This is a genomic window from Streptomyces sp. NBC_00647 (genome assembly GCF_045207245.1).
Taxonomy (GTDB): Bacteria; Actinomycetota; Actinomycetes; order Streptomycetales; family Streptomycetaceae; genus Streptomyces.
This window is the reverse complement of the sequence record NZ_CP109040.1, coordinates 746947-802042: the sequence shown is the minus strand read 5'-3', so window position 1 is coordinate 802042 and position 55096 is coordinate 746947. Positions and strand designations below refer to the sequence as shown.

Here is a 55096-nt window from a genome sequence, read left to right as displayed (position 1 = left end):
GCGCCCCAAGGACTGGATCTCGACCTTTCCCGGGTCTACTTCTGTGACTGTTCCGGTCTCCGCGTACTGCTGCGCCTCCGGCGCCTTGCCCATGCCGAAGGCAAGACGGTCCGCATCCGCGTGGCCGGACCCGCGGTCGCACGGCTGCTTATGCTCACGGGCACAGCACCACTCTTCGCCCACCGGGATGGCGTCGCTCCCCGCATGGACGGCAACAGCGAGACGGCACTGCGCGCCGAGGTCGTCGACCTGAAACGAGCCATGCGCACCCGGCCGGGCATAGACCTCGCCCGTGGCGTGCTGATGGCCTCGTTCAGCCTGAGTGTTGAGGAAGCCTGGAGCGTCCTCGTGGAGGTCTCCCAGCGCACTAACACCAAGCTTCACGATCTCGCCGACAAACTAGTGGGGGCAGTCACGGGCGAGCCGCTCCCCGACCATGTGCAGCGGCAGATCTCGGCTGTGGTCGCCGACCTCGCGGACCCACACTCACCCTGCCATCACCAGGGCGCCGACTGGGTTTCCCCCGCCGTCAGAGGCTTGCCCGTGGATGGTGCCAGACCCTCGGCGTGACGGGTCTCCGGCCATCGACCGCGCCCCGGCATCGTCACAGGTACTGGTTCCGTGTCCAGGCGCAGATCCACACGGCGGCCACCGCAATGGTGACGGCGGCCCATAGGGACGAGAAGGCCACGATCAGTACCGACTCCGACATCCGCACCGCGGTGATCATCCAAGTCAGGGCGAGCACCGACGGCAGGCTCAAGCTACGGACAGGGCCTTTCCGGAGAGCTCGATGGGGCCGCTCCGCGGGTCAACTGCCCCATGCGGCGCCGAAAACGGGCGTCCCCGTGAAGGGATGCCTCGATTCGCCTCAGGATGCCCGCTTCGTGCGAGGAGAGCGGGTAGTCGTCCACACCTTCCACCACCTTCCGCCCGGACGGCCCGGAACCGGACCACTTCCCGCAGTTCCCGGCGTCGCGAAGGCTATGCGGCCGAGTGCGCCGACTGTCCGGTCAAGGGCCGGATTTCGCGCACGGACACAGCCGCTCGAGGGGGAGCAGTGTCGGAGGGCAGAAGGGATCGACCAGTCTGGCCGGTCGGCTCAAGACGTCGGTGACCCGCCATCCCTGCGGCCGACTGTCACCATCTCCTCCAGCCTGGGCGCAGGTTCGCGGGCGGCGTCGGCGCCCATCGACTCCGCCGCGCCTTCGCGGAGTTGCCCGGGCTCACTCTGTTCGGCGGCGAGTCGATCGGCCGCTCCGCCATCCGAGGATCAAGTGCCCTTGAGCTTCAAGTCAGTTGCCTTGAGCACGCGCTGGTAGCGGCGACGGTAGACGCGTTGCGCGATGAGGAGCAGCGGGAACAGGAGCCGCCACATCCCCGCGGGGGCGGGGGCGGTCAGGGAACGCAGGGTCAGGGTGACCCGGCCGTCAGGAGCCTTGCGCACGATGAAGGCCTCCTCACCGGACACCGGATGACCGCGCAGCGTGCCGTAGGCGAAGCCCCGCGTGTCGGGTGTGTCGACCACGGCCACGACGCGGACGGGCTCATGGACGGCCAGCGGGCCGCACACACACCACACACACACGCCGCCGTGATGGTTTGACTTGCACCTCGGGCTGAAGCCCGGGGATTCTGGCCTTCTCGATCGTTGCTGTGCCGCTACGCGGCACGGGGTTCGGTCGGGAATCCGTGGCTTCCTGTTTCTTCGCGTTGTGCCGGGATTGCTCCTGGTCTTACCGGCGCTCGGCAGGCCGTTACCGCCAGTCCGGCGGCCGTTTTCACGTTGACAGCGGCGTTGATGTCCCGGTCGTGGACGGCGCCGCAGGCGGTACAGGTCCATTCCCGGACGTTCAGGGGTTTGGGTCCGTCCTTGACGCCGCAGGCCGAGCAGGTCTGGGAGGTCGGCTCGAACCGGCCGATCTTGACCAGGGCGCGGCCGTACCTTTGTGCTTTGTATTCCAGCATGTTGATGAACGATGCCCATCCGGCGTCGTGGACGGACTTGGCCAGCTTCGTGCGGGCCAGTCCTGCCACCGACAGGTCCTCCACGGCGATCCCTTGGTTCTCGGAGATCAGCTTCGTGGAGAGCTGGTGGTGGAACTCGCGGCGGGCGTCGGTGACCTTGGTGTGGGCGCGGCCGACCTTGAGGCGAGCCTTAGTGCGGTTCTTGCTTCCCTTCTGTTTGCGGGACAGCTCCTGCTGGGCCTTCTTCAGTTTCTTCTCCGCGCGTCGAAGGAAGCGCGGAGAGTTGATCTTCGTGCCGTCGGAGAGGACCGCGAAGTGGGTCAGGCCGAGGTCGATGCCGATGGTGCGGTCGGTGTCGGGCATCCGTGTCGTGTCGGCGGCGGGGTCGGTGTCGATGACGAAGGAGGCGAAGTACCGTCCGGCCGCGTCCTTGATGACGGTGACGGAGGTGGGGGTGGCGGGCAGTGTGCGGGACCACTTCACCTTCACCGCGCCGATCTTCGGCAGGTTCAGACGGCCGCTGTCGGTGAGGTTCCAGCGGGCGTTGGCGGTGAACCGGATCGACTGCCGGGCGTCCTTGCGGGACTTGAAGCGGGGCGGGCCGGTCCTGGGGCCCTTGCGGGTGCCTTTGAGGGAGGCGAAGAAGTTGCGGTACGCGGTCTCGGCGTCCCGAAGGGACTGCTGGAGCACCACCGCGGATACCTCACCCAGCCAGGACCGTTCCGCTGTCCGCTTGGCTTCGGTAATCAGGCGCGTCGACAGCTCCCCGGCCTTCGGGAACGGCTGCTCGGCCTTACGGGCGTCTTCGCGGGCGCGGACCGCGTCGTTGAACACGACACGGGCACACCCGAACGCCTTCGCCAACGCCGTCTCCTGGCCGGTGTCCGGGTACAGGCGGAAGCTGTACCTGAGCTGCATGACCGTCACGATACGCACTTGGGTTATGGGTGAGATGCAGGAGATCAGAACTGGTCGCCACTGTGCTTTCGTCATGCATGTGCATTCGTCTTCGTCGCCTTCGGCACGAAGTGTTCACCGATGCGCACTTGAGGCGGATGAAGGAGATCATGCGGTCGGTCCCAAGGTCGCCGTGACCAAGCTCGTCAACTCCCTCAAGGGCGTCTCCTCCCGCCGCCTGCGCCAGGAGTTCCCCGACCTGGTGCGCCGCTACTGGCGGGCCAACAAACTCTGGTCCGGGTCCTACTTCGCCGGAGCCGTCGGCGGCGCCCCGCTCTCCGTGGTCAGGCAGTACATCGAACAGCAGAACCGGCCCGTGTGAGCACCGCCCGGCTCCGCCGGGACCAGCCCTCCCGACGCTCCGCTAGCGCGCGCCCTCGGTGACGCGTGCGCCGGCGCCCGCCGAGGGTGTGACGCTGAAGCCGCTGCGGCGCTTCACCCCCCAGCGCAGGACCGCGTCGGACGCGGCGTGCCACTCAGTGTCGCCGTGCCCGACGACGGCGGTCCGCTCGTGGCGGCGGTATCCCGGGATCGCGGTGGACCAGACCTCGTCGCCGGGGCGCGTCGCGCCGCACGGGGCGAACGTGAGGGTCTCGGATGTCGGCCCGTCACCAGCTGGACCGTGGGCCACGGGTCTGTCCGAGGACACAAGAACTCCTGATCATGGGATGGAGCGACTGATCAGTGAGGGAAGGGGCTCGGCACGCCCGGGTCAGGAACCGGTCGGCAGCGGTTTCGCGGTGGGCGGTGACTTCGGCGAGGTAGAAAGGACGTATGTCGGAGCGTGAGACCCCATCGGGGGCGATGGACGATGTCGATGCTGTCACCCGGGCGGTGCTGAGCGCGTCCCGGCTGCTCGTCGCGGTCTCCGCCCGCTCGCTCGCCGCGGTCGAGGAACGGGTGACTCTCCCTCAGTTCCGGATGCTGGTAGTGCTGTCGACCCGTGGTGTGACGAAGCTGGTCGTTCTGGCCGATCTGCTCCAGGTGGCACCGTCCACCGCCATGCGCATGGTCGACCGGCTCATCGCCGCCGGGCTCGCCGACCGCCGGACCAACCCCGACAACCGCCGGGAGACGCTGCTGCAGCTCACCGAGGAAGGGCGCCGGACGGTGGACGACGTCACCGCACGGCGCCAGGCCGAGATCGCCGCGATCGTCGAACGCCTCGCGCCGCGGCAGCGGGCGGCGCTCGTCGAGGCCCTCGCCGCGTTCAACGAGGCGGGGGGAGAGACCGCGGCTCCCGAGGAGGATCCCCGGGAGGCGCATCCGCTCGGCTGGACGATGGACACCGCTGTGGCTCACGAAGGGTGACCGCCGGTCCGCTGCCCGAACCAGCCTTGCGCGGGGCCGGCGTGAGGGACCGACGGGCGTTCCTCGGACGGGAAGCCGTCGGCCCGCGCCGGATCAGCCGACCGTAGGGCTGGGAGTCGGGGAGGCGGTGTTCACGTTCAGGTCGGGCCGCGGGGCGAGGACGAGGACCGGGGAGCCGGGCTGCGGCGCGGGCGGGGTGACCTGGTCTTTGGGGAGCGCCGGCGGGGCGCTCTGCTGGGCGAGGACCTGGCCGAAGTTGATGGTGCCGGTCTTCTCCAGCACGGTGATGTGATCGAGGACCGTGTCGTTGGCGAGGTTCGCGAGCTCGCGGACCAGGGAGTTCTCGGTGGTGGCGCGGACCTTGGCGATGGCCGGGAAGATCTGGCCGTGCGTGACACGCATGATGTTGGCGGCGGTCGTGTCGAACTGCTTGCCCGACTGAGCTGCCGAGGTCGCGACGAACTGCTGCTGTTGCGGCGTGGCCTGGTTGGGCAGGGTGATCCCCAGCTCCGGGGAGATCTTGCGGCACAGCTCGTCGAGGCGGGCGTGTCCCACGATCAGATGCTTGCCGGCCTCCCGCATCGCCGGTGTCGAGCCCTTCTTCAGCGCGATCTCGCCCAGGGGGTACTCCCACAGTCCGGCCGAGCGGACCTTCACGACGAAGTCGCGGTCGGCCTCGGTGAGTGGGCCGTACCGGGTGTTGGCGATGATGCGGGTTGAGGCGCTGGACGTGGTCTGGACGCCGAGCATGGCGGGGTAGGCGAGCGCGGCGAGCGTCAGGGTCAACGCGCCGCCCACGAAGACCGTTCCTGCCAAGTTGCGTGAGACGGGCATGATGCCTCCTGACGTGACTATCGGATACGGCAGGAGGTACGGGCGAGACGCGTCCGCTGATCATTGCGCTGGGTAAAAATTGCATGCTGTCATGTGTTGTGCGTCACACGCGGGCCGATGTGGGGCACCGCCGGAGGCGACGACTCCGCGCATGCCATTGCCCGTTGCGGGATTACGTCCCCTGTCGAGCGTCGATCTCGGTGATGAGTGCCTCGATACGGGTCTTGATCTCGTCCCGGATGGGGCGGACGGCGTCGACGCCCTTGCCCGCCGGGTCCTCGAGCGCCCAGTCGAGGTACCGCTTGCCGGGGAAGACCGGGCAGGCGTCGCCGCATCCCATGGTGATGACGTAGTCGGACGCCTGGACGGCCTCGGTGGTGAGGATCTTCGGCTCGGCGTCGGCGATGTCGACGCCGATCTCCTTCATGGCCTCGACGGCCGCGGGGTTGACCTGGTCGCCCGGGACCGAGCCGGCGGAGCGGACCTCGATCCGGTCGCCCGCGAGGTGGTTCAGGAACCCGGCTGCCATCTGCGAGCGCCCGGCGTTGTGGACACAGACGAACAACACGGAGGCGAGCGGGCTGGAGGGCATCGGGTCTTCCTTCGTGGGCGATCGAGCAGCTTGCGCGGGTCGTGCGGTGGTGAGGCACAGGCGGTCGGCCGGGGGGACTCCTTGTGGGTCCGGATTCCCGCCACCGTGTCGATGCCGGTCCCGAGGTCGCCGCGACTGGTATCAGTTTGGAGTGATGTGACAGTATCAGTCCATGATGATGTCAGTCGACGCTGATCTGATGCGGGTTCTCGCCGACCCGCTCCGGCTCCGTATCGTCACCCTGCTCGCCAGGGAAACGCTCTGCAGCACGCACCTGATCGAGGAGACGGGCGCCGGTCAGACCAACCTCTCCAACCATCTGAAGGTGCTGCGCGAGGCGGGAGTGGTGGAGACCGAGCCGTGCGGCCGGTTCACCTACTACCGGCTCAAGCCCGACGTCGTCGCCTCCCTCGCGGTCCAGTTCGCCGACCTGGCGGAGACGGCTCGCGTCACCGCCGAGAACAACGTCAAGCGGTCCTGCCCCTGATCCCCGCCCCCGCGCGGACCTGCACCGAGGAGCCCTGTTGACCGCCACCGAGGCCACCGAGCACGACCTTGCCGAGCCGGCTCCCAAGGCCTCGGCGGGTGCGGTGCCGCAGCCCGCCCCGGGCGCCACTGCGCCCCAGGCGCCCCCGCTGATCGCCAAGGCGGCAGCCGAACTGGTCGGCACCGCGGCTCTGGTCGCGGTCGTCGTCGGCTCCGGCATCCAGGCCACCGAACTGACGAAGGACGTCGGCCTGCAACTGCTGGCCAACTCCACCGCCACCGTCTTCGGTCTCGGCGTCCTGATCGCCCTGTTCGGCCCGGTGTCCGGCGCGCATTTCAACCCGGCGGTCACCCTGGCCGAGTGGTGGACCGCCCGCCGCGGCGGAGCCGGAGTCACCCTGCGCGAGACGGCTGCCTACGTCCCCGCTCAGATCGTCGGCGCGATCGCGGGCGCCGTCCTGGCCGACGCGATGTTCGGCGAGCCGCTGGTGAAATGGTCGACGCACGAACGCTCGGCGGGCCACCTGCTGCTGGGCGAGGTCGTCGCGACGGCCGGGCTGATCCTGCTGATCTTCGGGCTGGCCCGCACCGACCGGCTGCGCTTCGCGCCCGTCGCGGTCGCCTCGTACATCGGCGCCGCCTACTGGTTCACGTCATCGACGTCCTTCGCCAACCCGGCGGTGACGATCGGCCGCGCTTTCACGGACACGTTCGCGGGTATTGCCCCTGCCTCGGTCCCCGGATTCATCGGCGTGCAACTCGTCGGCGCCGTGGTGGGGCTGGCGCTGGTGGCGCTCATCTTCATGCCCGGCCGGAGTGAGGGGGGGTAGCCCCGTCGCGTGACGCCGCGCGGAGCGACGCCGCGTGGAGTGACGCCGCGTGGAGCGACGCCGCGTGGAGCGACGCCGCTGTCGGGCGGGCCGCGCCTAACCGGCGGGCTGTGGGGTCAACCCCACGACGCGAGCATCTGCCCCATAGCGGCCATCACCGCGGGCTCGACGCGGTAGTAGACCCAGGTCCCGCGCCGCTCGGAGGCCAGCAACCCGGCCTCCTTGAGCTTCTTCAGGTGGTGGGACACGGTCGGCTGGGAGACGCCCACGTCGGAGATGTCGCACACGCACGCCTCGCCGCCCTCGTGCGAGGCGACCAGAGAGAAGAGGCGCAGCCGGACCGGGTCACCGAGCGCCTTGAACATGGCGGCTGTCCGCTCCGCCTCTTCCGCTGTCAGGGGCCGCTCGGTCAGCGGCGGGCAGCATGGAGCCTCGGCGGCGGAGGCCTGCGGTTCCAGCAGGGGCAACACCCTTATGTTCGACATGCGTCTATGTTGACACATGTCGAAGCAGGGTGGCGGGCGTGTGCGAGGCGCGATCAGGCGCGATCGGTTCCCGGTCGGGAGGTGGGCGTTTGCGGTGCTCTCTTCCTTCGCGGCCGTGCCGCGCTCCGTTCGCGGGATGGGGGTGCGGCAGGCGCGCCCGACTGTCTCGGGTTGCCGTACCTGCGTGCTGCACGGCCGCCTGTCCGGATTCGATATCTATCTATGTTGACACTCATCGAATCAGGAGTCATTCTTTCCGTGTAAGACATCGACGAATGTCGAATCAAAAGGGGATCCCGTGAACGCGCCCACCACCGACCACCTGCCTGTCGTGGTCATCGGAGCCGGCCCGATCGGCCTGGCCGCCGCCGCTCACCTCGTCGCACGCGGCATCGAACCGCTGGTCCTGGAAGCGGGACCGTCGGCGGGAAGTGCCGTACGCGAGTGGTCGCACGTGCGGCTGTTCTCGCCTTGGGCCGAGGTCGTCGACTCCGCCGCCGAGAAGCTCCTCGCCCCGACAGGATGGGTCCGCCCCGACGGCGCCACCTACGCGACCGGCGGCGACTGGGTCGAGCGCTACCTCCAGCCGCTCGCCGACATCCTGGGCGACAAGGTCCGCTACGGCGTCACGGTGACCGGGGTGGCACGACAAGGCCGCGACCGTATCGTCGACGCGGGCCGTGACGAGCAGCCCTTCAGCGTGCACGTCCGGCATGCGGACGGCGGTGAAGAGCGGATCACCGCCGACGCGGTCATCGACGCGTCCGGCACCTGGTCCGTGCCCAGCCCCGTGGGAGCGGACGGCCTGCCCGCCCTCGGCGAGAAGGCGGCCGCCGAACGCATCTCCTACCGCGTCCCCGACCTCAAGGACACCGCGGTCCGCGCCCGCTACGCGGGGAAGCGCACTGCCGTGGTCGGCTCGGGGGCCTCCGCCTTCACCGCCCTCGCCCACCTCGCCGACCTGGCGAAGGAGGAGGCGGACACCCACGCGGTGTGGATCCTGCGGCGCGGGATCACCGGCTCGACCTACGGGGGAGGGGAGGCCGACCAGCTGCCCGCCCGCGGCGCGCTCGGCCTGAGTGCCAAGGCCGCCGTCGAGGACGGTCACGCGTCCGCCGCCACCGGCTTCCGCACCGAGGCGGTCGAGCGCGACGGCGACGGTCGCCTGGTGCTGGTCGCCGAGGACGGCCGCCGTCTCGACCCGGTGGACGAGGTCATCGTCCTCACCGGCTTCCGCCCCGACCTGTCCTTCCTGTCCGAGCTCCGACTCGGCCTGGACGAGCGTCTCCAGGCCCCGGCCGCGCTGGCCCCGCTCATCGACCCCAACGTGCACTCCTGCGGCACGGTCTACCCACACGGTGTGAACGAGCTGTCCCACCCGGAGAGGAACGTCTACCTGGTCGGCATGAAGTCCTACGGCCGCGCCCCCACCTTCCTGGCGATGACCGGCTACGAGCAGGTCCGCTCGGTCGTCGCCGCGATCGCGGGCGACCAGGAGGCCGCCGAGCGGGTCGAGCTGACCCTGCCGGAAACCGGGGTCTGCGGCGGCGCCGGCCTGTTCGACGACCCGGACGCCACGCAGGACGGCGACGGCGGAGGCTGCTGCGCGGCCCCGACCACTCTCCAGATCGGCATCGGCGCTCCGGCTGCGTCCGGCGGCTGCTGACCACCACCCCACCCATCACCAGCAGGAGGCTCGCCATGTCCCGTGTCCAGCTCGCCCTCCGCGTCCCCGACCTCGCCGCGTCCATCGCCTTCTACACCAAGCTGTTCGGCACCGAGCCCGCCAAACTCCGCGACGGCTACGCCAACTTCGCCATCGCCGAGCCCCCGCTCAAACTCGTCCTCGTCGAAGGAGCCGAGGGAGAGGACACCCGCATGGACCACCTCGGCGTCGAGGTCGAGACGACCGAGGCAGTGCATGCGGCAACCCTCCGGCTCGCCGAGGCCGGGATGGCCACCGTCGAGGAGAACGACACCACCTGCTGCTACGCCCTCCAGGACAAGGTCTGGGTCCACGGCCCGGGTCAGGAACCCTGGGAGGTGTACGTCGTGAAGGCCGACGCGGGCACCCTGGCCAAGCAGCGGGGCGGCGCCTGCTGCACCGGGCCGAGCGAGGATGCGCCGGACGAGTCGACGACCTCAGCGGCAAGCTGTTGCTGACGGCTGACGGCTGACGGCTGACGGCTGACGGCTGACGGCTGACGGCTGACAGATGGCCGCCTCCCGTGGGTTGCTGATGAACCGTCAGTGAGGTCGACGGGCGTTGAGCCGGGCGGCCTGGCGTGTCAGGTGGTCGCGCTCGGCGAGGTTGGGTGCCTTTTGGGCCGCCTCGGCGTACAGCCGTGCCGCCGTCGCCAGGTCGCCGTCGCGCTCGTGGAGGTATGCCGCCACGGCGGTGTGGCGAGGCAGGGAGTCCTTCAGCGCCGCGAGCGCCGCCAGGCCGGCGCGTGGCCCGTCGGCCTCACCGACGGCCACCGCGCGGTTGAGCCGGACGACCGGGCTGTCGGTCAGGCGCGTGAGCTCGTCGTACCACTCGACGATCTGTACCCAGTCGGTCTCCCCGGCGGTGGGCGCGTCGGCGTGGAGTGCCGCGATGGCGGCCTGGGCCTGGAACTCGCCCAGCCGGTCGCGGGCGAGGGCGGCCTGAAGGATGGTGACGCCCTCGGCGATCGACGCGGTGTCCCACCGGCCGCGGTCCTGCTCGGCCAGCGGCACCAGGCTGCCGTCGGGCGCGGTCCGGGTGGCACGCCGGGCGTGGTGCAGCAGCATGAGGGCGAGCAACCCCGCCACCTCGGGGTGATCGATGGCGGCCGCGAGCTGCCGGGTGAGGCGGATGGCCTCGGCGGCGAGGTCGACGTCGCCGGAGTAGCCCTCGTTGAAGACCAGGTAGAGGACGCGCAGCACGGTGTCGACATCGCCGGGCTGGTCGAACCGCACGCCGGAGACGGTGCGCTTGGCCCGGCTGATGCGCTGAGCCATGGTCGCCTCGGGCACCAGGTAGGCCTGGGCGATCTGGCGGGTGGTCAGCCCGCCGACGGCGCGCAGCGTGAGCGCGACCGCGGACGAGGGCGTCAGCGACGGATGGGCGCACAGGAAGTAGAGCTGGAGCGTGTCGTCCACCGCGGGCGCGGGCCCCGGCGCCGGCTCCTCCTCGACGAGGTCCTCACGTCGGCGGCGGGCCGTGTCCGATCGGGTCGCGTCGAGGAACTTGCGCCAGGCCACGGTGACCAGCCAGCCCTTCGCATCCCGCGGAGGGTCGGCGGGCCACACGCGGACCGCCTCGACCAGCGCGTCCTGCACGGCGTCCTCGGCCGCCGCGAAGTCGGCTCCGCGGCGGACGAGGATGCCGAGCACACTCGGCGTGAGGCTCCGGAGCAGAACCTCGTTCATCTGAGAGGTCACTCCGTGATGGTGGGCGACACGCCGTAGAACGGGCGCAGCTCGAGCCATTCGTGGATCGGCTCGCCGCCCGCACCGGGGGCGGCCGACAGCTCCCCGGCCAGGTCGACAGCGCGCTCGTAGGTGTCGACGTCGATCACCATCCAGCCGGCGATGAGGTCCTTGGTCTCGGCGAACGGTCCGTCGGTGACCGGCGGGCGACCCTCGCCGTCGTACCGGACGAACGTCCCCTCGGGGGCCAGTGCCTGGCTGTCGACGAACTCGCCGGTCTTCTCGAGCCGGGCCGCGAAGTCGTTCATGTACTGCAGATGGGCCGAGATCTCCTCCGGTGTCCACTGGTCCATCGGCGCGTCGTTGACCGCAGCCGGAGCTCCGCGGTAGTGCTTGAGCAGCAAGTACTTGGCCATCGTGCTTCTCCTCGGTGCTGGTGCGGCCCATTCTGGCCGCTTTCACGTCGGGGACGGAGCCGGCCACGGGTTCTCGACATCACCGTCCGACTTTTTTGGCACATCCGATTTCCTGCCTCTTGGAGGCCTTCGCGCAGCGACAGGGCGAGCCCGCTGAAATCCTCTCCATCAATCGATTGATCAGTGGCCCGCGGCGGCGTAATCTCCCCGCCATGTCCGAGTCGCCGCCCGCCTCCCCGGCCCCCGATCCACCACCCGCCGATGCCAGTCGTGAACGCATCATCGCGGCCGCCACCTCCCTCTTCGCCGACAACGGCTACGACGGCACCAGCACCCGCCGAATCGCCGCCGAGGCGGGGCTGAACATGGCCACCGTCGCCTACCACGTCGGCGGGAAGCCGGACCTCTACCGCGAGGTCATGCTCCGCGCCCACCTCGCCGAGCAACGGGTGCTGACGGACGCCTTGGTCGCGTTCCGGGCGCTCGCGCCCACCGATCCGGTCGCGGCCGTCACCGGCCTGGTCGACCGGTACCTCGACTTCTGTCTCGACCAGCCCCACATCCCGGCCCTCTGGATGCGCCGCTGGCTCTCGGACGCCGCCGAGTTCGCGGATCTGGAGGCCACCTACGCGCGACCGCTGATCGAGTCCGTCCGGGACACGGTGCGCGAGGTCGTGCCGGCGGCACAGCCGGCCGGGTCCGCCGCGCCCACCGACATCGAGATGACCGTCTGGACGGTGCTCTGGAGCACCCACGGCTTCTGCCGCTCGGGCATCCGCGCCGAGGTCCCGCGCTTCCGCGCGCACCTGCGTGCCCTCGTCCTGCGTGATCTCGGGCTCGGTGCCCGGGAACCACGCGACCAGGGGCACGGATGACGACCGCCGTATTCCCCGCGGGCCCCGCCGCCGGAATCACCCGCCGCCGTCTCTTCGCCTACGGCCTCGGTTCGGTCGGCACCGGCGTTTTCTCCACCGTCCCCGGCCTGCTGCTCCTGTACTTCATGACCGACGCGCTGGGCGTCCCCGCCGGCATCGCCGGACTCGTGGTCACTCTGCCCAAGGCCTGGGACGCCGTGTTCAACCCGATGGTCGGTGCCGCCAGCGACCGCGAGGCCGTCCGTACCGGCCGTCGTACGCGCCTGCTCGTCGCGGGCGCGCTCGCCCTGCCGGCGGCGTTCGCGGCGATGTTCCTGTCACCGATGACCGGCACCGGCGCGGTCGCCTGGGTGACCGTCACCTTCGTACTGGCCGCCAGCGCCTTCTCGCTGTTCCAGGTTCCGTACGTCTCCCTGCCCGCCGAGATGTCCTCCGTCCCGGCCGTCCGCACGCGGATCATGGTCTGGCGGATCGTCTTCCTGACCCTGGGCATCCTCGTCGCGGGCGGCGCGGCCCCCGCCGTGGTCACCGCTGCGGGCGGCGGCCGGACAGGATACGGAGCGATGGGGGTGACCGTGGGCCTCGTCATCACGGCTGTCCTGCTGGTGCCCGCCCTCGGTACCCGCTGGGTGCGCTCCCACCCCGGACCCGAACCCCTCGGCCTGGTCGCGGCCTTCCGTACGGCCCGCGGCAACCGCGCCTTCTTCGCGCTGCTGGCCTCCTTCGTGCTGCAGGCCGCCGCCGTCGCGATCATGCTCGCCGCCGCACCCTACGTCGCCACCTACCGCCTCGGCGGCTACGGCCTGACCTCGGTCCTCTTCGTCTGCCTGGTCGCACCAAGCGCGATCGCCGTTCCCCTGTGGGCCAAAGCCGCCGGACGCTGGGGCCGGCTGCGCTGCCTCACGGTCGCGACGTGCGGTTACGCCGCCGGCGCCGCGGCCCTGTTCCCGGCCGCCGGAAGCGACAGCGACACCGGCGCGGTCGTCGCGACGCTCGCACTCTGCGGGGTGCTCGGCATCTGCTACGCGGCCCTGCAGGTCCTCCCGCTCGCCCTGCTGCCCGACACGGTGCACGCCGACACGGCCAGGACCGGCCACGCTCAGTCCGGCGCGTTCACCGGGCTGTGGACGGCCGGCGAGACCGTCGGCCTCGCGGCCGGGCCCGGCGCCTACGCGATCGCCCTGGCCGCCACCGGCTTCGTCTCCTCGACCCTGGACCATCCGGTCGCTCAGACCGCCACCGCACGAACCGGCATCCTGCTGGGCTTCAGTCTCATCCCCGCCCTGCTCATGCTGCTCTCCCTGCCCGCCCTGCGCGCCTACGGCCGCCGCCGCGACCGGCAAGAAACGGAATCCATCTGATGACGACTCCTCAGCAGGCCCCCGCCCGGGCCGCCCACCCCGGCCTGCCCGAGACCGGCCGCACCGGCGCCGACCTCCTCGCCGAACTCGCCGTCCTCACCGCCGCGGACCTGCCGACCCGGGGCGGGCACACCACCGCCTACGTCTACGACAGCGGCCGTCCCGAAGTACGCGAAGCCGCCGAGCGGGCCTACCTGAGCATGATGGAGGTCAACGGCCTGGACCCGACCGCCTTCCCCAGCATCGTCGCCCTGGAACGCCAGGTCATCGGCGCGACCGCCACCCGCCTCGGCGGCGACGACACCACCCCGGGCATCTTCACCAGCGGCGGAACCGAGTCGATCATCCTGGCGGTGAAGGCCGCCCGGGACGCCCGCCCGGACGTCGTCGCCCCGGAGATCGTCGTCCCCGTCACCGCCCACGCCGCCTTCCACAAGGCCGGCAGCTACCTGCGGGTCACCGTGCGCAGCGCACCCGTGGACCCGGTGACCTACCGGGCCGACCCCGCGGCCGTAGCGGCGCTCTGCAACGAGAACACCGTTCTCGTCGTCGCCTCCGCCCCTTCCTACGCCCACGGCGTCATCGACCCCGTCGCGGAGATAGCCGCCGACGCCGCCGCCCGCGGCATCCCCTGCCACGTCGACGCCTGTGTCGGCGGCTGGCTGCTGCCCTGGCTCGCCGAGGCCGGCGCGCCCGTCCCGGCCTTCGACCTCTCCGTCCCCGGCGTCACCTCCCTCTCCTGCGACCTGCACAAGTTCGGGTACGCCCCCAAGGGCGCCTCCGTGCTGCTGTTCCGCGACGAGGCCCTGCGTCTGAACGCCTACTACGCCTGCGCCACCTGGCCCGGCTACAGCGTCGTCAACTCCACCATCCAGAGCAGCAAGGGGGCCGGACCCCTGGCCGGGGCGTGGGCCACGCTGCAGGCGCTCGGCGCCGACGGCTACCGCGAACTCGGCCGCGCCGCCCTGTCCGCGACCCGCAGACTGATCGCCGGCGTCGAGGGCATCGACGGCCTCACCGTCCTCGGCACCCCTGAAGCCACGCTCGTCGCCATCGGTACCGACCCGACCGCCGACACCCCGCTCGACCTCTTCGCCCTCGCCGACGAGACCCGCGCCCGTGGCTTCTTCCTCCAGCCCCAACTCAGCCTCGACGGCCTCCCGGCCAACCTGCACCTGACCCTCACCGGGGTCAGCGAGCACGGAGTCGAGAGTCTGCTCGCCGTCCTGCGCGATTGCGTCGACATCGTCCGTCCGCTCGGCCCGGCCACGCCCCCCGCGGACATCGTCGACCTGCTCCAACAGGTGGACCTGACCGAACTCGACAACGCGTCCTTCGCGGCGCTGCTCCCCGCCGCGGGTGTCGACCTGACCGGCGACAACGCGGCCCGCATGGCCCCGGTCAACCGCCTCCTGGACGCCCTCCCGGCGGCGACCCGCGAGGTCATCGTCACCCGCTTCCTCTCCGCGCTCTACAGCCCGTACCTGGGCGGGTGACAACTCCCGTCACCCGGTGACGGTTTCGGCCGACGAGCCGCAAGGGGTACGAGGGTCATGGCCGGGTACGACGGTCATGACCGGGTAGGACGACGGTCATGACCGGGTAGGACGACGGTCATGACCGGGTAGGACGACGGTCATGGCCGGGTGCGAGGGCACGGACCCGGCCATGAGTGCTCCGATCCCTTGCGTTCGCGGCTGTGGCGGCCCTGATTCCGGTGCTGCCGGGTCATGAAGACCAGATCGGGTCGTCCGGTGCCGGTCGCCCGGAGAAGCGCTGAAGCGGATCGCCGGCCAGTGAGAGCCGGTGCCGCGCGGTGACGATGAAGTCGTTCTGCGCCGATTCCACGCGTGCGCGAAGGGCGAACCAGTTCTCCCCGGGTGGCAGGCCTCGTTTGACCATGGTGTGAAGACGCCATATCTGCTCGTCCAGGGCGTGCGCGGCTTCCGCGATGTCCTTGTCGGCGACAAGGTTGACCATGCTCAGCGCCTCGTTCCACGGCCGCCAGTCAATGGTCGTAGGGATGACGACACCTTGAGGAACGGACTCGGAGCGGCTGGCCTCCATCTCGCTGAGACCCACGAGGACACCTGATGACTCGCGCAGGACGCGCGCGCAGGTTGCGGTCACCTGGTCCCGGACCCAGTGCCTGTCCTGCGCTCTCCGGCTGACCGTACTGCCCGCGAAGACACCGATCAGCGTCGTCGCGACCGCTCCGACAGGGGCGGCAAGCAAGCTCCACAGCGCAGACATGGATCCAGTGTGAAGCGATGAAGCGTTGTCCGGGTTCGAATCCCCGACGATCGCCCTGCCTGCCTGCCTGCCTGCCTGCCTGCCTGCCTGCCCGGCTGTGCTGGGTCGGACCGTCGGGCTCACCGGGCCATGCGATGCTTTCGGCCGCCGCGGCGGAAGCGCATGCCGGCGTAGGCGAGGTCGGCGAGCAGGACGAGGCAGCCGATGATCAGCAGGTAGAACAGTCCGTGCGCGGCGAACCCGATGATGCCCAGGACGAGGGCTACAAGGAGCAGGAACAGAAAAAGGCTCATCGGCTCTCCCGGCGGCTTCGGCGGATCAGCGACGTGCGAGGCGGCGCTCGCCCTTGACGCCCGTCATGTAGTCGAGTTCGTAGTGTGCGAACACTCCTGGTTCGTCCTCGGCGGGCAGGACGCCGTCCGTGTCGATGGAGGGGGCCTTCTTCACCAGGTTCTTGTCGTGGACGACCTTCAGGTAGCCCGGCCCGACGGTCGCGCCGTCGAGAGGCACGAAGACCAGGCGACGGCGCGTGGGCAGGCCCACGGTCACCGTCGCGAAGGAAGGACTGTCGGTCGCCGTGTCGACGTAGACGGATTCGAGAACGCCGATCTTGTGGCCACCGGGGTCCACCACGTCGTGACCACGCCATTCGCGGATGTCACCTGCCTCGAACATCATGAACCTCCACAGGGGGAGTACCCCGGATCACGGACCTGATGCCCCGGCCGCTCGCCTCGCCCCGCCGGGAATCACCGGCCGACGTGCTGGGACGGGCGGTCCGGAGCGCCCTGCCCGCCAGGACCCGGCACACCTACGGCGACCTCGGCGGTTCGAACTGGGCGACGATCCGGTGTGCGTACTCGTCCTCCGGGCCGAGGTCCTGGACCACTTGGCGGGCCGAGGCGCTGCCACGTGCAGCGGATCGGGGGCGTACGGGGTCGGGTACGGACCATCATGGCTGACAACCTCTACGGCTGGTCCTGGTCAAAGAATTGATCTTCCAGTGAGAGCATCTCGGCGAGGCTGAGGTGGCGTGGTGCCCAGCCGGAGGCGGCGGCGTGGGTGAGGAAGCGGTCGTCGAGGGCCAGGTGGTACGTCTCGACGTAGTAGGCGAGCGCCGAGTCCCAGAACCAAGTCCCGTCGCTCTGCAGGGAGATTCCGCCGATCATCGTTCCGTCGCCGCGCAGCACGTCGTACGAAGCCGAGCCGGACACCGCCAGAACGGAACCGGCCCGGAGGTAGGCGACCAACTCGGCTTCGTGGGGACGGGGTTCGGGGGTGGCGGCGTCGTGGATGCTCGGCGCATCGTCGTGGTCGGCGGAGAGTTCGCGGAATTGGCCCACGAATCGCGTTCGGCACCGTTCGGCGTTCTGTCGGCGCCGGTGGGGGGCCACGCCTGGCAGCGTGGGTGCCGGAAAGGGCCCGGTCATCGGTGTGTTGGGCCCGGTGATGGTCTCCACGCCCGACGCGACAGGCTCCCTGGGGCGTGGGAGAGCTTCGACGGCCTGTGCGAACAGGTCGGCCGGCGGGCTCTGGCCGGCCTTCAACGCGTCCAGGTAGGCCGTCGCGTCACGGAGGCCGAGGCAGCTGACGCGTCGGCGCAGCAGGCGCAGAGCGTGGGCCCTCCCTCGCGTGTCGGCGATCGAGCGCACTTCGTCGTGCAGCGCGTCGACCGGTCCCGGCAGGTGCTGCCCTTTCACGCGGGTGAGGTAGTCGTTCTCCCAGGCCCCGGTGACGGCGTCCACCACTGGGATGCGGTGCAGGCTGCCGTTCTCCTTGTCCACCAGGTAGGGGCCGTTGCCCACCAAGGCGTGTCGATGGTCCGGCGTGCGCAGGTGGTCCTCGGACTGCCAGGAGACCATCCAGCCCAGCGCGTGCTCCCTGACCCGGGACACCGCCACACGGACGGAATTGCCGTAGGCCGCGAGCTCCGCGCGGTGGTCGCGCTCCAGCTGCGCCTCGACCAGCAGGACGGCGAACTCGCGGGTGATCATCCCGACCAGCATCAGCGATCCCGCCCGCACCCACCAGCGAATTTCACCGCTCGCACGTCAACGGCCCGAAGGAACCGGGCCGGTGAACGCCTGCCGGGCGTGGACCAGCAGCTCGCGCACGGCGGGACTGCTCGTGCTTCTCCAGACCAGGGCGAGCAGTGCGGTCGTCTCGGCGTCATCGATGGTGCGGGCGGTGAGCCGGTCGCGGTAGCTCGCGGCCATGGATTCGCTGAGGATGGCGGCGCCGAGTCCACGGGCGGCGAGGCCGGCGATGGCGTCCGCGGCGCCGGCCTGCAACGTGATCTCGGGTTGGAGGTCCTGTGCGGCGCAGGCGCGGTCCCATGCGGAGCGCAGCCCGGTGCCGGGCGGCATGCACACGATCGGATGGGCGACCACGTCGCGGAGAGTGACCCGCCGCTGTTTCGCCAAGGGGTGGCCGGCCGGCACCGCCACGACGAGCCGCTCGCTCAGGATGGTGAGCGCCTCCAGCCCTTCCGGGTCCGCGGTCGCGGTCCCGATGAGAGCCACGTCGATGGCGCCGGCGCGTACCTCCTCGACGAGCCGGTCGGAGTTGTCCTCCAGCAGCGAGAGCTCCACGCCGGGATGTGCCTGGTGGAAGGCGGCGAGGGCGTCGAACAGCGGCGTGAGGGTGCAGCCCATGACCATCCCGATCGTGAGCCGACCGCGGATCAGGTGGGAGACCTCGTCCACGGCCTGGCCCACGGCCGCGGCCGCGGCCAGCGCGGCGCGGGCTGGTTCGAGGGCGGCCTTGCCGGCGGCTGTGAGGGTGGCGGTGCGTGCTGACCGGTCGAACAGATCGGCACCGAGTTCCCGCTCCAGCCGGCGGATCTGTGCGCTGACCCCGGGCTGGCTGATGTGGACTCGCTCGGCAGCCCGGGTGAAGCTCCGCTCTTCGGCGACCGCGACGAAGTACTCCAGCTGCCTCAGTTCCATAACTATCGATTCTAGCTTTCAGTGAATCCATCTATTGGACTTCTGATCGGCCTGCTATCACGCTGGGAACCGCGACCACGCCCGGAAGCATCAAGCACCACCAAGCACCAAGCACCTAGCACCAAGCACCAAGCACACCAAGCACACCAAGCACCGAAGCGACAGCAGGAGGTACCCATGCCGGAGTACGAGAAGGCCATGCGGCCCGAGGACATCACGCGCCTGTTCGTCGAACGGTCCAACGCCGGTGACGCGGCCGGAGTCGCGGCGCTCTACGAGGAGGACGCGGTGATGGCCTACCCGCCCGGTGACCGGACGGTGGGCCGTGAGGCCATCCGAGCACTGTGGGAAAAGGTGCTCGCCGACCGGCCCCGCTTCGAGCCGGAACAACCCCTGCCGACACTGATCAGTGACGGCATCGCCCTCACCTCGACCCCGCCGAAGGACGGAACCGGTGCCCGGGCACAGGTCGTCCGGCGCCAGCCCGACGGCAGTTGGCTGCGCCTGCTCGACCAGCCCGAGTTCGTCGCACCGGTCCGCTGAGCCCGTCGGCGGCGGCGTCGAACGGGGACATCGAGCCATCGTCCCGCCGCGCGCGGGGACCGAGTACGGCCGGTCGGCCCTACTCGTCGCGCACACCGCCCGGGCCGCCGCCGATCACCACGGCGCCTCAAGGGCCGCGGTCAGCCGGGAGACGGCCGCCAGATCCGGGACGCGGCGCAAGGAAGCGACGACCTGGTTGCCCGCGAACTCTCGCTGCGCGGCGGTGACGGTCCGATCGATGGCGCACTCGGCCTGTACGTAGATGAAGTTCAAGTCCGTCGCGAAAAGCATCGAGAACGACTGCGGTCCCTTGACGGCAGCGCGGCCTCCGGCGTTCCGGTAGGCCCGTGCCAGTCGTCTGACGGAATCACCGCTCGCCCGGCCGTGGCCCGACCATATGTACAGGGCCCGGGCGAGCTCCCGTTCCGCCGAAACGGGCCCGGCGTTGTCCCAGTCGAGCAGTACCGGGCCGTCCGGGCCGACCAGAACGTTCTGGGGCTGCAGGTCGAGATGCGACATCACCAGATCGTCGAGGCCGGACGGGGTCACCCATGGCGCCAGCTCGGCCACCGACGTGGTGATGAACCGGCCCAGTGCGTCGGACCACGGCAGGCCGGCCCGAGCGACCCTTGCGTGCAGCTCGCTCCACTCGGCGTCCTGGGGGCACCGCTCGTACCAGGAATCCGGTGGCTCGGTCGCGCCCTCTCCCGCCGTGTGGAGGAGTGCCATGGTCCGGCCGAACCAGTCGAGGATGCCCGGATCGGACGCGTCCGCGGTGGTGCCGTCGATCCAGTCGTACACCTTGACGGAGGACCCGCCGGACGAGGGAGCGAGACGGGAGACGTAGGCGCCATGGTGATTGGGAAGGAGCCGTGGCGATGCGATGCCCAGGTCCTCCGCGGCCTGCCGTAACGCGGCCTCCCGGCGGACCTGAGCCTCGTCACAGCCGAAGAGAAGTTCCTTCACCGCCCACGAGGAGCCGTTCGCGGACAACTTCCAGATCTGGCCCAACGCACCGCGCGTGACCGGTGTCAGGGTCCACGGTCCCGCGTCGAGCGCGTAGGTCTCGGCGATGAGTTCGGCGGTGTCGCGCATGCAGATATGCCTCCGGTCGACGATCTAGTGGGCCCCGCTCGGGGAGCCACCTTGCGGCGTGCCGGGAAGCCGGACCGTGACGAGGAGGCCGCCGGCGGGGCGGGGGACGAGGTCGAGGGTTCCGTCATGGGCACGGACGATGCTGTGCACGATGGCCAGGCCGAGGCCGAGGCCGACGCCTGCGTGCTCGTCGGTGCGTACGCGTTCCGTTCCGCGCCGGAAGGGTTCGGTGAGGGTCGGTACCAGTTCCGGTGGGAGCGGACGGCCCGTGTTCTCGACCCGCAACACGCTCGTGGCGCAGTCCGCCTCGGTGTGGACCGTCACGGTGCCGTCGGCGGGGAGGTTGTGGACGATGGCGTTCTGGACGAGGTTCGTCACCATCCGCAGCAGGAGCTCCGCGGAGCCGCTGGTCCGGGCCGCCCCGCCGGTGACGTCGAGCGTGATCCGGCGCTGTTCGGCGAGCGGAAGCAGCGTTTCGGAGGCTTCTTCGGCGATGAGGGAGAGGTCGACGCTCTCGCGGGCGAAGTTTCCGCGGTCGCCGCGGCTGAGCAGCAGGAGGGCCTCGGTGAGGTCGATCGCCCGCGTGTTGACCGCGTGCAGGCGTTCGATGAGTTCGTCCCGGTCGCGTGTGGGGTCCTTACGGGCGACGTCGAGGAGCGTCCGCGAGATCGCCAGCGGGGTGCGCAGTTCGTGCGAGGCGTTCGCGGCGAACCTCTGCTGCTCGGCGACGTGGGACTCGAGCTGTTCGAGCATGGAGTCGAACGCGTCGGAGAGTTCACGGAATTCGTCCTGACGGCCCTTCATGCGGATCCGGTGGGACAGCGACCCCTTCCCGGCCATCCGGGCCGCATCCGTGATCTGTGTGAGGGGTGCGAGCATCCGGCCGGCGAGGATCCATCCTCCCAGGAGGCCGAACATGAGGGAGAAGGCCAGCGCCGTGGCCGCGGCGGGGGCGAAGCCGCGCAGGAGGTCGGCACGGTTGGGCCCGACGATGATCACGGCACCGAACGTCTTCTGGAGGGATCTGGGGTCACTGGTCGGTAGCCAGCGCAGCGCGAACACCCACACAACGGCCAGCAGGAGAGTGCCGGCGACGAAGAGGAATCCGGCATAGCTGAGGGTGAGCTTCAGCCGGGCGCTGCGCCCTGGGCGTCTATTCATGAGTACCGCAGGGTTGGGTGCTGTCCGTGCCGGTGTCGATCCGGTAGCCGACGCCGGGCACCGTGACGATGATCCATGGTTCGCCGAGCCGTTTGCGCAGCGCGGAGACGGTGATGCGCACGGCGTTGGTGAGCGGGTCGGCGTTCTCGTCCCAGGCCCGTTCCAGCAGCTCTTCGGCGCTGACGACCCCGCCCTCGGCGGCGACGAGGACTTCAAGGACGGCGAACTGCTTACGCGTCAGCGCGACGTAGCGTCCCTCGCGGAAGACCTCCCGGCGGAAAGGGTCGAGCCGCACGCCCGCGATCTCGCGGACCGGGGGCCGGGCGTACGCGCGTCGTCGGTCGAGCGCCCTCAGCCGCAGGACGAGCTCCCGCAGCTCGAACGGTTTGGTGAGGTAGTCGTCGGCGCCGAGCCCGAACCCGGAAGCCTTGTCGTCGATCCGGTCGGCAGCGGTGAGCATCAGGATCGGGATGCCGCTGCCGGATGCGACGATGCGCCGGGCGACCTCGTCGCCGGAGGGGCCGGGGACGTCGCGGTCGAGAACCGCGAGGTCGTAGGAGTTGACGCTGAGCAGTTCCAGGGCGGAGTCGCCGTCGCCGGCGATGTCGGCGGCGATCGCCTCCAGCCGCAGACCGTCACGGACGGCCTCGGCCAGGTAGGGCTCGTCCTCCACGATCAGTACGCGCATGTCCCAAGCCTAAGCAGCACGTCATATCGCCGACGTATGCAACGACGGGTGCACACCGGACACGCGACTCAGCCTGCCGGTGCCGGCACGGGGCGAGGCCGGTCCGACGGCGCCTGCGCCGCAGTGCGCCACCAGCGGCGCGACGCCAGTGCGGCCAGCACGGCGCCGGCGGCGTTGACCAGTACGTCGTCCACGGACGACACCCGGTCCAGCCGCAGGACGTACTGTGCGGTTTCGACCAGGACCGAGCAGCCCGCCCCGAGGGCCAGGATCCGCGGGACGGACGCCAGAGCCGCGAACCGCATCGGGGCGAAGAACCCCAGCGACGCGAAGACCAACAGGTTGCCGACGATCCCGAGCGGCCCCATCGTGACCAGGTCCCGCAGCGGTACCAGGCTCACCCGGGCGGGGACGACGCCCGCCCCTCCGCCCGGCATCATGGTCAGCCAGAGGAACGGCACCGTCCCGTGGACCATGCCCACCTCGGCCAGCGACATCCGCCACGCCGATGCGACGCCCACGGCACGCCGACGGAGCGCCAGGGCCCACGCCACCAGCACGGCCAACGGCAGCGCGACCAAGGTCATGAGCACCACACCATTGAACGTGTCGAAGCAGCCGTGCCACCGCCCGGCCATACACATGGGAGCGGACATCATGAGCGGCCGCCGCACGACGAACACGGCGCTCGCCATGCCGAGGATCGCCAGGCCGAGAAGCACGAGCCTGCCCGTACGGCGGTGCGGTGCCGACGGGGATTCGTTGTGGTCCATACCCTCATTGGAGACGGAGGGCGGTTGCGGTGGCGTATGCGATTTTCGATACGCCCGCGATACACGAGACCCTGGCACCGAGGGAACGGGCGCCAGGCCGTGTTGCCAAAAGTCTGGACCCAGTGGAGTGTGGCGGCGAGGCACGGACCGGAGTGGTGGTTGCGGGCGGTCTTGTCTGATCGCATCGCGAGCCCGCGCCACTGCTTGAGCTTGTTGAAGCAGCGCTCGACGACGTTGCGGCCCCGGTACCGCTGACGCTGCTCGTCACCTAAGTCGATCGGGCGGCCCGGTCGGTCAGACGGGATCGGTGAACGAGATCGGCTTGCCGGTGGCGTGGGCATACGCGATCTCCCTGCTCGTGGACTCGCCGATGTACCCGCCGGGGTTGACGACCAGAACCCGGTCAGCCAGGTCGACCTTGCGCAGGTAGAGGGCGTCCAGCGCGGTCTTCTGCTCGTTGGTGATCAACTCGTCTGCTTCGCCTGGCGCGACGACGATGACACCTGCGAAGGTCAGATCACGGTTGGCCGCACGCATCTCGTCCACGAACCGGGCAGAGCCGCAGATGCAGACAATCTCAGGTCGGTCGGGCACGGCTCAGTCCTTCGGTCGAACGGGAAACCGTCAGTGTGCACGTTGACATCACAGACAGGCACACGAGCCAACAACTTACGCAGCGCGATGGACACCACGCTGCTGCACCGTCGCAGGCGGGAGGCGTGGCCCGTACTGGGAATGGCGCTGCTCGACGCGAAGTCCGGGGTGCGCCCGGCTCACCAGCTTCCTTTAGCAACACGGCCTCGTCGCCCGCGAGATGGTCCCGCCGGGCGCCCAGGCCACGCCCTCGGCCCGATCAAGCCCCAGGGCCGGGAAGGCCCAAGTCCTGTGAGGCCGTCGCCCGTAGTTCTCTGACCAAGGCGCGTACGACCGCCGATCCGGCCAGTTCGGAGGTGGTGACGTAGCCGACCTGGCGAGTCGGACGGTCGGGGCCGAGATCGGTGATTCCGACCGAGTTCGGTGCTCCGGCCAGGGAGAGCGCGGGCATGATCGCCATTCCGTGCCCTCCGCTCACCAAGGAGAGCACCGCTCCGTCGTCCTCGGCCTCGATGGTCGCCGTGGGGATCCAGTCCTGGGCGGACCACCAGGCGCGGGTGTACGAGCCGCAGTTCTCGGCCCAGTCGACCAACGGCAGCGAGCGCGGGGTGGCGTGGCCCGTCGCGTGCACCAGGGCGTACGGCTCCTCGAAGAGTCCGCTCGCGATCAGACCCCGGCGGAAAGGGCGCAGAGCCGCCCAGGGTGGCGATGCCTATGTCGGCCTTCCCGTCGGCCACTTCGCCCGCCGTGCCGCGCCCCACCTCGCGTACGATCCGCACCTGCGGTTCGATGCCGGGGTGCCGGGAGCGCAGCCGCCGCAGGACCGGCGGCAGCAGGTGGAGAGCGGCGCTGCGGAAAGCCGCGATGCGCAGCGGGCCCTCCGCGGCATCGGGCCTGGCCGCGCCGCGTGCCTCGGCCGTCAGGACGTCGAGCAGGCGCAGGACGCGGCGGGCGTGCGCGACGGCCTTGTCCCCGGCGGGGGTGGCGCGGGCGCCGGTGCGGCCGCGGTCGAAGAGGACGGCACCGATCTTGCGCTCGCTGCCGCGAACCGAGTGGGAGACCGCGGACTGGGTCAGACCGAGTGTGCCGGCCGCGGCGGAGAAGCCGCCGGTGTCCGCGACCGCCACCAGGACGCGCAGTTCGTGCGGGGCGAGATCGGAGTCGGTCGTGCGGGCCACGGGGCGCTCACCTCAACGTATGAGAACTACTCATGGAACGGTGCGTCGCATGAGCCCAACCGCCTGCCCGGGCACAGCATTCCCGCCCTACGGTCCGGGCATGAACGAGACCGCGCTCACCGTGCACCAGACCGCCCGCCCTCACGGCTATCCCACCGCCGAACACTTCGCCTTCGTCGAGTCCACGCTGCCCGAACCCGCCGCCGGCGGCGCGCTCGTGGAGAACCTCTACTGGTCCGTCGACCCCTACCACCGCGAGATGATGGACGACGTACCCGGCGGCTTCGTGCTCGACGCACCGTTGGAAGGCCGCACCATCGGGCGGGTGATCGCCTCACGCACGCCCCAACTGGCCGAGGGCGAGATCGTGTTCCACCGGCAGGGCTGGCGGACGCACTCGGTGGTCACGCCTCAGGAGATCCGGCGGCTGCCCCGCTTCGAAGGCGTGCCGCTGACCGCGTACCTGAGCACCCTCGGTGGTACCGGCCTGACCGCCTATGTGGGGCTGACCCGGATCGCCCGGCTGCAGGAGGGGGAGGACCTGTTCGTGTCGGCCGCCGCGGGCGGGGTCGGCACGGCGACCGGGCGCTTCGCCCGACTCCTCGGCGCCGGACGGCTGGTGGGCAGCGCGGGCTCCGCGGGGAAGGCCGACCACCTCGTGCGAGGGGTGGGCTACGACGCCGTCTTCGACTACCACGACGGACCCGCCGCCGATCTGCTCGGCAAGGTCGCGCCGGACGGCATCGACGTGTTCGTCGACAACGTGGGCGGCGAGCAACTGGCTGCGGCGATAGGGGCGCTGCGCACGTTCGGGCGCATCGTGCGCGTCGGCACGATCAGTCAGTACAACACCCCCGACGCACCGGCGCCCCTCTTCGACCACGCGGACATCGTGGAGAAGAGCCTCCGCATGGAAGGCTTCCTGGTCAGCAACTACCGCGACGTGCAAGAGGAGTTGTACGACTTCGCCGTACCGCATCTGCAGAGCGGACGACTCGTACCGGACGAGACGGTGGTCGACGGGTTCGAGGGCATCGTGGACGCTTTCCTCGGCATGCTGCGCGGTGAGAACACCGGCAAGATCATCGTGCGGGACCGCACGCAAACCCGACCGTGAACCGACACCCGGACTCCGGTGTCACCAGGGCCCGCGCCCGCCCCGTGCGCCCGCCGGCGCGACCGGCGAAGCCGCCACCCGGCGGTAGTACCCGGCCCGCGCCCCGGTGGCTTCCGCAGGGCGGGACACCAGCCCGGGCATGCGACCGGGGCGAGATCCGGGGGTAGGCCGTGCACAACGGTCCGCCGACAAGGGCGAGTTCACGTGGTGGCGGCTTTGCGTTCGTGCTCCGTCAGCGGTGGGCCCTCCAGAGAAGGCTTCTTCCGGCCGAGACAGACCAGGGCGAGCATGTCGGGCATGAGCAGTCGGGCAGGCGGACTCTCCATGCTCATCACGTCCAGGAGGATGCGAAGGGCATACGGGTTGCGGGAGCCGGCATCGACGGCCTTGTCGACGAACGCAGCGAGGGTCCTTTCCAGGCGGGTGGGAGGCTGGTCACTGGCACCCGGGTAGAACACGTCCTGGCCGACGGCCAGGCTCCAGGCGTTCTCGACCGGGCGTGCCGCGGCTCTCTGGATGCGCCGGGCTGTTCCGGGTGCGTGGACGTCGTGCCGCCGCAGGATGTGGCGCAGGGCGATGACGCTCTGCGCGGCAGCGCTCAGCCCGTGGCCGTAGACGGGGTTGTAGCCGGCCATGGCGTCGCCGAGCACGGCGAAACCGTCGGGCCAGCGGACGGCCTTCTCGTAGTAACGGCGCTTATTGGCCGTGCTGTGCGTGGTGACGACGTCGGTTTCCGGTTCGGCGCCCGCGAGCAGTTCCCCGATGATGGGGTGGGGCAGGCTGAGGGCGAAGGGGAGGAACTCGTCGTTGTCGCTGCTGGGCTGCCCACCGCGGGATCCGGAGAGCGTCACCAGCCACCGGCCGCCTTCCACGGGGGTGATGATGCCGCCCCGGCCGGGGACATGGCGGGGATCGGCCTGGACATTGACGATGGGGAAACCTTCCGCCGTGCTGCCGGGTGCGCGGTATATCCGGCTGGCGTAGCCGATGCCGGCGTCGACGGTGCGCTCGCGGATCGGTGGAAGTCCGAGATCCTGTAGCCAGGCGGGGGCACGGCTGGCGCGGCCGCTCGCGTCGATGACCATGTCGGCCTGGATGGACTGTTCGGATCGATCCGCGCGAATCCTGACACCGGTCACGCGGTCCCCGCCACCCTGCAGGGCGAGCAGTTCGGTCCGCTGCAGGAGGGTGATGCGCTCGTCCTGCAGGACCTTGTCGCGGATCACGGCGTCGAGGAGGTCGCGGCTGCACAGGAGGCTGGTGTGGCGGGCGTGGCTGAACCTGCGGAACCACTGGCCGGACGGGGCCTTGGACACCAAGTCGGTCATGATGCGCGGTGTGTGGGCACCGCGGGCGACAAGCTGTTCGATGATGCCCGGCAAGAGGTCATCGAGGGCCTTGACGCCGCCGGACCACAGCACATGAGCGTGGCGAGCCTGCGGCAGCCCCTTGCGGGGTCGCGGGCCATCGGGCAGCACATCGCGCTCGATGATCCGAACGTCCGCGAAGTCGGCGAGCACGGTCGCGGCCAGCATGCCTGTCATCCCCCCTCCGATGACCACCGCGGTGCGGCGGGAGGCAGTTCTGGCAGACGACGACATGGGGTGCACTCTTTTCTTTTGCGGGGAGGGAGAGGGAACAGAGGCCGGACGTTGCCCAGCCGTGCGCGGCTGAGCATCATGGGCGACCGGGTCGCTCGAAGTGGCTGACCGGCCGGCGGTCGGCCCACCGTCTGGGGCGGGACACCGGGAGCGGCGGCCACGTCGTGCTTGTCCAGTGCCTTCTCCGGGGTGTGGTCAAGGGAAACGGGCGGGCAGGCGAGACGTTCCCGATCGCGGGGGAGGCGGCAGCCGAGTCCGGCGTAGCCGGGCCGAGACTCACGTCGCCCACGTTGTCGGCCTCCCCTTCCAGCGCGCCGTGCCGCCGTTTCCGTCCCCGGCCGTATGGGCCGGGACGTCGTCACGGCGCCCCATTCTTCAGTGAGAGACGCGGAGTTGACCACCGCCCGTCCCCTGTCGGTCCGCCGAGGGCGGGGCAGGGGTCGTCCGAGGTGAACCGCGGGCGGCCGCGAACAACGCGCCGGGCAGGGCTTCGGTCCACCGCTCCGTCATGGGGAGGAGAGCAACTCCATGGCCCTGGCCCCGCCGGGCGGCGGCAGTGGCTTGCCCGTCGGGCCTCCCCCCCCCGATCAATGCAGCCCGGCCGGTACTGCGGCCCCTTCGCGTCACTCCTGGCGCGTGGCCCGGGCGGCGGCGTGCCGCCGTGCCTTGGTCACGATCGGCGACGAGAGCGCCCGCGAGAGACGCACCATCAGGTGCGGTTCCGAGAGGGACTGCAGCGTCCCCGCTCTCGCCGGCAACTCGGCGCCGCCATGGTGGGACACCTGGACGCGGGCCGCGGCAAGCATCGCTGCCTCGGCCACCAGTGTGGCCTGGTGTGCAACATGCCGACGCACACCCTCACCCGCCGTCGTCGCCGGAACGCGGGGCGCGCCACGGAAGGACTGCGTGACGGAACCGGCTGCCGCCCGCAGAAGCGCTCGCACTCCGGAAGGACCATCGGCGGAATGTGATGCCACAGCCTCGGCGTACGCGGTCGTCCGTACCTGGTCGTCGAGATAGGGCGAGCAGGCCAGAACACCGTCCCAGATCGCTATCTCCTGACGTGCCAGGCGCACGACGGGCGGGTCCCACCAGCGGATGACGCCCTCAGCCGGCGCACGCAGCGTCTGTATCTCCGCCCACAGGGGCTTCAGGAGCCGGTACCGCCTCCAGGCACGGAGATTGTCGACCGCCGGCGGCCCCACCCTCGGTACGGCGAAGCCGCAGGCACACGTGATGCCGGCCAGCATGACCAGCGGAGGGGATACGTCGGTGGAGAGGAAATCCCAATTGACGCCCTCCCAACGGGCCGCCATGGCGGTGTACTTGGCGACCTGGTAGCTCGCGTCGAACGTCAGGCCGACGACGAGCAGGACCAGGCCGGCGCGGGTGACGCCCTGCACCTCGCGGATCCAGCTCACGCTCATGACGGCGAGGGCGACGGTGGCGGCTGTGTGCGCGACCATGTACAACACGATCATTTCGCGCATGTAGGGCGTGTTCGCGTAGTAGGTGTCGAGGTCCTGGGCGCGTTCCACGGGAACGTCGGCCGACGCGAACAACACCCAGATGCCCGCGATCACCAGCCCGTACACGACCAGTACGAGCCGGGCAGCGTGCCGGCGGGTGTCGGGCGGCCCGCCCTTCCATCCGATCATCAGGATGAGGTAGCTCGCACTGAGTGCGGTCATGCCCGTGTAGACCAGCGGGGCACTGAAGTTCGCGACGCCGGTCACGTCGTTGACGAGCCGGATCGTGGGCGGCGCGGACAGGATGCATACGGAGGAGCCGACCAGCAGAATCGCGCTGCTCGATGCGACGAGGGAATCCCGCCAGACTCCCGTGCCTGCCGGCAGCTTCAGCCCTGCGACCAGCAGAAGGAGAACGCCTGGAATGTAGAAGACGACGCCACTGTCCACTAGCTCGCCCCTCCTTCGTGGAAGCGGGCCGGGATCGGTCCTCCGGACGGCGCTCGTCCAGGAGGGACGGGACGCTTGAGTAACCCGATGTGGAAGATGGGGGACTCACTTCCTGATGCCGTCGTCGACTGCCGCCGCGGCACGGGCTGTCGCGACGATGGGCGACGTGCGCAACGCGTGTGCCACACCCACCAAGGTGGCGCGCGCCGCGAGGCCGGCGGAGTGGTCGGACACATCGACGGTGGCGGAAGCGCCGTTGCACCGGGCGCGGACCGCAGCGGCGATCATTGCCGCGAGGCCGATGCGTGAAGCGTCGTCGGTCCCGTGGCCCGCGGCCCGGGCCGCCTCTTCCGCACGCGAGCGAACCCGGTCGTCCAGGTGCGGGCGGACGTGGTTCAGCCCGTCCTGGATGCCGGCCTCACGCTGGGTGAGCCGCACGGCGTACGACGAATACCAGGGGATGGGGGCGGCAAGCGGGCTACTGGGCGAGACGCTGCTGAGCTCGTGCCACAGGGGACCGAGCCGCCACCAGGTCACGCCGGCGCGCCAGAGCCCGATCGCCCGCGGGCCCAGCAGGGGCACGATGAATCCGACGGTGGCGACCGTAGCCGCCAACCCCACGAGGCCCGGCGCCAGGATGGTGCTCAGGACATCCCAGTCGGTGCCTTTCCAGCGCGCCGCCACCGCGATGAGCTTCAACGTGCTGAACGACAGGTTCAACAGCCACGCCGCAACGAGGAGCCACAGTCCGGCTCGCAGCCATCCGCGGACCTGGAGGGCCCAGCGCCAGCACAGCGCCGTGGTTGCCACCGCGGCGGTCATGTGGCCGAGCAGGTACAGCGCGATCATCTGCCCGATCCAAGGCGTGGTCGCGTAGTACGTGTCAAGGTCTGTACGCCGTTCTACGGGGGCATCTCCCATGAGGAAGAGCACGACGAGCAGCGTGATCAGGACCGTGTAGCCGATCTGCCAGCGCCGAGCCAGCCGGCGCACGTGGCCGGCCGAGCCGCCACGCCAGTGAAGGATCAACACCAGGCAGGCGGCGCTGTAGGCGCTGACGAGGACGTAGTCGAGGGGAGCTGCGAGATTCGGGATCCCGCTGGCATGGTTCACGGCGGCAACGGTGGGCGGGGCGGCGAAAATGAATCCGGCGCCCCCCAGGAAAATCACCCAGCAGACCGACCGGACCAGCGGGTCACGCCAGGTGCGCACCAGATCGGGCAGTTTCGCGAGGAGGCCGGCCCACAGAGCGAGCGCGGGTATGTAGTAAGGCGAGGCGTCCACAGTTCAGACCTTTGGCCCCCGGTGTCCCAGTGAGGCCCCGATCCGGCCCGCAACCTGGGTCCGGTCCGTGGAGGGGCTGCCGGTTTCCCCCTCCAGCCAGATCCGCAGGTGCGTCACGGCCCGCAGGGCGAAGGTCTCGGCTTCCTGCTCCGAGCGCTCGTGGAACTCCGTACGCGCGGCCACAGCCCTCACCGCCCGCCGGAGGTCGGCCCGGCCGCTCAGCGCTCGCGCAGCGACGGAGACGCCGGGGGAGTGGTGGCCGCAATCGCCCTTGACCATGTGCCAGATCTCGTGGCACATGATCGCAAGCTTGTGGACGGGCGCCGCGCGTCTGTCGACGAGGATGATGTCGTGCTCCGGCATGTCGAGCCACAGACCTGTGGCGGTGCGGTGCGGGAACTCTTCCATGAGGAGGATGACCTGACGGCCCCTGATTTCGGAGACCCTGTCGATCAGCGCGGGGAACAGGGCGTCCGAGTCCACGGGAACGGGAAGGCTCAACCCGTCGGCCAGCCGGCCGATCAGGTTCCGCATCTCCTTGGCTCTGCTTGTACGCACCGCTCTCCCCGCGAACCTCAGCATGGGGCACCGTCGCACGGCGCCACCGGTTCCCACCCACTCGGCCGAAGGCGTCGGGCCTCGTGCCGATGAGCCGGTCCCGGGCGACACCCGCGGTCAGAACAGCGCGACGGATTCGAGCACGCCGGCTCGGCACATGAATATGTCAAACCAGGTGCCCCGTCGGCCACATCAGGCGCCGCGAAGTGCACAAGCTGAGGTGGGACGAAATCCCGAACAGGCCGGACATGGGCAGATCTGAACCCGGTGCGCCTGATGAACCCACGACACCGTCCAAACCGCCCGAAGGGACCGCTCATCGTCGAGGCCCGCGGTAGTTGAGGGCAGCACCGATACGGCTGGCGACATCGTCGGTGCCGTCGCCCCCGGACGCGTTCACGGACTGGTCGGACGCCTCGAGCAGCGCCCGGAGACGTCGCCCGAGCAGCATGCCGAACAGGTCGGCCTCCTGCTCGGTCCGCAGACTGAAGTCCGTGCGGGCGGCGGTCGGTTGGGAGTCGTGGGAAACGCCCAGCCGGTGCGGTGGTGCCGCGTCTCCCTGGCTCATGTGCCACACCTCGTGACCGAAGATCACGACCTGGTGCCACAGGGCGGCACGCTCCTCGATGATGACGTCGTCGTAGGTGTCGCGCTCGAGCCAGAGCCCGGTCGCGGTGTTCGGGGGAAAAGCGGCCTTGTGGACGACGACCTCGCGTCCCCGCCACGCGTTGACCGACGTGACGAGCGCGGCGAACAACTCCTCCGGGTCAGCGGGAAGCTTCACCCGGATGGGATCGATGAGCGCGTCGGCAAGCCTGCGCATCTCCTTGTTCCTACGCACCATTCTCCCCGTGGTCTCTTCCGGTTCCGGGCGGCACGAAGGTATGCCCCGAGGGCGTGAGGATGTTGCCCGGTCGATCGTGGTCGCCGTACTCCCCGTCGAACGTCACCTCGGCCGCCCCTGTCGCCCGCGTACGACGACCGCGGTGGGACGCGTGAAGCGCACGGCAACCGGCGCGAGACGCGTGGAAGGGGCATGGCGGACGGTCGCGCGAATCCATCAAGGGTGCCGGGGACGGCGGCAGGCCAGCTCGCCGCCGGGCGCAACATCGATGGGGGCCGCTCACGGCTGACTACGCTCGCCGTTCGGCGAGTTGGGCGTGAGGATCCGCTGCCACCGAGCCTTCTCCAGGGCGCTTGTAGTGATGAGGAGTTGAGGTCTACGGAGCCTATCCGGCCTCGCCCGGGATGTTAAGTTTTCCCGCATCTCTCGGAGGGGGCGGGTGTGGGCGGTCGAAGCCCTGAGCGGCCAAGTCGTCTCGACCAGGCGCTGTTGGACCGCGCGGGCACGAACAGCCTGGCCGAATAAGGGATATGACTGGCTGATAGGTGTCCTCTGCGATGGCGGCGACGGCGGGCGACGTCAGAACGAGGGTTCGCCGGAACGGCGGCTCGTCAGAACGGGGGCCCGTCATCGAGCACGCCGGTCCGCGGCGGCACGACAGGCCGGGGCTCGCGCTGCTGGACGAGCGCGACGGCGTCCTTGACGCGGCCGATCCCGATCAGATGCCAGGCCAGGATGCCGCTGTCGGCGGTGGAATGCCGCTCGAGGAAGGCGACGGCCTCCGCGGTGCGACCGGCGTCGGCCAGCAGCTCGGCGGTGGTCCAGGCCGTGTAGCGGGTGCGACCCTCAGGGTGTGCTCGCGCCCGCTCGATCGCTTCCTCCCGCAGGCCGCACGCCACCATCAGCGGGAGCCGCAACCTGAAGACTTCCCATTCCTCCTGGCCGCGACGCGCCTTGAGATCGTCCAGGTAGGCCAGGCCGGCCCGGGCGCGGCCCTGCTCGGCGTAAAGGGTGCACAGCAAGTCGAGGATCCAGTCCTCCGCGCCGCCGGGCACGTCCGCGAGCGCGCGCATCACCTCGATCGCCTCGTCGCCCCGGTCGTGCCGCGCCAGGCTCTGCGCGAGCTGTACGGCTCCGTTGCACCGGCGGGCCGCTGAATCCTCCGGCTGTCGGTACACATCGATCGCACCCTCGACGTCACCGCGCTCCTCCAGCAGCTCGGCGAGAGCTTGCGCGGCGTGCCCGTGGTACTCCGTCGCCGCGTACGTCCGCAACTCCTCGATCCGCCCGTGCCGGGCCAGCAGGTCGGCAAGCTGGTCGCGGTTGTTGACCGAGGTGGTGTCCCTTGTGCGCAGGAGGGCGACGGCGTCGTCGACGCGGCCCTGACGCTCGCGGATCGAGGCCAGCAGGCCGACGGCGTTGAACGGTTCGGCGTCGCCGCGTCACACCGCACCGACCTGCCCGGCAGCGTGGTGGGGGGCCCTGCCATTACCCCGGAAGAGCTCGGCCTGCCACACGGGCCGACGGCGCGCGAGGCTGGAGCCACGACGCCCGGCGGGGTCCGTGAGCACGGCCGCGGTGCGGGCCGGAAGCCGGACCAGGACCCGGAGTCGCCCACATCGGGCGCGGGCCGGGCGACAGGGCCACAGTGGAACCGCCGGAAGGCGAGGAACCGGAGAGAGTGAATGCGCCACAGCCAACTGCGTGACCTGAAGGTTTCCCGGATCGGTCTCGGCGCGATGGGCATGTCCCACGGCTACACCGGCTCCGGGACCGACGACGCGGAATCCATCCGCACGCTGCACCGGGCCCTGGAGCTCGGGGTGACGTTCCTCGACACCGCCGAGATCTACGGCCCGTACACCAACGAGGACTTGCTCGGCCGGGCGCTGAAGGGCCGCCGCGACCAGATCGTCCTGGCGACGAAGTTCGGGCTGGTCTCGCACGCCGGGCAAGGACCCTGGAACCTGGACAGCGGCCCGGCCAACATCCGCACGGCCGTCGAGGGCTCGCTCGAGCGGCTGGGCACCGACCACATCGACCTGTACTACCAGCACCGCGTCGACCCGAACACGCCCATCGAGGAGACCGCCGGTGCCGTCGGCGAACTGGTCGCCGAAGGCAAGGTCCGCGCGTTCGGCCTGTCCGAGGCGGGGCCGGACACCATCCGTCGCGCCCACGCCGTCCACCCGGTCACCGCGGTCCAGTCGGAGTACTCGCTGTGGACCCGTGGCCCGGAGGACCGGGTGCTGCCGGTGCTGCGCGAACTGGGCATCGGCCTGGTTCCCTTCTCCCCGCTCGGCCGCGGCTTCCTGACGGGCACGATCCGCTCTACCGACCAGTTCGACGAGTCCGACTTCCGGCACGGCAACCCGCGCTTCACCGGCGAGAACTTCCGGCGCAACCGGCGTATCGCCGACGAGGTCCAGGCCGTCGCCGCCGAGGCCGGTGCCACCGCGGCGCAGGTCGCGCTGGCCTGGCTGCTCGCCCAGGGTGACGACATCGTGCCCATCCCGGGCACCAAGCGGGTCCACCGGGTCGAGGAGAACACCGCCGCCGACGGCGTCCGGCTGACCGACGAGCAGCTCGCGCGGCTCGGCAGTCTGCCCCCGGCCGCCGGCGAGACCCACACGGAGGCCGGGCGCCAGATGCTCGAGCGCTGACCGGGCCCTTCGCCGCCTCCACCGTCCGGAAGGGAGGTCCAACCCTCAGAAGCACGCCCCATGCCGCCACCATCACTGCCACGGTCACCCTCGCGGGCCGCCCCGCGCGACCCCACGCCACCCGGCTCCCCGCGAACCACCCCCCACGCACCCGAACAGCAAGGAAAGATCTCCATGCAGACCGTCACCCTGAACAACGGCGTCGAGATGCCCGTCCTCGGCTTCGGTGTCTACCAGATTCCGCCGGAGCAGACCGAGCGGGCCGTCACCGAAGCCCTCGCCGCCGGATACCGCCTGCTCGACACGGCCGCCGCCTACGGCAACGAGGAAGCCGTCGGCCGTGCCATCAAGGGCAGCGGCATCGCGCGCGAGGACCTGTTCGTCACCACCAAGCTCTGGGTCCAGGACGCACCCGCGGAGGAGAACACCCGGCGCGCCTTCGACGACTCCCTGCGCAAGCTCGGCCTGGACCACCTCGACCTGTACCTGATGCACCAGCCGTACGGCGACGTCTACGGCCAGTGGCGCGCCATGGAGACCCTCAACCGTGAGGGCCGTACGAAGGCGATCGGCGTCGCCAACTTCTACCCCGACCGCCTCGTCGATCTGATCGCCAACAACGAGATCACGCCCGCCGTCAACCAGATCGAGACCCACCCGTTCTTCCAGCGGGTCGCCGACCAGGACCTCATGCGCGAGCACGGCGTTCAGATCCAGTCCTGGGGCGGCTTCGCCGAGGGCAAGAACGACTTGTTCACCAACCCTCTGTTGAGCGAGATCGGTGACAAGCACGGCAAGTCCGTGGCACAGGTCGTGCTGCGCTGGCTGACCCAGCGCGACGTCGTGGCGATCCCCAAGTCCGTCCGCGCCGAGCGCATGGCGGAGAACATCGACATCTTCGACTTCGAACTCACCGACGAGCAGATGGCCGCCATCGCCGGCCTGGACACCGGAGAAACCCTGTTCTTCGACCACCACGACCCGAAGATGGTCACCTGGCTGGCCAAGCGACGCCTGGACGCCTGAACCGATGCCTGGATGCCTGGACGCCTGAACCGGCCGGAGGGCAGGGCGGAGGGCGCGGATGTCCCGGCGCGAGGACGGAGTGACAACCGGTGACAACCGGGAGACACCCGCTCGCCGGTCAAGCCGTGCACGCACGGTCACTCGGTGTCGCCCGTCCGCCCCGCCAGTCGGGCGCGCAGCCGGGTCAGGCGGTCGATCTCGGCGTCGAGGACGGCAAGCCGGCGGTGCACGACCCCGGCACCGGGCCCGTCCGCGTCACCCGCGCACCGCCGACGCGGTTCGTCGACGAGGAGTCGGACGCGGTCGCCCAGGCCGCACACGTCTTCCACCGTGAGCCCGAGAGCGAGCAGCTCCCGGATGACCTTGACCCGGGCCACCTCGGCCGCACCGTACTCGCGCTGCCCGGCCGCCGTGCGCCGAGGCGGTGGCAGCAGGCCGCGCTCCTCGTAGAACCGCAGTGCCCGTGGCGTCGTACCCGCCGCTGCCGCCGCATCCCCGATCCGCATCCCGCTGCTCGCCTCCACCCTGTGCCGTGCTGCCGCGCTGCCGACCGCCGGGAACGGGCGGTGCCTGTGCCACCGGCACCGCCGAGTCGTCCCGCGGTCACCCCGGCAAGGGTTCCACGACGACGGTTCCGATGTGCCGCCCCTCGAACAGTTCCTGCAACGCCCACGGCGCCCGATCGATGCCCGGGATCCGTACGTGCGGGAAGACGATGGCGCCGGAGCGCAACCAGTCGCCGAACTGTTTGTTCCACTCGTCAGCGGCTTCGCCGAGATCCGCACTGCTGAATCCGCGCAGGGTGACCCCCAGCGTGATGACGCGGAAGGTGTCGATCTCCGCCGGTGCGCGGGCGCCGTCGTCACCCGGATCAGACGACAGTTGCCCGGAGAGCGCGCCGACCAGCGCGAACCGCGCGCCGCGACGCGCCGCACCCACAGCGGCGGTCAACTGTTCGCCGCCGACCGTGTCCAGCAGTACGTCGATGCCGTCCGGCACCGCCGCGGCCAGCTGCTCGGCGAACGGAGCCGCCCCCGTCACCACCACCTCGTCGTAGCCGAGATCGGACCGGAGGCGTGCAGCCTTGTGGGGCGAGCGGGTGCTGCCGACGACGCGCGCGGCGCCCAGCAGCCGGGCCACCTGCCCGGCCAGGCTTCCCACCGCTCCCGCGGCTCCGGTGACGAGAACCGTGTCGCCGGGGCGGAGCGCGGCGAGCCGGGTCAGCGCCGCATAGGCGGCCGCCCCCGACGACAGGTGCGCGACGGGGTCGGGCAGAGCAGATCCCAGGGGTGCGCACTCGGCCTCGGGGAGCAGGGCGTGTTCGCGCCAGCCGAGCAGGTGTGTCACCTCGTCCCCGGGGCGCAGCTCGCAACCGGGGCCGACCGCGACGACCTCGCCGACGGCAGGGCCGAACAAGGCGTCGCCGACGTGGACGGGCGGCAGGGGCACGCCCTCGGGAGCGCGCCCGATGAGGGTGCGCAGGCCCGGGAAGACGAGGAAGTACCGGTTACGGACGGTGACTTGGCCCGGTCCGGGTGAAGGAAGCGGCGTCTCCACGAGGGCGAAGTGTTCGGGGCGGGGGAGGTGTTCGGGCGCGCGGACGAGCCGGATCTCCCGGGTCGTGAGCGGCGGTTCGGCGGTCATCGAGCGACTCCAGGCGTCGGGTGAGGGGGCGAAGGGAACCGGTACGGGCGGGCCACGGAACCGGTACAGGCGGGCCACGGCTGCGCCCGCCGGGCCACGGCTGACTACGTCTGCCGGGGTCCCGGCAGACGGTGACCGTCGGGCCCGGCCGGCCGTTACTGTCACAGCCGTACCGGCTCCGTCCGCCGTACCGGTCGACGCACGCTAATCCCTGACGCGTACGTCAAAGGCAAGGCGGCCGCAGCCGTCCGGCCCTGCCGGGCGAAATGGGGCGAAGGGAGCCTCGGTACGGCCGTGACAGGAGCCCGTCGCCCCACCTGGCCGCTGCTCGGAGAACCGGCGCCGCCGAGGCGGTCGATACGCGACCCGGCGCCGAAGCGTGGGCGGTGGCAGGGGCGGATCTGCCCGGCTCGCACCTTGGCCGCGGGCGGGTGCGCAGCTGCCGGTCCACACCCCGCTCACCAGTGAGCGCGGCGGCCGCCGCGCGCGACCGGGGTCCGTCACCCGGACGGCTCCGGCACCCGAGCCGTGGCACTGTGGAAGTGGGCCGGCAGACACGCCGGCGGCTCCCGCGGGTGTTCGGCCGCCCCTCACAGCCGCGGGTCGGCGCGAGACCCGCGGCCACTTCGCCGAAGTCACCGCGTGAGCGAGCCGAAGGAGAGCCGGTCATGACCACATTCCCCACCGCGCGAGCCGTCCGGACAACCCCGGAGGGCCTCCTGTGGGAGCCCAGCGAACGCTGGGTGCGCGGACGCAAGGGTGATGTCACCGTCGTCGACAGCAGGCACCCCGTGCTCGTGTGGGAGCCGGGGGTACCGGTCCCGCTGTACGCCTTCCCGCGCGAGGAGGTCCGCGCGGACCTCCTCCGCCCTGCGAAGAACCCGCCGACGGGAACGCACACCGGATCACGGATCTTCTACGACCTCGCGCTCGACGGCGAGCTGCTGGAGAACGCGGCGTGGACGTTCCCCGCCGCGGACCTGGCCGGTCACATCGCCTTCGAATGGTTCCGGCGCGTCGGCCGGGGCCTGGACCACTGGTACGAAGAGGACGAAGAGATCTTCATCCACCCCCGTGACCCGCACAAACGGGTGGACGCCGTCCCCAGCAGCCGTCACGTCCGGGTCGAGATCGACGGCACACTCGTGGCCGACACCCACAGCCCGGTCCTGCTCTTCGAGACGGGCCTGCCGACACGGTTCTACCTTCCGCGCGAGGACGTTCGTCTGGAACTCTTCGTGCCCACGGATCACAGCACCGGCTGTCCCTACAAGGGCACGGCCGAGTACTGGTCGTGGCGAGGCGAGGCCGGTGTCCCGCCCAACATCGTCTGGAGCTACCAGGAGCCTCTGCCAGCGGTGGGCGCGGTCAAGAACCTCCTGGCCTTCTACAACGAGGCCGTCGACATCACCGTGGACGGCGAAGGGCTGGAGCGTCCCGTCACCCCCTTCACCCGAGCACTCTTGGGGTAGACGCCGAAGTGACGGCTACCGGTGGTGTGGTGGAGGACCGGCGCGCGCACGAGGAAGCCGAAGCTCCAAGTCTCCCTGGTAAAGATGGAGTTCGACGTGAAGAGCTCGTACGGCCCCCCGTGCGAGCTGGGGCGCCTGCCGATCAGCCCCGCCTCACGCGTCGAACTGGCGCGGCTGTCCGCCTGGTACCAGTCGTCGATCGACTGGAACTATCCGCCGGTTCCCTCCCCATGGTCCGACCGGAAACGGCAACTGTTCAAGGAGCAGGCGCACACGGCGCTGGAGACACTGCGCAGTGAGTTGGGTGAGGGCTGGAAAATCGTGGGACGAAAGCCTGTTGTGAGAAGCGGCGCGGTGGTCCGGCAGAACCGGGGGCATGGGGATGGGACGGAAGGCCGACGCGCGGGACGTCCTGGGGCGGCATAATCCGGGCGTGATCCTCTCCGCGCGACAGCTCGCCCTGGCCACGCTGGACCGGCAGCTCCTGCTCGAACGCAGGCGCCTCGACGTGGAGGAGGCGGTCCGCCGGGTCTGCGCTCTGCAGGCGCAGTCACCCGCGTCGCCGTATTTGGCTCTGTGGAACCGCGTGCGGGACTTCGTGCCCGAGGATCTCGACGCGGCGTTCACGGATCGCCGGATCGTGAAGGCGACCCTCATGCGGATCACCCTGCACGCCGTCCACGCCGACGACTACGCGCCCTACCACGCCGCCATGCGGAGCACGCTGCGGGCGTCGCGGCTGTACGACCGCCGTTACACCTCGACCGAGCTGACCGAAACCGACGCCGACGCGCTGCTCCCGCAGCTCGCCGAGTTCCTGGCGCGACCCCGCACCGGCCCCGAGGTGGAGGAGGAGGTCACCGCTGGCTTCGGCGAGCACGCGCACCGCGTGTGGTGGGCGCTGCGGACCTACGCGCCGATTCATCATGTGCCGACCGGCGGCGCGTGGTCCTTCACCTTGCCGAATACCTACCTCGCAGGCCCTTCGGCCCTGGGGTCCGCGCCGTCGGACGCGGCAGCTGGGGTCCAGCGGCTGCTGCTCGCCCACCTCCGGGCGTTCGGACCCGCGTCGGCCCAGGACTTCGCCCGCTTCACCTTGCTGGGGCGCAAGGTGATCACTCAGGCGCTGCACGAACTCGGAGATCAAGTGGTGCGGGTGACAGGTCCGGACCGTGCCGTCCTGTTCGACCTGGCAGGCGCCACGGTGCCCGCCGAGGACACTCACGCGCCGCCGAGGCTGCTGCCGATGTGGGACAGCACGCTGCTGGCCCACGCCGTCCCCGGGCGGGTCATGCCCCAGGCGTACCGGCCGCTGGTCGTCCGGCGCAACGGAGACATGCTGCCCACCCTGCTCGTCGACGGTCAGGTCGCCGGAGTGTGGCGCGCGGCCGAGGGCGGGCTGGAACTGACCGCCTTCCGCGAACTCGGCAAGGCCGCTTGGGAAGGTCTGACCGAGGAGGCGGAGAAGCTGGCGACGCTGCTCGCGGACCGGGATCCAGCCGTCTACCGGCGCTACGGACATTGGTGGGACAAGGGATTCGCCGGTGTGGAGCGCACGACGGTCAAGGTCTGACCGGGCGAAGGCGGGCGCACGGTGGGTACCGTCGCCCACTCGGGGAGGGCCGGCACCCGGTCATGGCGACTGCTCCACCGGCATGCACAACGCTCCTCCCAGTACAGGCTGTTGGCATGAGATGAGAGGAGGACCGCGTGCCCGACAGACCGCAGACGAGCGAGGCGCTCCACCTTCTGCGCCGGGAGCTGGATGAGGCCACCCTGGCAGGACGGTCGCCGCTGACGGAACTGAACGCCCAGGAAGCCTGGTTGGGGTTCCTGCGCTTCGGCCGTCAGCGCTTCGACACGGCAGTCACACCCGAGTCGGACGGCTTGCTCTTTCAGTACGGCACGTACGCGTTCAGCGGACCGCCGGTGTTCACCCTTGATCTGACCCGGCAGTTCGACATCGAGGATGCCGACGGCGAACACGACCACTACACGCAGATCCACTGCGAAGTCGTCTACGCGCCAGATCCGGTCCTGGACCACCTCGGCAGCTTCAACTCCTGGTTCTTCCACGACACCGACCAGGATCTCGACCGGTGGGCCGAGGCCCTGTCCGACCGCTTGGATCCGCTCCGCGGCCGCACGCCGGCCGACGTACGCCTCTACGAAGGGCCGGTGTAGGCCCGGACGACGCGTGCGACGACCAGGCCCTGTCCGGCACTTGTCGGGGCGAAGACGCTCAGAGCGCATCGAATGCCGCCTGGAACGCTTCCGCCGTGGGGGCAATGACAACCACCTTCCCCTGGAGGTCCGCGGCTATCGGTCGTCAGGGCGCGGATCCGGGCTGAGCGGAAGCACTGCAGTTCTCAGGCGGTGCCTGCCGGGTCGTGCGGCATGATGTCGGCCATGCGCAGAGGAACGGGCGAGGGGCTCCGCCGACTGGCCGCGGCGCGGCGCGTGACGCGTCGGTGCTCGCCGAGATCGAGGGCGAGATCACCGCGTTCGGCGAGGCACTGAACGCCCATTCCTTCAGCCCCGGCCAGCCAGGTGCCACGGATGCGATGCGCGCCGAGCTGGCGCGTGCCCTCGATGCGTACGAGCAGGCGAAGCGGGACTTCGTCGGCGACCGGACGCGGGCGGACGCACGCGACGTACCGCGCGCACTGGACGAGGGCAGGCACGCGCTGGCCTGTCTGGATGCCCTGCTCGCCGGCGAGCCGCTGCCGGAACGTATGCCGCTGTGCTTTTTCGACGCCCGGCACGGGAGGGCCGTCCGGCAGGCCAAGTGGGCGCCTTCGGGGGGTGTCGCTCGCGACATCGCCGTGTGCGCAGCGGACGCGGTGCGCCTGGCGGAGAGCCTGAGCCCGATCGCTCCGCGTCCGGAGCCGGTCAGCGGGCTCCCTGGCACACAGCCGCGTACGGCCAGGTTCCCGACGGCGATGTCGGGGAGCGCCCCCCCAGTCGCAGGTCAGTGGGACGGGAAGCAGCGGCGAGCAGACGCATCAGCTGGCAATGCCGTCGTACCGGCCGGCCCTCATGGTCTTCTCGACGAACGAGCGGGGACGGGTCAACCTGCGTTTCGAGGACAGGAAGGGGCGCTCCTCACGGCTCTACCGGCTGACCGGTGACGGTGCCCCCGTCATCGCCCGGATTCCGCTGCCGGAGGCGAAGAAGGCAGTCGCCTTCCGGGTATTTGCCGTCGGCGGCCATGAGGCGTGGACGGCGACCCCGGCACCGCTACGAGAAGTGCCCCGCTTCCACGACGAGATCAACGGCACCGGATCCGATGTCGTGCACTACCCGGGGGGATCCGGGTCCGGGTGTTCTGCGGTACGAGGGCCCCAGCGTGATCCAGTTGGAGGCTCTGGACGACCGGCTCGCCTACCGGGTGACGGTGACCGAGGGCAGCGCCGGGGAGCGCACGTTCGAGTGGCCGGGCCGCGGCTAGTACCAGGTGCGCTCCGCCGGCTCATGGAGTCTGTCCGCCACGTGACGACGCGGATGGATCGCTGCCCAGGATCAACACGGCCGCAGATCCCGTGCGCCTGCGGAACCTGAGGGTCTAAAGTCGGTGTCTGCTACATCAACTTGGGGCGCGGGATGATACCCGCGGGGGAGAGGGGCCCGATGTCGCACGACGATGAAGAGAGCCTGGCGCTCAGATCTGGCGCGTTCACATACGCGACGCTGACGGCCGAGGCGCGGCGCCAGGCCGCGCTGCCCAGGCCCAGGGCGCGTAGCAGTAACGAGGCTGACATTCGCAAGGTGCGGTGGTGGCGGGTGCGGACGTTGCGCAGCATCTCAGGTCTGTCCACGCTGGCCACGGCGCTGGTCTACACGCTTCTTGTACTGGCGATCTTCTGGCTGGCCGGCCCTTCGATAGCGCCCGATGCCTGGTACCCGCTTGTGGTATCGGTCGGCCTGGGGCTCTACGGGGCCCACCGTCTCCGGGGAGCCGGTGGGGCGACGGCCAGGGCTCTGGCCCGTGCGGCCTGCGCGCCCGGCCCCGTGCCCAAGCGGTATGCCCTGATGTACGACCCGCCCTGGGGCGGAATCGCCCTGCTGGTGCTGTTCCCGGCCATCGGGGGCGACGACGTCCGACCCGAAGCGGTGCTGGAGCTTAGGCCTCTGCCTCAGCCTTGGCGTCGGTTCCTGGGGGCGAGCAAGCTCCCGCCCGACCTGCCCGTGGAGTCTGTCGGCAACCTCGAACTCCGTGGCCGCACGGACGAATCGCCGACGGGCGTCCCATGGATCGATGGGCGGGCGTACTGGCCGAAGCGCTCCTACGGCTCCGATGACCTGCTGCGGGAGGAAGGCCGAGCCCTGATGGACCGACTGCTGGCGGACGCCGCCTAGGACGCGGAAGCGATCGAGTCGTGTCCTCCTTGCCCCGGGTGGCAGTCGGGCTGCGGCCGAACGGCAGCCTGACCATCACCATGCTCGACCGGCTCGGCCGCGACACACTGGAACTGATCGCGTCAGCCCAGGACATCGAGCACCGCGACCGCCGCCGTCGCACTCCACAGCAGCCCGTGACCGCCATCGCCCGCGACTTCGGAGTGGGCCGGTCGCCGGTCAACCCTCTACCGGGCGCTTGCCGAGGATGACGTCCAAGTCGTCTCTGGCCCTGGACGAGTAAGTCCGAACCCGTCTGAGTCGCGGTGCGTGTGCATCGCCACGATCGTTCCGTTTACAGAACGTTCTGTTTATGGAACGCTAGTCGCGTCACGACAATGCATCACCGGCGCGGTAGGGGCGGAAAGCTATGGAACTGGCCCAGGAGGTGGGCGAGCGGCTGCGCCGTCTGCGCCAGGACGGCGGCCTGTCGCTGTCGGAACTGGCCCGCCGCTCCGGCGTCGGCAAGGGCACGCTCTCGGAACTGGAGACCGGTCGGCGCAATCCGACCCTGGAGACGCTGTACGCGCTGACCACGGCCCTTGAGGCGCCGCTCAGCACGGTCGTCGGCCCCGTCCCGGTGCGGGGCGCGGCGGTGCACGCGGTGCTGACGGACCGCGTGCAGGACACGGCTGCGGTGTCGGAGGTGTATCGCATCCGCATTCAGAGCGGCGCGGTGCAGCGCTCGGCCGCTCATGTGCCGGGCACGGAGGAGCACTTGCTGGTTCTCAGCGGCACGGCGCGGGTTGGTCCCGCCTCCGCCCCGTTCGAGGTGGGCCCGGGCGGCCACGCCCGGTGGGCGGCGGATGTACCGCATCAGTACGAGGCGGTGGGGAGGGATGTGGAGGGGGTGTTGGTGGTGCGCTACCCGGTGGAATGAGATGCCTACGCCGCACCGCCCTGCGCCAGGCCATGACCACCGCCGATCGGCCGTGGGAACCACCGCTGCGGCAGGAGGCCGACAGTATCCAGTCCGTAGGCCCGGGTCTGATGGTCGGTCCGACCAGGGCAGGAACAGCCAGGCCTGCCGGTGCCACTGGGTGGCGATTTCATGCAGAGCCGGCTACGTCATCGAGAGACAGGATGATCCCAGTACATGCCTATACGTAGAGCGCGCCCAGACGAACTACCTGCCCTCGTCCAGCACTCCGGCCGTCCCGAGCGCAACGCCGGAACGGCCGCCTACCTCACCGACCTACTTGCCAAGAAGTGCACCCGGCCGGAGTGGTGCCTGGTCGCGGAGGACGAGGCCGGTCGGCTCACCGCGGCCACCGCGCTATGGACCCTCCCCGGGAACGACGTCCCGATGGCCCTGGTGCTCCTTGAGACACCGTGGGACGAACCCGGCCTGGCCACCGGCCAGGCGCTGCTGGCCGAGGCCGTCGCCCTGGCCGACTCGCTCGGCGCCACGGAGCTGGAGCACGTCACCGACTCGCCGACGCAGCCACCGCAGTACCAGGCGGAGCCGGAACGGCGCGCCGAGCTTCTCCGTCTGGCGGGCTTCGAGCGGGCCCGTGACGGTCGCCGCTTCCGCCGCCGCTCCGGGGCAGAACTCCCTTCGCATGATGACCGATTGACCTGGCGTTCCCTGCCCAGTCTGGGCCGTGAGCCGTTCATCGCTCTCCTCGCCGAGGCGCTGCCGACCAGCGCCGACGCCCAACTCGCCGCCAAGGTCGCCCGGCATGGCGCCCGGCGTGCCGCGGAGAGCCTCTTCGCGGACATGGAGGAGTTCTCGTACGAGCCCTCGTGGTGGGAACTCGGCTACGCTCCGGACGGCACGCCGGCTGCCCTCAGCCTCCCCGCCCGAAACCCCTCGACCGCGGTGATCGGCCTGGTGGCGGTGTCTCCCGCCTGCCGCGGCAACGGCTACGCGACGGCGGTGGTGGCCCGCGGCACGCGGCTGCTGGTCGAAGCGGGCGCCGAGGAGATCCGCGGCGACTGCGACGCGGCCAACACCGCCATGATCATGGCTTTCGAACGGGCAGGCTACGAGAACTTCGCCGACCGCCAGGAGTTCACCCGCCGGTTGTGAGCGGGGGCCGCTCCCGCGCTGCAACGAATGCTGAGTGGCCCCTCCCCACCCCGGTTGGTAGGGATAGGCGAGTAGGTTCGAAGTCCTGCGGGCGCAAAGGAGAAGGGTCTCGTTGATCGTTGTGTGACGAACGGCATCGAGACCCTTCTGACGGCCCTGTACGTGAAGATCGACGACGAGCTGGCGGGACCACGACGGCTGGGCAGGCCCCCGGTGTTGAGCGACTCCGAGCTCGTGTGCCTCGCGCTCGCCCAGTCGCTGCTCGGCTTCACGCCCGAGACGCACTGGCTGCGCTACGCCGGCAAGCACCTCACCGGGATGTTCCCGTACCTCCCTCAGCAGTCCGGCTACAACAAGCGGCCGCGGTCCGCGCTCGGCCTGGTCAAGCGGGTCGTCCGGATGCTGGCGAAGTCGAGCGACTTCTGGCTGGACGACTGCTGGATCGTGGACTCCACCCCGGTGCCCTGCGGGATGTCGCGGCCAACGGTGAAACGCTAGGACCTGGCCGGATGGGCGGGCTATGGGTACTGCGCCAGCCACTTGCGGTTCTACTGGGGGCTGAAGCTGTTATCTGGTGTGCACTCCGTCCGGTGACCGGAGATCAGACTTACTCGTCTAGGAGCCCCGACACGGCGCCCCGCAAACAGTGTTGTGGGGCGCCGTCGTGGGCGATTCAGGGAGAGGACGCTTGCATCAGACGCACACACGTGGTCGGGATCTGCTTTTCCCGCACCACACGCCGGATCGAACCGGCACGGCCGCACTTGCGGTACGCCTCACCCGAGGCCCGAGGCCCGAGGCCCGAGGCTTCAGTTCACTTCCGCCAGCACGCCGTCCGTGTCCATGACCCAGCTTCCGCTCTCGACGCCGTACACCTTCTTGCCTTCGAGCCACTTCCAGGACATGTGCTGCAGGGTCTTGGCGGCCCGCCGTTCCCAGACGGGGTTGTGGTCCCAGCCCTCGACACGGAGCATCAGTTTCTTGGCGCCCGGGATCTCCTTGTAGAGCTTCGGAACGGAGAAGTGCAGCACCGGCCCCAGCTCCTCCGGGGTGTTGGCCGTTCTGTCCTGGTCTCCGTAGACGATGCACACCGGCACGGTGCTGCCGAGCGTGGAGGCGTGCGGCACGGTGCTGGTGTTCCAGCCCCACCAGTAGGAGTTGCGCCACCGCATGACGCCTTCGGGTGCTCCCGCGGTCGGGCCACCCCACTTCTTGCCGGTGCTGTCGCTGTCCATGATGGTCTGCCACACGTGGTCGGCCAGGCTCTTGTCAGGGATGCCGGCTTGGAGCCCCGCTTTGCTGGTCAGGTTCATCGGGAAGCCGAAGACGGCCGGCGGCGTGGACACGGGCTGCGTGGGCAGGCCCGTTCCGGGCGGCGGAGCGAAAGGCTTGGCGGGATTCGTCGACCAGCGGCCGTTCGGGGGGAAGATGGGCGCGAGCAGGAACATGCTCGCCACGTCCCCGGGATTCTGCAGCGCGTACGGACCCATGACGAACGCGGCCGCGGACCAGCCGATGAACGCGACCTTTTCGTTGTTGCACCGTCCCCTGATGAACTGGACGACGGTGGCCAGCTCGTCCCATTCGCTCCGGGAGTTGCCCAGTTGGTGGGGATAGTTCGCTGTCGCGGAGCAGGTTCCCGTACCAGGATTGATCTCCAGGAGATCCCGCTGGGCAGGGTTGGCGTTGCATGGGTCGTCCATCTTCGGGCGGGGGGAGCGCCCGGATCCCTGGAGGTCCATGATGTACACGTTGTAGCCCTTGCCCGCCAGGGCCTGCGCCCAGCTGTACCTGGTGTCCGGGTGCGCGGAGCCACCGGGCGCAGGGAGCACGAGGTCGAAGCCGGGGAGGGCCGGAACGCTCCTGCCGTGGAGCATGAGGACCGGCTTGGGGGTGCCGCTGGACCCGGTGGCCTTGTATTCCCGTACGAAGAGGTTGATCTCCTCGTCGACGTTCGCCGGGATGGTCGATTTGTGCTTGACCTGGTGGTCAACGGGGGTCATGTGCGACAAGGTCGCCTCCGATGTCTGTTCGCCCCGGGGAACGGCTGTTCCCCAGGGGGGTCAGCATCTCCGCCGCCCCCGGCCGGCACGAGGAGCCGGGACGGCGGGGCGCACGGACGGTGACTGATCGAGTGGCCGCCGCTCCTCCGATCGGCGGGGCGCGCCCGGGGGAGCGCGTCAGCGACCGCGCTGCGGGCCCGGGACCGTCCGGGAGCGAGGCGAGTAGGGGGCGTAGCGTCCAGTGGCGGCGTTGGCCAGGCACTGAAGGGTCGTCTCGTTCGACGCCGACGCACCGTCCTTGGCACCATCGACGATGGAACCCGACCACCTGGCTGTCGCCCCTCACGTGCTATCGCTGCCGGTGCGTCACCTGTCGGCAACACGCTGCCGGCCCGTTCAGCCTGCTGTGCGGCGATTCATGCTGGAGTCTTCAGTGTCTGTCTCCAACACTGTGAGCGTCGTTGCGGTGTCCGACTGCGAGCGCGAGGTGCACGTGCCCCCAACTTCCTTGTTCTCGTGGCTGGGCCGGGTGTGGGCGTGGATTCCCGCCGCGTGTGTCCTGCTGCTCCTGCTCTTCGTCAGCCTGCTCGAGGTGGATGCCGCTCTCGGCAGGATCGAGGCGCCCGGGTATCCCTCTGCCACTCTCGGGAGTCTCCGGCTCGACGCCACGTCTCAGGAAGCGCGTGAGGACCGGCGGACGGCCTGGTGTGTGTGGACCGAGACCCTGCCGGACGAGACCTCGCCAACTCGGGTGCAGGGCACGTCTGCCGACAAGGGGCCCGCCGACCGGGTGGACGAGTGCCTGAAGGCGTTCCGGAACGCCGGTACGGCCGGCAGGCCCTTCGAACCGAAGACCGAGGGGGAGCAAGCCCGGCAGTTGATCCGGGTCTACGTTGTCCTCGATCTGTTCTTCGTCGCGCTCTATACCTTCCTGTTCCTCTGGGCTGTCAGACGCCTGCGCAGCCGACTCCCTCGCAACCCCGACAACGAGTCCATCGCTACGAACGACCCGGTCGCGGCCTCGCTTGCCATCGGCAGCGGGTGGCCCGTCCTGGGGTCTCTGGCCGGATTCCTCTTCGTGGTGGAACTCGTCGAGGACTGCTGCCAGCTGGCCCTCTCCAGGCATGGCTGGACGCCTGATGAGGTCGACCGGCTGGGCGACGTCGCAGGTCTGGCTTCCTGCGCCAAGTGGCTGCTCGTGGCCTTGGCCCTGGTGTTGTTGGGTCTGCTGACCGTCCGCACCAGGGTCCTGAGCACCTGGGGCTGGCCGAGGTACATCGGCCTGATTCGCCTCCAGGCCGCTTTGGCCGTCGTGCTGCTGCTCCTGCTCACGGGATTCGGCATGGACCAGGTTCAGGACGCGCTGCTTGCCCTGCCGGATCGTGTGGGCACCGCCGTGTGGACGCCGGTGGCAGCGCTCGTCTTCAGTCTGCTGCTGTGGCGCAGCGTCCACCGCACCGCACTGACCGCAGACAAGGCGTACAAGCCGGTGCCGCAGGGATACCTGGCGTTGCTCGCCGCACTCGCGTTCGTCGGGGGACTTTACTGGCTCCGGCTGAGGGCGCCGGCGGCGCTGCTCGCGTTCATCGTGCTGCTGTCCGCGCTCGGCGGCGCGGCCTGGCGGTTCGGCACGCAGGAGGGGGAACGCGGAATCGACGAGGCGCTGGAGACGGCGACGAGCAGGGCCGAGATGATCCCTGAGCAGGATGTGCGGCGGGCGGGACTCCTCTCCACCGCGCGGCTGTTGGCCGCGCTGCCGCTGCTTGCCCTCGGAGTGTTCGCCGTCCGCGCCGCGGTGGCCACCGCGGTCGTCGGCCCCCATCGGCCGGCCGCGATCGCCCTCGCCTTCTGCGGTCTCGCATGCGCACTGGTCGGGGTTGCCCTACCGGCAGGACTGGAATGGGCGGAGAGTAAGTGGAGTTGGGCGAAACCGCCGACGGACCAGGACAGGACATCGCAACCGCCGACGGCTCGGGACAGCAAATCGCAGCTGTACACGGTGCTTGCGGTCTTCTGTGTCGTGTTCGTGGGTGTATCCATCTACACGCTGACCGACGACTATCGCTGGAGTCTGCCCGCCCATGCCGGGCCCCTCGCGGTGCTGACGTTCTTCCTCTGCGTCCTGCTGGTCCTCCTGAACGAACTCCAGCGTTGGTCGGAGCGAGCAACGCCTGTGGCCGGATTCCGGCTGCTGGGCTTGCGACGGACGCCCGTCTTCTCCCTCCTCCTCGTCTGGTTCCTGCTCGCCTCGTCCATCGACGTTCAGGGGAACCACCCCGTCCGGGTCACCGTCGACAGTACGGAAGCAGGCCCTGCCGATCTGCCGGACCTCACCGAGCAGTTCGACCACTGGCTGGACGCCAATTGCGCGACAGCCCCAGCGAAAGGTCCGCTCCCGCTGGTGGTCGTCGCTGCGTCCGGCGGTGGCGTCCGTGCCGCGTACTGGACGGCCGGCGTGCTGGACAAGCTCTTCCCGCCGACGCCCATCACGCCCGCGCCGGATTCCGGGTGCGAGCCCACGGACGGCCGCGCACCCGTCTTCGCCGTCAGCGGCATCTCCGGCGGCAGCCTCGGCGCGATCTCATGGCTCGCCCGACCCCGCACGAACGACCCTGCACATCACAGGTGGGTGTTCGGCGCGGACCACCTGTCCGCTCCGCTGGCCTGGATGACGTACGTCGACCTGCCGCGCTCCTTCATCGGATTCCCGGGGAAGGACCGGGCGGCGGTGCTGGAGCAGTCGTGGGAGGGCAGGCAACAGGAACTGAAGGAGGACTTCTACGCCACCTGGCAGCGACGCGGACCCTACTGGCACCCGCTGGCGCTGCTCAACGGCACATCCGTCGAGAGTGGTTGCCGGGTTCTTACGGCCCCGGTCCGGCTCGGAGCCTTCGACCGACCGGTGGGGCCGACGTCCTGCGCCCGGCGCCCGGAGGACGGCACCCACGGGGAGAAGGGCGGCCCGACGCTGATCGACGTCCGCGGCGGCTTCCTGTGCGGCAGGCAGGACGTCCGACGGTCCACGGCGGCGCTCCTGTCGGCACGTTTCCCGTACGTCACGCCGTCCGGGCGCCTCGGTACCGAAACGTGCGACTCGACGGTGAAGAAGGATGCGAGAGCACGGGCCTGGCTGTCCGTGGTGGACGGAGGCTATGTGGAAGGCACCGGCAGTCTGACAGCGGTGGATCTCTTCAACGAGCTGAAGCCGCTGGTGGACTGCTACAACCAGGTGGCCGGTGCGGCGAAATGCGGCCAACGCCGAGCCCGCACCCGGAAGGTCGAGCTGGTGCTCGTCCAGATCGACAACGGCTACAGCAGTGTGGCCTCCGAGACGCCACCTGGCCGCTCCGGTGAGCTCTTCGCGCCGATCAACGGCCTGGTCAGGGCATACGGCACGAAAGACGCGAACGCGCGACAGCGGGCCTTCGGGGCCTTCGGCTGCGGGAACTATCTTCGGCTTCCCAACGTGCGAGGCCCGGGCGCGCAGGCTCCGCTCGGCTGGTCGCTGTCCAACAGCGCCAAGGAGAACTTGGACCGGCAGCTGAAGGCGATGAAGGACACGCGGGGCGGCCGACTCACGCTCGCCGGTCAACGCGCGGACGCCCGGGCCCGTTGCCGGTGATCAGTGCGGAGTGGGTGTGCTCTGCCACTGAATCACGCGTGAAGCCTCTGGGTTCCGGAACGTGATCTTCGCAGACCGGTTCCCACCAGGGGCTGCTCGCGTATCTGATGCCGGGTCAAGCGCGTCTGATGGCCTCGCCGGCCAGGAAGATCGCGGATCTGTCGGACGGGCGGCCTGGCCAATACTCCGAACCCGGTCCGCACTGCCTGGGGAGAGTCATGACAAGTAGGTGCACTGAGTTGGCCGTTGACTGCCACGATCCGGAGAGGCTCGCGGCCTTCTCGTGCGAGGTCTTGTGATCTCTGTGGCGTTCGGTCCCGGGACTCTCATGGCCAGCGGCAGCGCCGACGAGTCGGTCCGGCTGTGGAACGCCGCCGACCCGCCGTCCACGGTGGGGAACGCCTCACCGGCCACGGGCACCGCGTCTACAGCGTGGCGTTCCGCCCGGACGGCGACCTCCTGGCCAGTGGCGGGGGTGACAAGACGGTCCGGCTCTGGGACGTGAGCGACCCGGCGGCACCGAAACCGGTGAGCGGGCCGCTGACCACCACGGAGGCGGTCTACTCCGTTGCCTTCGCCCCCGATGGGAAGCTCCTCGCCGGCGGATGCGCGGACGGGAAGGTCCATCTCTGGAACATGGCCATCCCGGCGAAGCCGGTACCGCTCGGCGCCCCCCTGACCGCCCCCGACAACGTGGACTCCATCGCCTTCGCCGCCGACGGCGAACTCCTCGCCGCAGGCGGCACCGACCGGACGATCCGGCTCTGGGAGGTCACCCGCTCGGGCAGTCCCCAGGCAAGCCCGTGAACCGGTACGGGAAAGCGACTCCCGTGGCGCCGGACCGACGCACAACCAGATCACTGGCTTCGAACAGGCGCAGGCCGCGGCGCCCTGTGGTTCGCCGCCGAGCCGGCCGTACCGGCGCTCCGCGCTCGCCGGTACGGTAGGAAATCCCCCTGAGGGAGGTTCAAGTCGTGCCGCCTGACAGCATGTGGAGCATCGGAGAGCTCGCCGAGCGCGCGGGCGTCACCGTCAAGACCGTCCGCTTCTACTCGGACCGAGGTCTGCTGCCCGAAGGCGCCCGCAGTACGGGTGGCCACCGCAGGTACGGCCCCGACGCGCTCGACCGGCTGCACCTGATCCGCTCCTTGCGCACCCTCGACCTGCCGGTTCCCGAAGTTGGCCGGATCCTGGACGAGGAAGACACGCTGGAGGACGTCGTCGCGGGCAAGCTGCGGCAGGTCGGCTCGCGGCTGGCTGCACTGCGCTGGCAGGAGGCGGCACTCCAACTGCTCCAGGAATGCGCTCCCGAGGAACGCGCCGAGCGACTGCGGCTGATCGGTGCCGTGGCCGTCCCGCCCAGCACGGCACCACTCGCACGCTTCTGGCGGCGCTGGCTGCCGCCGCGGCTCCCGGCCCGGCTGGTCTCCGCCATCGTCGATCAGGCAGTTCCGCAGCTCCCCGAAGGCCCGACTCCGGCCCAGGTGTTGGCCTTCACCCGGCTGCACGCCTTCGTCACCGCGCCCTGCCCCGGCACCGGTCAGGGCCAGCCCGCGGCACACGGGCCCGACGGGGGCCGCCCGGCCGTGCTCTACGACGGTCTCGGTGAGGCGTATGGACTGGCCGCGCGACAGGTGCGAGCGGAGCGGTCACCGCGCGAGGGCGAGGCGCTCGACTGTTTCGTCTCCGCCTACGCGCGCTCGCGCGGGACGCGGGACACGCCCGCCTTCCGGCGCCGGCTGAGCGGGCTGCTGGCCGCGGACCCCCGGATCGACCGGTACTGGAATCTGACCGCCGAGCTCACCGGCCCGTCGGAACCGACCCCCGGCGCCACGCACGACTGGCTCTGCGCGGCGCTGGACCATCAGATTGCCCAGGCGGCCGGTTGAACCGGGTGGCCACTGCGGATGGCGGCCAGCTAAGTCGCCGCCTCCGCCGTCACGGACCCGCGGAAGGAGTGGATGAACAGAGCACCGGCCGGTCGGTGACGACTCATCAGCGATCGGGCGAGCGCTAGTGCTGTCGGCTCTCCCGAGGCCGGACGGCTTCTCCTCGGGCACCTTGTGCGTTGTCGGTCGCGCACCGACGCTTCAGCCCGTAGAGCCCGTAGAGCCCGTAGAGCCCGTAGAGCCCGTAGAGCCCGTACAACCCGAAGCGCCCGTGGGGCCCGAAGCGCCGTCGTGCGGCGGCCCGTACGGCCCTGCGCACCGATCTGCGGCAGCGCGAACGCTCGCGCCGCTTCCGTGCAAGTACGGGATGAGACCGCCACCCCGGCGGGCTCGGACAGGAGATTCCATGGACCCGGACGAGGATCTGCTGGTTCGCGCCGCACGCGAACCGGCGGCATTCGAGCCCCTGGTCGATCGGCATTCCGTCGCCCTGCACGGCTATCTCGTACGCCGTGCGCCGACAGCCGCCGACGACCTGCTCTCCGAGGTGTGGCTGCAGGCCTATGCCACCCGCCACACGTACGACGTCGCGCGCGGTTCCGCCAGAGGCTGGCTGTTCGGCGTCGCAAGGAACGTACTGGCCCGTCACTGGCAGACCGTGTCCCGGGCGACGGGCGCTCCGCAGCCGTCGTCGGAGGCCTCGGAGAGTGACCCCTGGCAGGCGGTCGACCAGCGACTGGACGCCGCCGCGATGGGGGCCGAACTGCGCAGCGGGCTCGCCCGGCTTCCCGAGGCGGAGCGCGAGTTGCTTCTGCTCGTGGCCTGGGAGCAGTTGACGCCGACCGAGGCGGCGGCCGTCGTCGGCATCCCCGCCGGCACCGCCCGCTCCCGTCTGCACCGGGCCCGCACCCGACTGCGCGTCGGACTGTCCGGGACCACGCTCACGAACCTGACGGGAGATTTCGCATGACGCACAAGGACCAGGACATTCACGTACTCGACTTCCCGGGCGCCACGGCCCTGAAGGACGCCGGCCGGACCGAGCCGCCCGACCCCGCGGTGCTTGCGACGGCCCAGTCTCTTGTCCGCAGGGCGATCGCGGCGGACGCGGAGCATGCCGTACCCGCCACCGCCTCGGACACCGTCGTGGTGGCGCCCCGCTTCGGAAGGCGCCGGCTCGTCGCCTGCGCCGCCGCGGTCGCGGCCGTGGCGGCGGGTGTGGCCGTCCTCCCGGTGGTCGGCGTCGGCAGCGACCCGGCGGCCAGTGCCTCGGCGGCCGATCTCTTCAACACCATGGCCGACCGTGCCGCTTCCGGGAGCCAGCGAAGCGCCCCGTACTGGAAGACCACCGTGAGGACCTGGGTGGAGGGAGACAAGCCGCACACCGACAACACCTACCTGAGCCGGAGCAAGCTCGTCATCAAGACGCAGAACGGGCGAACCGTCACCAAGAAGGCTCCGCCGGGTGGCGTGCGCTGGATGGTCGGCAACCGGCAGGTGAGCTGGGACGCCCTCGACAAGCTCCCCACCCGGCCGGACGCACTGCGCCGTGTCCTGTCCGCGGGCGCCGAGGGATCCGCCGCCGCCGAGCAGACCGTCCGGCAGTCGGGCGAGCTGCTGACCGAGGCGCCCGTCTCTCCGCGACTGCGCGCCACCCTCTTCCGCGTCCTGGCGGACACACCCGGTGCCAAGGTGACGGAACGGGTGAAGGACGGAGCCGGCCGGATCGGCACCGAGATCTCGTGGAGGTGGTCGAAGAACTTCGACCACAGCCCCCACAGTCCGAACTGGATCGTGAGGCCGTCCGACGGGCAGATCCTCGAATGCAACAACGTGTGGGAAGACGACCCGGAGCGCATGGCCGGGCGGAGCACGTACCTGTACACCGGGCCGGCCGACAGCGTGGGCTGAGCCGTCGTCAGCGGGAACCGCGGAACCGGCCATCGGCGGTTCCCGCCTCGACGAACCGTGTCTCGTTGCTCAGAACGCCCACCGCGTATGGGTGTAGACCCCGTCGTCGCGACCGAAGCCGTATGCCGTCGTCGGGGCCACCGCGAACACCAGGGCATCGCCTTTCCGGAAGGCGTCCCCGATCCCGTGGAAGGTGCCCTCCGGGGAGGTGATGTGCGGCCCGTACTTCGCCTCGTAGGCCGTGATCACCGCCTCCAGCACCGCTGGATCGGTGACCGGCTCCGCCTCGCCCTCGATCACGAGGTCGAGGCCTTCGGTGAGCGAGTTCCCTCCGGTGGTCAGCGCGCAGTGGCCGTCATGGGCGAGGTTCCT

At 70.2% G+C, this 55096-nt stretch carries 57 protein-coding genes and 3 pseudogenes (2 of these 60 running past the window's edge); 29 read left to right on the top strand and 31 right to left on the bottom strand.

Annotation, left to right across the window (positions count from 1 at the left end; genetic code table 11):
- Positions 1–570 carry the 3' portion of an STAS domain-containing protein gene (locus OG788_RS03450; RefSeq protein WP_406369030.1) on the top strand. It extends 216 nt beyond the left edge of the window, so the window shows 570 of its 786 coding nt (coding positions 217–786); its start codon lies beyond the left edge, outside the window; it ends in the stop codon at positions 568–570.
- A gap of 34 nt (positions 571–604) precedes the next feature.
- Here OG788_RS03450 and OG788_RS03445 read toward each other — a convergent pair whose 3' ends face one another.
- The 3 genes from OG788_RS03445 to OG788_RS03435 form a co-directional block, all read right to left on the bottom strand.
- On the bottom strand, positions 605–748 hold the full coding sequence (locus OG788_RS03445) for a hypothetical protein (RefSeq protein WP_406369029.1): 144 nt from the start codon (positions 746–748) through the stop codon (positions 605–607).
- 525 nt (positions 749–1273) lie between these two features.
- Positions 1274–1588 (bottom strand): DUF1990 family protein, encoded by a 315-nt coding sequence (locus OG788_RS03440; protein WP_406369028.1) that lies wholly within the window; start codon positions 1586–1588, stop codon positions 1274–1276.
- Between the two features lie 74 nt (positions 1589–1662).
- Positions 1663–2886 (bottom strand): RNA-guided endonuclease InsQ/TnpB family protein, encoded by a 1224-nt coding sequence (locus tag OG788_RS03435; protein ID WP_406369027.1) that lies wholly within the window; start codon positions 2884–2886, stop codon positions 1663–1665.
- 73 nt (positions 2887–2959) lie between these two features.
- On the opposite strand from OG788_RS03435, the gene tnpA reads away from it, so the two are divergent.
- Positions 2960–3247, top strand: a complete 288-nt coding sequence (gene tnpA / locus OG788_RS03430; RefSeq protein ID WP_406369026.1) for an IS200/IS605 family transposase — start codon at positions 2960–2962, stop codon at positions 3245–3247.
- 42 nt (positions 3248–3289) lie between these two features.
- Here the strand turns inward: tnpA and OG788_RS03425 are convergent, their stop codons facing one another.
- Positions 3290–3574 (bottom strand): DUF1990 family protein, encoded by a 285-nt coding sequence (locus OG788_RS03425; RefSeq protein WP_406369025.1) that lies wholly within the window; start codon positions 3572–3574, stop codon positions 3290–3292.
- Positions 3575–3699: 125 nt separating this feature from the next.
- On the opposite strand from OG788_RS03425, the gene OG788_RS03420 reads away from it, so the two are divergent.
- On the top strand, positions 3700–4236 hold the full coding sequence (locus OG788_RS03420; RefSeq protein ID WP_406369024.1) for a MarR family winged helix-turn-helix transcriptional regulator: 537 nt from the start codon (positions 3700–3702) through the stop codon (positions 4234–4236).
- 93 nt (positions 4237–4329) lie between these two features.
- Here the strand turns inward: OG788_RS03420 and OG788_RS03415 are convergent, their stop codons facing one another.
- Positions 4330–5070 carry a DUF4142 domain-containing protein gene (locus tag OG788_RS03415; RefSeq protein WP_356757304.1) on the bottom strand — a complete coding sequence of 247 codons (741 nt, stop codon included), beginning with the start codon at positions 5068–5070 and terminating at the stop codon, positions 4330–4332.
- A gap of 172 nt (positions 5071–5242) precedes the next feature.
- Positions 5243–5662 carry an arsenate reductase ArsC gene (locus OG788_RS03410; RefSeq protein ID WP_406369023.1) on the bottom strand — a complete coding sequence of 140 codons (420 nt, stop codon included), beginning with the start codon at positions 5660–5662 and terminating at the stop codon, positions 5243–5245.
- Between the two features lie 172 nt (positions 5663–5834).
- On the opposite strand from OG788_RS03410, the gene OG788_RS03405 reads away from it, so the two are divergent.
- Both OG788_RS03405 and OG788_RS03400 read left to right on the top strand, forming a co-directional pair.
- On the top strand, positions 5835–6149 hold the full coding sequence (locus OG788_RS03405; RefSeq protein WP_351554029.1) for a metalloregulator ArsR/SmtB family transcription factor: 315 nt from the start codon (positions 5835–5837) through the stop codon (positions 6147–6149).
- A gap of 37 nt (positions 6150–6186) precedes the next feature.
- Positions 6187–6978, top strand: coding sequence for an aquaporin (locus OG788_RS03400; RefSeq protein ID WP_406369022.1), 792 nt, complete (start codon positions 6187–6189; stop codon positions 6976–6978).
- Positions 6979–7094: 116 nt separating this feature from the next.
- Here OG788_RS03400 and OG788_RS03395 read toward each other — a convergent pair whose 3' ends face one another.
- On the bottom strand, positions 7095–7463 hold the full coding sequence (locus tag OG788_RS03395) for an ArsR/SmtB family transcription factor (RefSeq protein ID WP_406369021.1): 369 nt from the start codon (positions 7461–7463) through the stop codon (positions 7095–7097).
- A 298-nt stretch (positions 7464–7761) separates the two neighbouring features.
- Between OG788_RS03395 and OG788_RS03390 the strand changes: the two genes are divergently transcribed.
- A complete protein-coding gene (locus tag OG788_RS03390; protein WP_406369020.1) occupies positions 7762–9129 on the top strand; it encodes an NAD(P)-binding domain-containing protein in 1368 nt (455 codons plus the stop codon).
- A 35-nt stretch (positions 9130–9164) separates the two neighbouring features.
- On the top strand, positions 9165–9626 hold the full coding sequence (locus OG788_RS03385) for an ArsI/CadI family heavy metal resistance metalloenzyme (RefSeq protein WP_406369019.1): 462 nt from the start codon (positions 9165–9167) through the stop codon (positions 9624–9626).
- An 84-nt stretch (positions 9627–9710) separates the two neighbouring features.
- Here the strand turns inward: OG788_RS03385 and OG788_RS03380 are convergent, their stop codons facing one another.
- Positions 9711–10856 (bottom strand): RNA polymerase sigma factor, encoded by a 1146-nt coding sequence (locus OG788_RS03380; RefSeq protein ID WP_406376657.1) that lies wholly within the window; start codon positions 10854–10856, stop codon positions 9711–9713.
- An 8-nt stretch (positions 10857–10864) separates the two neighbouring features.
- Entirely contained in the window at positions 10865–11272 is a 408-nt protein-coding gene (locus OG788_RS03375; RefSeq protein ID WP_406369018.1) for a YciI family protein, read from the bottom strand.
- A 212-nt stretch (positions 11273–11484) separates the two neighbouring features.
- Here OG788_RS03375 and OG788_RS03370 point away from each other — a divergent pair, with 212 nt between their 5' ends.
- Genes OG788_RS03370 through OG788_RS03360 form a run of 3 tightly spaced genes read left to right on the top strand, consistent with a single transcriptional unit; the run spans position 11485 to position 15004 of the window.
- Positions 11485–12147, top strand: coding sequence for a TetR/AcrR family transcriptional regulator (locus OG788_RS03370; RefSeq protein ID WP_406369017.1), 663 nt, complete (start codon positions 11485–11487; stop codon positions 12145–12147).
- Complete coding sequence (locus OG788_RS03365) at positions 12144–13508, top strand: MFS transporter (RefSeq protein WP_406369016.1); 1365 nt, start codon at positions 12144–12146, stop codon at positions 13506–13508. The genes OG788_RS03370 and OG788_RS03365 overlap by 4 nt, the downstream gene beginning before the upstream one ends.
- The gene (locus OG788_RS03360) at positions 13508–15004 is read left to right on the top strand and encodes a pyridoxal phosphate-dependent decarboxylase family protein (RefSeq protein ID WP_406369015.1); all 1497 of its coding nucleotides are present in this window, start codon (positions 13508–13510) and stop codon (positions 15002–15004) included. Before OG788_RS03365 ends, OG788_RS03360 begins: the two co-directional genes overlap by 1 nt.
- A gap of 232 nt (positions 15005–15236) precedes the next feature.
- Here OG788_RS03360 and OG788_RS03355 read toward each other — a convergent pair whose 3' ends face one another.
- From OG788_RS03355 to OG788_RS03335, 5 genes are all read right to left on the bottom strand, one after another.
- Positions 15237–15761, bottom strand: coding sequence for a hypothetical protein (locus tag OG788_RS03355; protein WP_406369014.1), 525 nt, complete (start codon positions 15759–15761; stop codon positions 15237–15239).
- A 119-nt stretch (positions 15762–15880) separates the two neighbouring features.
- On the bottom strand, positions 15881–16054 hold the full coding sequence (locus tag OG788_RS03350) for a hypothetical protein (RefSeq protein WP_356757293.1): 174 nt from the start codon (positions 16052–16054) through the stop codon (positions 15881–15883).
- A gap of 25 nt (positions 16055–16079) precedes the next feature.
- Positions 16080–16436 (bottom strand): PRC-barrel domain-containing protein, encoded by a 357-nt coding sequence (locus OG788_RS03345; RefSeq protein ID WP_406376656.1) that lies wholly within the window; start codon positions 16434–16436, stop codon positions 16080–16082.
- A gap of 293 nt (positions 16437–16729) precedes the next feature.
- Positions 16730–17755: a YrhB domain-containing protein gene (locus OG788_RS03340; protein WP_406369013.1), complete on the bottom strand. Its 1026-nt coding sequence runs from the start codon at positions 17753–17755 to the stop codon at positions 16730–16732.
- Between the two features lie 57 nt (positions 17756–17812).
- Positions 17813–18709: a LysR family transcriptional regulator gene (locus OG788_RS03335; RefSeq protein WP_406369012.1), complete on the bottom strand. Its 897-nt coding sequence runs from the start codon at positions 18707–18709 to the stop codon at positions 17813–17815.
- A gap of 177 nt (positions 18710–18886) precedes the next feature.
- On the opposite strand from OG788_RS03335, the gene OG788_RS03330 reads away from it, so the two are divergent.
- A complete protein-coding gene (locus tag OG788_RS03330) occupies positions 18887–19252 on the top strand; it encodes an SgcJ/EcaC family oxidoreductase (protein WP_351551031.1) in 366 nt (121 codons plus the stop codon).
- Between the two features lie 114 nt (positions 19253–19366).
- Here OG788_RS03330 and OG788_RS03325 read toward each other — a convergent pair whose 3' ends face one another.
- The 6 genes and pseudogenes from OG788_RS03325 to OG788_RS03300 all read right to left on the bottom strand — a co-directional run bounded on the left by OG788_RS03325 (position 19367) and on the right by OG788_RS03300 (position 24741).
- Positions 19367–20347: a phosphotransferase gene (locus OG788_RS03325; RefSeq protein ID WP_406369011.1), complete on the bottom strand. Its 981-nt coding sequence runs from the start codon at positions 20345–20347 to the stop codon at positions 19367–19369.
- A 24-nt stretch (positions 20348–20371) separates the two neighbouring features.
- Positions 20372–21508: a sensor histidine kinase gene (locus tag OG788_RS03320; RefSeq protein WP_406369010.1), complete on the bottom strand. Its 1137-nt coding sequence runs from the start codon at positions 21506–21508 to the stop codon at positions 20372–20374.
- Positions 21501–22196 carry a response regulator transcription factor gene (locus OG788_RS03315; RefSeq protein ID WP_406369009.1) on the bottom strand — a complete coding sequence of 232 codons (696 nt, stop codon included), beginning with the start codon at positions 22194–22196 and terminating at the stop codon, positions 21501–21503. Before OG788_RS03315 ends, OG788_RS03320 begins: the two co-directional genes overlap by 8 nt.
- A gap of 68 nt (positions 22197–22264) precedes the next feature.
- On the bottom strand, positions 22265–22969 hold the full coding sequence (locus tag OG788_RS03310; RefSeq protein WP_406369008.1) for a VanZ family protein: 705 nt from the start codon (positions 22967–22969) through the stop codon (positions 22265–22267).
- A 294-nt stretch (positions 22970–23263) separates the two neighbouring features.
- A complete protein-coding gene (locus OG788_RS03305) occupies positions 23264–23563 on the bottom strand; it encodes a hypothetical protein (protein ID WP_406369007.1) in 300 nt (99 codons plus the stop codon).
- Between the two features lie 259 nt (positions 23564–23822).
- Positions 23823–24741 (bottom strand): annotated as a pseudogene (locus OG788_RS03300) (LysR family transcriptional regulator).
- A 100-nt stretch (positions 24742–24841) separates the two neighbouring features.
- On the opposite strand from OG788_RS03300, the gene OG788_RS03295 reads away from it, so the two are divergent.
- On the top strand, positions 24842–25858 hold the full coding sequence (locus tag OG788_RS03295) for an NADP-dependent oxidoreductase (RefSeq protein WP_406369006.1): 1017 nt from the start codon (positions 24842–24844) through the stop codon (positions 25856–25858).
- Positions 25859–26058: 200 nt separating this feature from the next.
- On the opposite strand, the gene OG788_RS03290 is transcribed toward OG788_RS03295, so the two are convergent.
- From OG788_RS03290 to OG788_RS03265, 6 genes are all read right to left on the bottom strand, one after another.
- Positions 26059–27459 carry an FAD-dependent oxidoreductase gene (locus OG788_RS03290; protein ID WP_406369005.1) on the bottom strand — a complete coding sequence of 467 codons (1401 nt, stop codon included), beginning with the start codon at positions 27457–27459 and terminating at the stop codon, positions 26059–26061.
- A 623-nt stretch (positions 27460–28082) separates the two neighbouring features.
- Positions 28083–29378, bottom strand: coding sequence for a DUF6545 domain-containing protein (locus OG788_RS03285; RefSeq protein ID WP_406369004.1), 1296 nt, complete (start codon positions 29376–29378; stop codon positions 28083–28085).
- 105 nt (positions 29379–29483) lie between these two features.
- A complete protein-coding gene (locus tag OG788_RS03280) occupies positions 29484–30662 on the bottom strand; it encodes an MAB_1171c family putative transporter (protein ID WP_406369003.1) in 1179 nt (392 codons plus the stop codon).
- Positions 30663–30665: 3 nt separating this feature from the next.
- On the bottom strand, positions 30666–31220 hold the full coding sequence (locus OG788_RS03275; RefSeq protein ID WP_406369002.1) for a toxin-antitoxin system, toxin component: 555 nt from the start codon (positions 31218–31220) through the stop codon (positions 30666–30668).
- 316 nt (positions 31221–31536) lie between these two features.
- On the bottom strand, positions 31537–32043 hold the full coding sequence (locus OG788_RS03270) for a toxin (protein ID WP_406369001.1): 507 nt from the start codon (positions 32041–32043) through the stop codon (positions 31537–31539).
- A 632-nt stretch (positions 32044–32675) separates the two neighbouring features.
- Positions 32676–33338, bottom strand: a complete 663-nt coding sequence (locus OG788_RS03265; protein WP_406369000.1) for a tetratricopeptide repeat protein — start codon at positions 33336–33338, stop codon at positions 32676–32678.
- 411 nt (positions 33339–33749) lie between these two features.
- Here OG788_RS03265 and OG788_RS03260 point away from each other — a divergent pair, with 411 nt between their 5' ends.
- Complete coding sequence (locus OG788_RS03260; RefSeq protein ID WP_406368999.1) at positions 33750–34727, top strand: aldo/keto reductase; 978 nt, start codon at positions 33750–33752, stop codon at positions 34725–34727.
- A 174-nt stretch (positions 34728–34901) separates the two neighbouring features.
- Positions 34902–35753, top strand: a complete 852-nt coding sequence (locus OG788_RS03255; protein WP_406368998.1) for an aldo/keto reductase — start codon at positions 34902–34904, stop codon at positions 35751–35753.
- 137 nt (positions 35754–35890) lie between these two features.
- Here the strand turns inward: OG788_RS03255 and OG788_RS03250 are convergent, their stop codons facing one another.
- Both OG788_RS03250 and OG788_RS03245 read right to left on the bottom strand, forming a co-directional pair.
- Entirely contained in the window at positions 35891–36259 is a 369-nt protein-coding gene (locus tag OG788_RS03250; RefSeq protein WP_406368997.1) for a MerR family transcriptional regulator, read from the bottom strand.
- A 97-nt stretch (positions 36260–36356) separates the two neighbouring features.
- The gene (locus OG788_RS03245; protein ID WP_406368996.1) at positions 36357–37397 is read right to left on the bottom strand and encodes an MDR family NADP-dependent oxidoreductase; all 1041 of its coding nucleotides are present in this window, start codon (positions 37395–37397) and stop codon (positions 36357–36359) included.
- 668 nt (positions 37398–38065) lie between these two features.
- Between OG788_RS03245 and OG788_RS03240 the strand changes: the two genes are divergently transcribed.
- The 4 genes from OG788_RS03240 to OG788_RS03225 all read left to right on the top strand — a co-directional run bounded on the left by OG788_RS03240 (position 38066) and on the right by OG788_RS03225 (position 41053).
- Positions 38066–38869 carry a DUF427 domain-containing protein gene (locus OG788_RS03240; RefSeq protein ID WP_406368995.1) on the top strand — a complete coding sequence of 268 codons (804 nt, stop codon included), beginning with the start codon at positions 38066–38068 and terminating at the stop codon, positions 38867–38869.
- 84 nt (positions 38870–38953) lie between these two features.
- Complete coding sequence (locus tag OG788_RS03235) at positions 38954–39295, top strand: hypothetical protein (protein ID WP_406368994.1); 342 nt, start codon at positions 38954–38956, stop codon at positions 39293–39295.
- A gap of 7 nt (positions 39296–39302) precedes the next feature.
- Positions 39303–40442 (top strand): winged helix DNA-binding domain-containing protein, encoded by a 1140-nt coding sequence (locus tag OG788_RS03230; protein WP_406368993.1) that lies wholly within the window; start codon positions 39303–39305, stop codon positions 40440–40442.
- Between the two features lie 137 nt (positions 40443–40579).
- Complete coding sequence (locus OG788_RS03225; protein ID WP_406368992.1) at positions 40580–41053, top strand: hypothetical protein; 474 nt, start codon at positions 40580–40582, stop codon at positions 41051–41053.
- 185 nt (positions 41054–41238) lie between these two features.
- On the opposite strand, the gene OG788_RS03220 is transcribed toward OG788_RS03225, so the two are convergent.
- Positions 41239–41634 carry a hypothetical protein gene (locus OG788_RS03220; RefSeq protein ID WP_406368991.1) on the bottom strand — a complete coding sequence of 132 codons (396 nt, stop codon included), beginning with the start codon at positions 41632–41634 and terminating at the stop codon, positions 41239–41241.
- An 865-nt stretch (positions 41635–42499) separates the two neighbouring features.
- Here OG788_RS03220 and OG788_RS03215 point away from each other — a divergent pair.
- From OG788_RS03215 to OG788_RS03195, 5 genes and pseudogenes are all read left to right on the top strand, one after another.
- The gene (locus tag OG788_RS03215; protein WP_406368990.1) at positions 42500–43228 is read left to right on the top strand and encodes a hypothetical protein; all 729 of its coding nucleotides are present in this window, start codon (positions 42500–42502) and stop codon (positions 43226–43228) included.
- Positions 43229–43248: 20 nt separating this feature from the next.
- A complete protein-coding gene (locus tag OG788_RS03210; RefSeq protein WP_406368989.1) occupies positions 43249–43479 on the top strand; it encodes a hypothetical protein in 231 nt (76 codons plus the stop codon).
- Between the two features lie 158 nt (positions 43480–43637).
- Positions 43638–44147, top strand: coding sequence for a helix-turn-helix domain-containing protein (locus OG788_RS03205; RefSeq protein ID WP_406368988.1), 510 nt, complete (start codon positions 43638–43640; stop codon positions 44145–44147).
- 216 nt (positions 44148–44363) lie between these two features.
- The gene (locus tag OG788_RS03200) at positions 44364–45299 is read left to right on the top strand and encodes a GNAT family N-acetyltransferase (protein ID WP_406368987.1); all 936 of its coding nucleotides are present in this window, start codon (positions 44364–44366) and stop codon (positions 45297–45299) included.
- Between the two features lie 123 nt (positions 45300–45422).
- Positions 45423–45891 (top strand): annotated as a pseudogene (locus OG788_RS03195) (IS982 family transposase); the annotation flags it as partial.
- Positions 45892–46108: 217 nt separating this feature from the next.
- Here the strand turns inward: OG788_RS03195 and OG788_RS03190 are convergent.
- Positions 46109–47302, bottom strand: a complete 1194-nt coding sequence (locus tag OG788_RS03190) for an alpha/beta hydrolase (protein ID WP_406368986.1) — start codon at positions 47300–47302, stop codon at positions 46109–46111.
- Positions 47303–47795: 493 nt separating this feature from the next.
- Between OG788_RS03190 and OG788_RS03185 the strand changes: the two genes are divergently transcribed.
- From OG788_RS03185 to OG788_RS03160, 6 genes and pseudogenes are all read left to right on the top strand, one after another.
- The gene (locus tag OG788_RS03185) at positions 47796–50924 is read left to right on the top strand and encodes a hypothetical protein (RefSeq protein ID WP_406368985.1); all 3129 of its coding nucleotides are present in this window, start codon (positions 47796–47798) and stop codon (positions 50922–50924) included.
- Between the two features lie 218 nt (positions 50925–51142).
- Positions 51143–51220, top strand: a pseudogene (locus tag OG788_RS03180) (VOC family protein); the annotation flags it as partial.
- A 67-nt stretch (positions 51221–51287) separates the two neighbouring features.
- Entirely contained in the window at positions 51288–51731 is a 444-nt protein-coding gene (locus OG788_RS03175; protein ID WP_406368984.1) for a WD40 repeat domain-containing protein, read from the top strand.
- Between the two features lie 167 nt (positions 51732–51898).
- Positions 51899–52813, top strand: coding sequence for a MerR family transcriptional regulator (locus OG788_RS03170; RefSeq protein WP_406368983.1), 915 nt, complete (start codon positions 51899–51901; stop codon positions 52811–52813).
- Positions 52814–53219: 406 nt separating this feature from the next.
- On the top strand, positions 53220–53783 hold the full coding sequence (locus OG788_RS03165; RefSeq protein WP_406368982.1) for an RNA polymerase sigma factor: 564 nt from the start codon (positions 53220–53222) through the stop codon (positions 53781–53783).
- Positions 53780–54724 carry a hypothetical protein gene (locus OG788_RS03160; RefSeq protein WP_406368981.1) on the top strand — a complete coding sequence of 315 codons (945 nt, stop codon included), beginning with the start codon at positions 53780–53782 and terminating at the stop codon, positions 54722–54724. Before OG788_RS03165 ends, OG788_RS03160 begins: the two co-directional genes overlap by 4 nt.
- A gap of 69 nt (positions 54725–54793) precedes the next feature.
- Here the strand turns inward: OG788_RS03160 and OG788_RS03155 are convergent, their stop codons facing one another.
- On the bottom strand, positions 54794–55096 hold the 3' portion of the coding sequence (locus OG788_RS03155) for a pyridoxamine 5'-phosphate oxidase family protein (protein WP_351556704.1). The gene runs 255 nt beyond the window's last position; the window shows 303 of its 558 coding nt (coding positions 256–558); the start codon falls outside the window, past its right edge — the gene reads right to left on this strand; it ends in the stop codon at positions 54794–54796.

Bases quoted from the DNA above. Each gene is read 5' to 3' on its own strand.
- OG788_RS03435 (WP_406369027.1), bottom strand. From the start codon at position 2,886: ATGCAGCTCAGGTACAGCTTCCGCCTGTACCCGGACACCGGCCAGGAG.
- tnpA (WP_406369026.1), top strand. From the start codon at position 2,960: ATGCATGTGCATTCGTCTTCGTCGCCTTCGGCACGAAGTGTTCACCGA.
- OG788_RS03420 (WP_406369024.1), top strand. From the start codon at position 3,700: ATGTCGGAGCGTGAGACCCCATCGGGGGCGATGGACGATGTCGATGCT.
- OG788_RS03415 (WP_356757304.1), bottom strand. From the start codon at position 5,070: ATGCCCGTCTCACGCAACTTGGCAGGAACGGTCTTCGTGGGCGGCGCG.
- OG788_RS03410 (WP_406369023.1), bottom strand. From the start codon at position 5,662: ATGCCCTCCAGCCCGCTCGCCTCCGTGTTGTTCGTCTGTGTCCACAAC.
- OG788_RS03405 (WP_351554029.1), top strand. From the start codon at position 5,835: ATGATGATGTCAGTCGACGCTGATCTGATGCGGGTTCTCGCCGACCCG.
- OG788_RS03395 (WP_406369021.1), bottom strand. From the start codon at position 7,463: ATGTCGAACATAAGGGTGTTGCCCCTGCTGGAACCGCAGGCCTCCGCC.
- OG788_RS03385 (WP_406369019.1), top strand. From the start codon at position 9,165: ATGTCCCGTGTCCAGCTCGCCCTCCGCGTCCCCGACCTCGCCGCGTCC.
- OG788_RS03380 (WP_406376657.1), bottom strand. From the start codon at position 10,856: ATGAACGAGGTTCTGCTCCGGAGCCTCACGCCGAGTGTGCTCGGCATC.
- OG788_RS03375 (WP_406369018.1), bottom strand. From the start codon at position 11,272: ATGGCCAAGTACTTGCTGCTCAAGCACTACCGCGGAGCTCCGGCTGCG.
- OG788_RS03370 (WP_406369017.1), top strand. From the start codon at position 11,485: ATGTCCGAGTCGCCGCCCGCCTCCCCGGCCCCCGATCCACCACCCGCC.
- OG788_RS03365 (WP_406369016.1), top strand. From the start codon at position 12,144: ATGACGACCGCCGTATTCCCCGCGGGCCCCGCCGCCGGAATCACCCGC.
- OG788_RS03360 (WP_406369015.1), top strand. From the start codon at position 13,508: ATGACGACTCCTCAGCAGGCCCCCGCCCGGGCCGCCCACCCCGGCCTG.
- OG788_RS03355 (WP_406369014.1), bottom strand. From the start codon at position 15,761: ATGTCTGCGCTGTGGAGCTTGCTTGCCGCCCCTGTCGGAGCGGTCGCG.
- OG788_RS03350 (WP_356757293.1), bottom strand. From the start codon at position 16,054: ATGAGCCTTTTTCTGTTCCTGCTCCTTGTAGCCCTCGTCCTGGGCATC.
- OG788_RS03345 (WP_406376656.1), bottom strand. From the start codon at position 16,436: ATGTTCGAGGCAGGTGACATCCGCGAATGGCGTGGTCACGACGTGGTG.
- OG788_RS03340 (WP_406369013.1), bottom strand. From the start codon at position 17,755: ATGATCACCCGCGAGTTCGCCGTCCTGCTGGTCGAGGCGCAGCTGGAG.
- OG788_RS03335 (WP_406369012.1), bottom strand. From the start codon at position 18,709: ATGGAACTGAGGCAGCTGGAGTACTTCGTCGCGGTCGCCGAAGAGCGG.
- OG788_RS03330 (WP_351551031.1), top strand. From the start codon at position 18,887: ATGCCGGAGTACGAGAAGGCCATGCGGCCCGAGGACATCACGCGCCTG.
- OG788_RS03325 (WP_406369011.1), bottom strand. From the start codon at position 20,347: ATGCGCGACACCGCCGAACTCATCGCCGAGACCTACGCGCTCGACGCG.
- OG788_RS03320 (WP_406369010.1), bottom strand. From the start codon at position 21,508: ATGAATAGACGCCCAGGGCGCAGCGCCCGGCTGAAGCTCACCCTCAGC.
- OG788_RS03315 (WP_406369009.1), bottom strand. From the start codon at position 22,196: ATGCGCGTACTGATCGTGGAGGACGAGCCCTACCTGGCCGAGGCCGTC.
- OG788_RS03310 (WP_406369008.1), bottom strand. From the start codon at position 22,969: ATGGACCACAACGAATCCCCGTCGGCACCGCACCGCCGTACGGGCAGG.
- OG788_RS03295 (WP_406369006.1), top strand. From the start codon at position 24,842: ATGAACGAGACCGCGCTCACCGTGCACCAGACCGCCCGCCCTCACGGC.
- OG788_RS03290 (WP_406369005.1), bottom strand. From the start codon at position 27,459: ATGTCGTCGTCTGCCAGAACTGCCTCCCGCCGCACCGCGGTGGTCATC.
- OG788_RS03270 (WP_406369001.1), bottom strand. From the start codon at position 32,043: ATGCGCAGGCTTGCCGACGCGCTCATCGATCCCATCCGGGTGAAGCTT.
- OG788_RS03260 (WP_406368999.1), top strand. From the start codon at position 33,750: ATGCGCCACAGCCAACTGCGTGACCTGAAGGTTTCCCGGATCGGTCTC.
- OG788_RS03255 (WP_406368998.1), top strand. From the start codon at position 34,902: ATGCAGACCGTCACCCTGAACAACGGCGTCGAGATGCCCGTCCTCGGC.
- OG788_RS03250 (WP_406368997.1), bottom strand. From the start codon at position 36,259: ATGCGGATCGGGGATGCGGCGGCAGCGGCGGGTACGACGCCACGGGCA.
- OG788_RS03245 (WP_406368996.1), bottom strand. From the start codon at position 37,397: ATGACCGCCGAACCGCCGCTCACGACCCGGGAGATCCGGCTCGTCCGC.
- OG788_RS03240 (WP_406368995.1), top strand. From the start codon at position 38,066: ATGACCACATTCCCCACCGCGCGAGCCGTCCGGACAACCCCGGAGGGC.
- OG788_RS03235 (WP_406368994.1), top strand. From the start codon at position 38,954: ATGGAGTTCGACGTGAAGAGCTCGTACGGCCCCCCGTGCGAGCTGGGG.
- OG788_RS03215 (WP_406368990.1), top strand. From the start codon at position 42,500: ATGTCGCACGACGATGAAGAGAGCCTGGCGCTCAGATCTGGCGCGTTC.
- OG788_RS03205 (WP_406368988.1), top strand. From the start codon at position 43,638: ATGGAACTGGCCCAGGAGGTGGGCGAGCGGCTGCGCCGTCTGCGCCAG.
- OG788_RS03200 (WP_406368987.1), top strand. From the start codon at position 44,364: ATGCCTATACGTAGAGCGCGCCCAGACGAACTACCTGCCCTCGTCCAG.
- OG788_RS03190 (WP_406368986.1), bottom strand. From the start codon at position 47,302: ATGACCCCCGTTGACCACCAGGTCAAGCACAAATCGACCATCCCGGCG.
- OG788_RS03165 (WP_406368982.1), top strand. From the start codon at position 53,220: ATGGACCCGGACGAGGATCTGCTGGTTCGCGCCGCACGCGAACCGGCG.
- OG788_RS03160 (WP_406368981.1), top strand. From the start codon at position 53,780: ATGACGCACAAGGACCAGGACATTCACGTACTCGACTTCCCGGGCGCC.